Source organism: Bradyrhizobium canariense, from assembly GCF_019402665.1.
In the GTDB taxonomy this organism is placed as follows: domain Bacteria; phylum Pseudomonadota; class Alphaproteobacteria; order Rhizobiales; family Xanthobacteraceae; genus Bradyrhizobium; species Bradyrhizobium canariense.
The window spans coordinates 113,615-168,721 of record NZ_VSST01000020.1 but is presented as its reverse complement, the minus strand read 5'-3'; the positions used below and the strand labels follow the sequence as shown (position 1 = coordinate 168,721).

The window sequence follows — 55,107 nt, the reverse complement described above, 5'->3', positions numbered from 1 at the left end:
CTCCTGATTTTCTGCCTGAACGGCCGGCGCCGATTGCCTGTGCGCCGGGCTCGGCCTAAAATTGGCGCGTGCCCGAAACGCTTCTCCAGATCGCCAGTCGTTATTCCGCGCCTCACGCCGACGACAGGGGCGTCGCCTCCACGCCCTTCGCCGGCGTCTCGATCATCCGCGAGACCGCGCCGAGTGCGCTCCTGTACGCGATCTCCAGGCCTCTGGTCGCACTCGTCTTGCAAGGCGCCAAACGTGTGGCGACCGGCCGGACGTCCTTCGACTTCGGCGCCGGCGCTTCCTTGTTGATTGCGAGTGATGTGCCGACGGTCAGCCAGATCACGCGCGCGACGGCGGCCACGCCCTATCTTTCGCTCGTCGTCGAGCTCGACCCCACCATCATTGAGGGGCTGGTGGTCGAGATGGGGTCGCTCCCGTTCATTCCGTCGCAGCCGCTGCGGGTCGAACCGACAGAGCAGGAACTCGCGGACGCAGCGCTCCGGCTGCTGCGCCTGATCGACCGTCCCTCAGCCTTGCCGATCCTGCGCGGCCATTTGATGCGAGAGCTGCATTATTGGCTGCTGGCCGGCCGCCACGGCGGGGCCATCAGGGCGCTCGGAATTGCCGATAGCCATGCCCAGCGGATCGGCCGCGCGGTTGCGCTCATTCGTGCCGGCTATGCCAAGCCGTTGCGCGTCGATCGGTTGGCCAAAGCCGCCGCGATGAGCCCGTCGGCATTTCACGCGCACTTCCGGAGCGTCACTTCGCTGACCCCGCTACAGTTTCAGAAACAGCTTCGCCTGATCGAAGCCCGCCGCGCGATCCTGGCCGACGGTGCGCAGATCGCGACCGCGGCTCATCAGGTCGGCTACGAAAGCATCACGCAGTTCACGCGAGAATATTCCCGGCTGTTCGGCATGCCGCCTGGGCGCGATATGCGCGAGGCGAAGCGGCGGATTGAATCGGCGGCTTGATGAGTTCCCCAATGGCGCCGGTTGACAGAATCTACATCCTCGACGGCGGCATTGCGCAGGTCGCGGACGGGTCGATCTATTCTCCGGGCATCAATGTCGGCGTCCCCATGACGCTGAGCTGCAATGCCTATCTCGTCAGTCATCGTGGCGAATGGCTGATCTGGGATACGGGAATCGAGGATGAGCTATCGAAGCATCCGGAAGGACGCATTATCGCGCATGGCATACGCGGCGTCGTGCGTCGCCCCATCGCGGACCAATTGGACGAAATCGGGGTGCGGCCCCGCGACATCAGCACGATCCTGCTTTCCCACGCGCATTTTGATCATATCGGAAATGTCGATCTGTTCGAAAATGCAAGATGGATCGCTCAGCGGGCTGAATTCGAGGCCATGTTCGGACCGGAGCCCGAAGAGTTCGGCTATTCGCTGCAGCACTACAGATCCCTGAAAGAGCGGCCTTACCAGATCGTCGATGGTGACCACGACGTATTTGGCGACGGCGCGGTGCGTATGATCTTCACGCCAGGCCACACCCTCGGGCATTGCTCGCTGATGGTGAGGCTACCGAGGCGCGGCGCCGTGCTGCTGAGCGGCGACGTCGCGCACAATCGCGAGAACCTCCGGCACATGCGCGTGCCGTCCTTCAATGCCGACCCGCAGGCAACGGTCGCATCCATGGCCAAGGTGGTCGAGCTGCTTCGCTCCGAGAATGCCGAAATCTGGATCAATCACGATACGGCTGAGAGCGACGAGCTGCCTCACGCGCCAGACTGGATCGTGTAAGCGCGCGCGTCACCGCGGCGCGACGCCCGCCCGGTCGAGCGACTCCAGTGTCGAGGCATTGGCGCAGAAGCCGTGGTAGTTCTCCACGGCGGTACCGTCGGCCAGCTCGCGATCGCACTGGCCCTTGTGGCTGCAAAGCGCGCACACCCGCTCCATGTCGCGCAGCAGCAGCGGATGCGCGCGGCCGAGCCCTTCGGCGCTGATGCCGAGCTGCTCGAGCATCTTCGGCAGCTCGTCGGCGGAGTGCCGGCCATGGCGGACCAGCTCTTCGAGGTCGTCAGGCGCGATCCGCAGATCTTGCGCGATGCGATCGAAATCAGCGCGGTCGAGCTGCCGGATCTCGTTCAGCTCGCGGCGATGCTTCAGCCAGCTTGCAAAGGACTCGATGAGGTCCTGGACAATGGGATAAGGCCTGGTTGCGGTGCTCATGCGAAGCTCCATTCGAACGGCGGAATTGGAGCGACATTAGGCACAATGGTGCAGGTGTGCGTTGCGCTGGATCAAATTGGATGTGCCGGTGAAACTGATCCCGTGCCCCTAAAGCACATCGGCCCAACTCGAATCGAGTTCAGGCAACAGCGATGCTCTTTCCGTTCCCTCCCCCCTTGTGGGGGAGGGGCAGGGAGGGGGGCGCCACACGGGGACTCTTTCGGTCGAGTATCGACACCAGATGCATCGCCAATACCCAGCACCTCTTCCTGGGCCACCCCTCTCCCTAGCCCTCCCCCACAAGGGGGGAGGGAACGCACCGCCGTCGCGGCGCCGGGCGAGTCTCATCCCATCAGGCGTTAGCCGAACCGCTCCGTCGCCCATGCATAAAGACTACCCGGAATCGGCTTCTCACCACCCCTTCCCTTGGGCGAGATGTGCAGGCCGATGATCTCGCGGTCGGTGACGAGGCCGAGATAGCTCGAGGGATCGAAAAACAGTTTTGGTTCGGCATGCACGGCGTAGAACGACTGCTTCGGCAAGGCGCAGTGCAGCTCGCCGGTGCGGCGCGCGAGCGCGGTGAGTGCCGCCGGCCCGAAGATCGCGACGCGGATGTCGGAGAGGCGGTTCGAGCCGCCGCGCAGGCGGCGCATCGCAAACGTGACGCGATGGCGCAGCGACAGCCAGTTCGGCGTCAGCTCCTCCTGCTCCATCAGCTCTTCGAAGGCGGCAACGATGCCGTGCCGGGGCGGAAGGTAAATCACGGAATTGCCGAGCTGGCGCGGACGCTCCCACGCGAAGTAGGGCTTTGCCGGATCGATCTCGACGGGCCTCAGCAGCAGCACGTCGGCGTCGAGCCAGAGGCCGAGTCCCTTCGCCATCAGCTTCATGCGGAAGAAGTCGCTGAACTGAAGCGTGGTCCAGTCGCGCCAGCTGCCGTCCGGCTGCGGCGGTCGCAATCGTTCGGAGAACGCATGCGGCAGGATCGCCTCGGCATCCGCATTCGCGATGCCTGCGGGCAGGCCGGGAATGGTGTCGAAACTGTAGACCGTGACCTTGTGGCCGGCAGCCAGCTGCGAGCGCAGACAGGTCTGGCGCAGGGCGTCCATTGGGCCGTGCCAGAAGGTGACGATGTCAGGCAACATGGGCGCAAGCTATAGAGGACAACGCTGGCAAAGAAAAAGCCCCGGCGCTGTCAGCACCGGGGCTCAAACAAAAACTTGAGATCAGGCCCAGGCGCGTTCGCGCTTGAGCTTCTCCTCATAGGTATCGATCGAGGCCTTCTTCTCCATCGTCAGGCCGATGTCGTCGAGGCCGTTGATCAGGCAGTGCTTGCGGAACGGGTCGATCTCGAACTTGACCATGCCGCCGTCGGGGCCGCGAATCTCCTGGTTCGGCAGATCGATCGTCAACGTCGCGTTGGCGCCGCGCTCGGCGTCGTCGAACAGCTTGTCGAGGTCTTCCTGGGCCACGCGGATCGGCAGAATGCCGTTTTTGAAGCAGTTGTTGTAGAAGATGTCGCCGAACGAGGTCGAGATCACGCAGCGGATGCCGAAGTCGAGCAGCGCCCAGGGCGCATGCTCGCGGCTCGAGCCGCAGCCGAAATTGTCGCCGGCGACCAGCACCTTCGCATTGCGATAGGCGGGCTGGTTGAGGACGAAATCGGGATTCTCGCTGCCGTCGTCCTTGTAGCGCTGCTCGGAGAAGAGCCCCTTGCCAAGGCCGGTGCGCTTGATGGTCTTGAGGTACTGCTTCGGAATGATCATGTCGGTATCGACATTGATGATCTTCAGCGGCGCCGCGACGCCTTCCAGCGTGGTGAACTTGTCCATGGTTGCGCTTTCCCGGGGTGGTCTAGGGAACCGGTATTTATCGCGATCGGGGCGGAAATCCTAGGCCGAATTCGGCAGATCTCGTCTGCCTAACCGGGCTCTTGAGCCTCGATCGCGGCCATATCGTCGTCCGACAGGCCGAAATGATGGCCGATCTCGTGGATCAGGACGTGGCGAACGATATGGCCGAGGCTTTCGTCGTGCTCGGCCCAGTAATCCAGGATCGGCCGGCGGTAGAGCCACACCATGTTGGGCAGCCGCGCCACGTCGCCAAAACTCTGCTGCGGCAGGCCGACGCCCTGGAACAGGCCGAGCAGGTCGAACTCGCTCTCGCATGCCATCTCGTCCAGGACTTCCTCGGTGGGGAAGTCGTCGACGCGGATGATCACGCCCTCGCACAGCCTACGAAACTCCGCCGGCAGGCGTTCGAACACTTCATGCGCCATCGCTTCCATCTCGGCCAGCGAGGGTGCTTTCAATTCCGTCCACATGGGCCTCTCATAGCGTGGGTTTCGCGGCGATGCATCCGGCTTTATAAGCGCGGCGAGGTTGACGGGCGCCGTCAAAACGGGGAGCCTAGGGCCTCGAAGTGGACGTTCAGATGGGCGGAAAAATGCGAGCGAAAACAGCGCTGACGCTACTGTGCATGGGGTTGTTTTCGCAGTTTTGCGTTGGCGCGGAGGCCCAGACCGCGGCGCCCGGGATCAGGCTGGCCCAGGCGGCCTCGCGAGACGATCTGCCGCCGCCGCGCAAGCGGCCCCCGGCGCGCCTGCGCGTCACGCCCTATTACAGTCCTGATGGCGTCTATCCCCGCTACAATCCCGGTCCCGATGCGGTCCGCGAGTGCAACGCCACCTATGTGCAGGAATTTCGCCCCAGCGGCACGGTGATCGTGCCGCATATGAGCTGCTACTGGCGCCGGGGCTGATACGAACGCCGTGCCCGTCGCGCGCTGAGGCGGAGGTCGTCATGACGAGATGGTTCGCATTGGCGGTTGGCGTCGGGCTTGCCGCAGGCCTGTCTCACGCGTCCGCTGCGCACAGGGTGACGAAGCTGCCCGATGCGTCGGCCGGGCGCGCGGTGTTCGACGGGCGCCGACATGTGCGGTCCGACGTCGTGCGATACGCCCCGCGTCGTGATCCGCATTACTACGCGCGGCCGGTCTACTACCGCCCTTATCCCTACGGCGTGCCCGCACCGTTCGTGCTCGGCTTCGGGCCGTGGCGGTGACCTCGCGGCGCGATGCTGCGCCCGTCGTTCATTCATGAGGCATTCACGTCGCTGTCCCTAATTTAATCTTGGGAGCGACCGCCAATGAACAGGGATGACGCGCGCCGGGAGCGAGCGTCGCAACTCCGCTGTCCAGATTCAGGGAGAAGTCCATGCTGAGAATATTGGGTCTCAGGGCAAGCCCGATGCGCTTGCTCGGCATTGCGGCCGCCGCGACGCTGATGCTGTCGGCCGGAACGACGCGTCGTGCTGAGGCGATGACTCCAATCAATCCGACGGCGTTGCCTGTGGCGAAGGCCGCAAGTGACGATGTGATCCCGGTTCGCCACGGCGGCGGTGGCGGCGGTGGGCATGGTGGCGGCGGCTTTCATGGCGGCGGCGGTTTCCACGGTGGAGGCGGCTTCCACGGTGGCGGAGGACATATCGGTGGCTTCCGCGGCGGTGGTTTCCATGCTGGTGGCTTCCGCGCCGCGCCCGCGTTTCATGGCGGCGGCTATCGCTACGGCGGAGTTCGCCACTATGGCGGAGGCGGATTCCACCGCTACGGCATCTATCGCCCGCATTACGGCTATCGCCATTTTCATCGGCGCTATTACGGCGGCTACTATCCCTATTACAGCCATCCGCGCCGCTGCCGGGTCATCTGGACCTATTACGGCCCGCGCCGCGTCTGCCGCTGGCATCGCTGGCACCATCCGTACCGCTATTGGTAAGCACGATCGAAATGAAAAGGGCGCCTCGACGGCGCCCTTTGTTCATCCGGTGGCTTAAAGCCAATCCTTCAGTTTCCACGACGCCGACGTCCATCGCGTCAGGTTCTCGATCTTCCATTGCTTGAACATCGCCGGCGGCCAGCGGCTGAGCTTCGAGGTCTCCTCGACCTCGGGCTTGGCGACCATGCGCAGCGGTGCCGCGCGCCGCCGATGCTGGGGCGTCGCCGCGCTGATCAGATCGACATATTCAGGCTTGCTGGCCATGAGCTCGTGTCCTCGCGAAATGTTCGGGAGGACACAGTGTCGGCGCTACCGATTAACGGCGGTTTGCCGCAATCGCTCAAATTAAAGCGAGCGGCTTACCGCCACTCCCTGATGTCGACGAAGTGACCCGCGATCGCCGCGGCCGCCGCCATCGCCGGCGACACCAGATGGGTGCGGCCCTTGAAGCCCTGGCGGCCCTCGAAGTTGCGGTTCGAGGTCGAGGCGCAGCGCTCTTCCGGAGCCAGCTTGTCGGGGTTCATCGCGAGGCACATCGAGCAACCGGGCTCGCGCCATTCGAAGCCGGCGTTGATGAAGATCTTGTCCAGACCTTCAGCCTCGGCCTGCTCCTTCACGAGGCCGGAGCCCGGCACGACCATGGCGTTGACGCCGCCTGCGACCTGCTTGCCTTCCGCGATCTTGGCGGCGGCGCGCAGATCCTCGATCCGGCCGTTGGTGCAGGAGCCGATGAAGATGCGGTCGAGCTTGATGTCGGTGATCTTCGTCCCCGCGGTCAGGCCCATATATTTCAGCGCGCGGTGCTTCGACAGGCGCTTGGCCTCGTCCGCGATCTTGTCGGGATCGGGCACGCTGCCGGTGACCGAGATGACGTCCTCAGGCGAAGTGCCCCAGGTCACGATCGGCGGCAGCTTCGCTGCATCGAGCCGCAGCTCGTGGTCGAAATGCGCGCCCTCGTCGGAGCGCAACTTCTCCCAGTAACGCATCGCGGCGTCCCAATCCGCGCCCTTCGGCGCCTTCGGACGGCCGCGCAGGAAGTCGAACGCCTTCTGATCCGGCGCGACCAGGCCGGCGCGCGCGCCACCTTCGATCGACATGTTGCAGACCGTCATGCGGCCTTCCATGCTGAGCGCGCGGATCGCGTCGCCGGCGTATTCGAGCACGTAGCCGGTGCCGCCTGCGGTGCCGATCTCGCCGATGATCGCCAGGATGATGTCCTTGCCCGTCACACCATCCGGCAATTTGCCGTCGACGGTGACGCGCATGTTCTTCGCCTTCTTCTGGATCAGCGTCTGCGTCGCCAGCACGTGTTCGACTTCCGACGTGCCGATGCCGTGCGCGAGCGCGCCGAACGCACCGTGCGTCGAGGTGTGGCTGTCTCCGCAGACGATGGTGGTGCCGGGCAGCGTGAAGCCCTGCTCGGGGCCGATGACGTGGACGACGCCCTGACGCTTGTCGAACTCGTCGTAATATTCGATGCCGAACTCCCTGGCGTTGTCGGCCAGTGCCTTGATCTGCTCGATGCTTTCAGGGTCGGGGTTCGGCTTGGTGCGGTCGGTGGTCGGCACGTTGTGATCGACGACGGCCAGCGTCTTCTCGGGCGCGTGGACCTTGCGGCCGGTGGCGCGCAGGCCTTCGAACGCTTGCGGTGAAGTGACCTCGTGCACCAGATGGCGATCGATATAGAGCAGGCAGGTGCCGTCCTCGGCTTCGTGCACCAGATGGTCGTTCCAGATCTTGTCGTACAATGTGGTCGGCTTGGACATGAGCGTCAGCTCCAGGAATGTTGTGTAGAGCGGGTTGCGCGGCTGGCGCGCGGGGCAACGAAATCGTCAGCGCAGCTTTTAGGCTGCGCGCGTAAGCTCTGACGTTGCCGAGGTCGCGAAGCGTCCGAAGAACCGGCCGGGCAGCCGCGAGCGATCGTCGATGACGACGCGCTTGACGGGCGAGAGGCTGGTCAAATCTGGAAACATTCCAAGAATATATAGCAGGCCGAACTGGAATCGCGAGGGCTTTGACGCGCACGGCTGACGCAACAAAAAAGCGCGGGGTTTGGCCCCGCGCTTTCTAAACTCGTCTGTAAGCGGAGCTTACTCGTTGACGGCAGCAGCCGGGCGGTCCTGCTTCTTCTCGACGATGCGGGCCGACTTGCCGCGAAGGTTGCGGAGATAATAGAGCTTGGCGCGACGCACCTTGCCGCGGCGCACCACCTTGATCGAGTCGATCATCGGCGACATCACCGGGAACACGCGCTCCACGCCTTCGCCGTACGAAATCTTGCGCACGGTGAAGCTCTCGTTGAGACCGCCGCCGGAACGGCCGATGCAAACGCCTTCATAGGCCTGCACGCGGGTGCGGTCGCCTTCGACGACCTTCACGTTGACGATCACGGTATCGCCGGGGCCGAACTCCGGGATCTCCTTGTTGGCGGAGAGCTTGTCGAATTGCTCTTTTTCGAGCTGTTGGATCAGGTTCATGGGTAAATCTCCATCGGCGCGCCCAGCCTTGGAAAACGGGGGCTGCGCGAAATTCGTTTATCCAGCCATTGCGGATGTGGCCGCTGCTATAAGGCAAGCCGGAGCGTTTGTCACCCGTCTGTCTTGTTTTTTGGCGTTTTTTGGCGTCCTGCCCGATTCGGGACTTTGCTCGGGATCCGGGCCCACAAATCCGGTCGCCGGGCCGCCGTCAGGGCCTCGGATTCCGCCCGCCGCCAGCTGGCGACCTTGGCATGGTCACCGGAGGTCAGGATATCAGGGATCGGTGCCCCCTCGAACAGCTGCGGCCGGGTGTATTGGGGGTATTCGAGCAGGCCGTCGGAGAAGCTTTCCTCGGTTCCCGAGGCTTCCTTGCCCATCACGCCCGGCAGCAGCCGAACACAGGCGTCGATCAGGGCCAGGGCCGCGATTTCACCGCCGGAGAGGACGTAATCCCCGATCGAGACCTCCTCCAGGCCTCGCCCGTCGATCACGCGCTGGTCCACCCCCTCGAACCGCCCGCAGACGATCAGGGGACCCGGACCCTTGGCCAGCTCCGTGACCCGGGCCTGGGTCAATGGCCGACCCCTCGGACTCATCAGCAGTTTCGGCCGGTCCGGGCCGATCCCGGCGGCATCGATGGCCGCCGCCAAAACATCGGCCCGAAGCACCATGCCCGGTCCGCCGCCGGCCGGGGTATCATCGACGCTGCGGTGGCGGTCGGTGGCCGAGGCCCGGATGTCCCGTGCCTCCAGCTCCCAGAGCCCGCCAGCCAGCGCCCGGCCGGCCAGGCTCACGCCGAGCGGCCCCGGAAACATCTCCGGAAACAGCGTCAGCACCGTCGCGCGCCAGGGTGAGGAGGTGGTCATCGGATCTCAGTTATTGTCGTCCCGGACAAGCGGAGCGCAGATCCGGAACCCATAACCACCGCACTTCGTTTGGCGACGGCTGGAGCGATCAGTTTAGCTAAAAATTCTGGCCTGTGGTTATGGGTCCCGGCCCCCCGTGCGCAAGTTGCGCACTAGGCCGGGACGACCCGGGGAGGAATCCTCGTCCGTGTCCTCTGCCTCGATCTCCTGCGGCAGCGCGATCACGACGCGGCCGCCTGTGAGATCGACCTCCGGCACCACCGCGTCCGTGAACGGCAGCAGCATCGTGGTCCCCGTGGGCGGAGCGATCTCGATGATGTCACCGGCGCCGAAATTGTGGATCGCGAGCACGCGGCCGAGCGCATCGCCGGCCGTGGTGACGGCGGCGAGCCCGATCAGATCTGTGTGGTAATATTCGCCCTCGTCGGTCGCGGGCAGCTTTTCGCGCGCGACGTAGAGCTCGATGCCGTTGAGGCGCTCGGCCTCATCGCGGGTCGTGACGCCCTTGAACGTCGCAACCAGATGATCCTTGGCCGCGCGCGCCGTTGCGACCTCGAACTGGCGCTTGCCATCCTTGGACGAGAGCAGGCCGTAGCTCCGCACGGCAAATGGATCCTCGGTAAAGGTCCACAGTTTGACCGCGCCGCGCACACCATGCGCGGCGCCGATCCGCGCGACGCAGACCAGCGCCGGCATGATCTGGCCTTAACCCTTCGCGGCGGCTTCGGCCTGCGCCTTGCGCTCCTTGCGCGGCACGGCCTTCTCGGGATTGTTGCGCACTTCGCGCTTCTTGACGCCGGCGGCGTCGAGGAAGCGGGACACGCGGTCCGACGGCTGCGCGCCCTTGGCGAGCCAGGCCTTCACCTTGTCCATGTCGAGCTTCAGACGGGTCTCGTTGTCCTTCGGCAGCAGCGGGTTGAAATAGCCGAGACGCTCGATGAAGCGACCGTCGCGGGGAAAGCGCGAATCGGCGACGACGACGTGATAGACGGGGCGCTTCTTGGTGCCTGCACGAGCGAGACGGATAACGACGGACATCTAAGTTCTCCTTCAAAGTACGTTTTGTTAGGTTGATTGGTATTCCGCGTTGCGCGAGACCGTTGCGATCTCCCGCGACGAATTCCTCATTTCTTCTTGCCCGGGAAACCGCCGAGGCCCGGCAGCATCGGCTTGCCGCTCAGCCCGGTGAGACCCGGAACGTTCGGCAGACCCTGGCGCAGCCCGGGCGGCAAATCCTTCGGCAGGCTGGGCAGACCCTGTCCGCCGCCACCCTGCATCTTCTCCTGCAGCGCCTTCATCTCTTCCGGCGAAGGCGGCTTCATGCCGCCGCCAAACCCCATGGCCTGCGCGATGCCGGCGAGCGGACCGCGCTTGCCGGAACCCATGGCCTTCATCATGTCGGCCATGTTCCGGTGCATCTTGAGCAGCTTGTTGACCTGCTCGACGCTCTGGCCGGAACCTGCGGCGATGCGCTTCTTGCGGCTGGCCTTGAGCAGATCGGGATGACGGCGCTCTTCGCGCGTCATGGAATCGATCACCGCGACCTGACGCTTCAAGATCTTGTCGTCGATGCCGGCGGCTGCGATCTGGTTCTTCATCTTGGCGATGCCGGGCATCATGCCCATCAGCCCGCTGATGCCGCCCATGTTCGCCATCTGCGACAGCTGCTCGCGCATGTCGTTGAGGTCGAACTGACCCTTGCGCATCCGCTCGGCGGTGCGCGCAGCCTTTTCCGCGTCGATATTGGCCGCAGCGCGTTCGACCAGCGACACCACGTCGCCCATGCCGAGGATGCGGCCGGCGATACGGTCGGGATGGAAATCCTCCAGCGCGTCGGTCTTTTCACCGGTGCCGAGCAGCTTGATCGGCTTGCCGGTCACCGCGCGCATCGACAACGCGGCGCCGCCGCGGCCGTCGCCATCGACTCGTGTCAGCACGATGCCGGTGAGGCCGACGCGCTCGTCGAAGGCGCGGGCGAGGTTGACGGCGTCCTGGCCGGTGAGGCTGTCCGCCACCAGCAGCACTTCATGCGGATTGGCGGCGGCTTTGATGGCTGCTGCTTCCGCCATCATCTCTTCGTCGAGCGTGGTGCGGCCGGCGGTGTCGAGCAGCACGACGTCGTAGCCGCCGAGCTTGCCGGCCTCGAGCGCGCGCTTCGCAATCTGCGCCGGCTGCTGGCCGGCAACGATCGGCAGTGTCGGAATGTCGAGATCGCGGCCCAGTACGGCCAGCTGCTCCATCGCCGCGGGACGGTAGATGTCGAGCGAGGCCATCAGCACCTTGCGCTTGTCGCGCTGGACCATGCGACGGGCGAGCTTTGCGGTGGTGGTGGTCTTGCCGGAGCCTTGCAGGCCGACCATCATGATCGGCACCGGCGGCACGGAATTGATGTCGATGGTCTGGCTTTCGGCGCCGAGCGTATTGATCAGCTCGTCATGGACGATCTTGACCACCATCTGGCCGGGCGTCACCGACTTGACGACGGTGGCGCCGATCGCCTGCTCGCGGACCCGCTCGGTGAAGCTGCGCACCACCTCTAACGCAACGTCGGCTTCCAGCAGCGCGCGGCGCACCTCGCGCATCGCGGCATCGACGTCCTTTTCGGTCAGCGCACCGCGCCCCGTCAGACGATCGAGAATGCCGCCAAGCCGTTCCGACAGATTGTCGAACAATGCCGTTGTCCCTTTTCCACCTCCCCCGCAAGCGCGGAGAAGGGAGCAGAAAATCCAAACACCTTTACGCCCGAGGGCGCACAGCGCTGTCGGGCGTTGGCCTCTGGCCTCTGGGGCCAGTGGGCGGGTCGAAAAGAAAGCCTTTCCGAGAAAGTGCCGGGGTTAAACGCCGCTCCCGCCCGAAAGTCAAGGAAAGTTAGGACGCCGGGACGCCTTCGGGAGGGCAAGGCCTTGAAAATATGACATTTTCGGCATTGGGTTCCCTTTTCCGCAGACCCCGCCCATATAGCGGTGATGTCCTGCCGCTCCGACCATCCCTGAAGCCAGATCCGTGCCGATCACCCGCCGCCGCCTTTTCGGACTGCTCGCCGGGGCCAGCGCATTGGTCGGTGTGCCCTCCCTTTGGATGTCCCGCATGAAAACCTATGACGGCCCGGTCTCCGACCATTTCGACGGACTGACCTTCTTCGATCCGGACGGCGCGCCGCCACGATCGCTTCGTGAGGTCCTGCGCTGGCAGTTCGGCGGCAAGCGGCAGCGCGCGACCTGGCCGGATTGGGCGCCGAGCCCCCATGCCGATACCCCGCCGGCGCGCGTCGAGGGCGACAAGGTGCGGCTCTCCTTCGTCGGCCACGCCAGCTGGCTGATCCAGACCGGCGGCCTCAACATTCTCGTCGATCCGGTCTGGTCCTCGCGGGTCTCGCCCGTCAGCTTTGCCGGGCCGAAGCGGCACAACGATCCCGGCATTGCCTTCGACAAGCTGCCGAAAATCGATGCCGTGCTGGTCTCGCACGGCCATTACGATCATCTCGACATGGCGACGTTGTCGCGGCTCGCCAAGAATTTCGCCCCGCGTGTGGTGACCCCGCTCGGCAACGACGTCACGATGCGCAGCACCGATGCGACGATCAAGGTGGAAGCGTTCGACTGGCACGATCGCGTCGAGCTCGGCGGCGGCATCGCCGTGACGCTGGTGCCGACCCGGCACTGGTCGGCGCGCGGCATGTTCGATCGCAACAAGGCGCTGTGGGCGAGTTTCGTGCTGGAGACGCCTGCGGGGAAAATCTACGTCGTCTGCGATTCCGGCTATGGCGATGGCGGGCATTTCCGCCGCGTCGCCGACAAGCATGGGCCGTTACGCCTGGCGATCCTCCCGATCGGCGCCTACGAGCCGCGTTGGTTCATGCGCGACCAGCACATGAACCCGGAAGACGCGGTGAAGGCGCTGGCGGATTGCGGCGCGCAGAAAGCACTCGGGCATCACCACGGCACGTTTCAGCTGACCGATGAAGCAATCGATGCGCCGGCGAAGGCCTTGGTCGAGGCGCTCGACGCCGCGAAGGTTCCGCAGGAGCGGTTCGTGGCGATGAAGCCCGGGCAGGTGGTGGAGATCTGACTCCATCAAGCAAACAACCCGTCGTCCTGGACAAGCGAGCGGAGCGAGCGCTGATCCAGGACCCATTACCACAGGGAGTAGTTTGACGAACGGTCGGGGTTAGCTGCTTCGCGCTATAACCACGCCCTGGGGTAATGGGTCCTGGCTTTCGCCAGGACGACGCCTGAAATTGGCGCCGCAGCGTGCCTCTTGCGGCCTCACTGCCCCTGCTTGATCGCCCAGCTCACATTCACCGTCACCGCCAGCGTTTCCTCGCCGGGCGCAACGGCCGCGCCGCCTGCGGCCATCGGCGCTGCGGCCATGCGTCCCTTGAACAGCGGCATCGGAGCGCCGCCTTCGGACACACTCAGCGGCGCGCCGAGCGTGACGCCAGTGGCCTTGGCGTAGATCTCCGCTTTGCGGCGGGCGTCTGCGACAGCCTTCTCGCGGGCATCGTCGAGCAGTCTTGAGGCCTGCGTCACCTCGAAAGAGATGTTGCCGATATCGTTGGCGCCGGCGCCGACCAGTGTGTCGATGATGGCGGCGACCTTGGTCACGTCGCGGATCTTCACGGTGACGCGGTTTGAGGCGCGGAAGCCGACTACGGGCGAGGCGCCGGTGGATTTGTTCTGGCCGTATTGCGGCTGCAGCGACAGCCGCGAGGTCTGGTAATCCTTCTCGTCAATGCCTGCGCCCTTCAGCGCCAGCAGCACCTTGCCCATCGCGGCGTTGTTGGCGTCGGAGGCTTCCTTCGCAGACTTGGCGTCGTTGGCGACGCCGGCGTCGATCTGCGCCAGATCAGGCGCGGCGGAGATCGTGGCTTCGCCGCTCACCGAAATCGCGGACGGAAAATCGTCGGCGAGCGCGGGCATTACCAGCAGCGCGGCGGCAAAGGACGTAACAAGGGACGTCAAAAGGATGGCTGGCTTTTTCATCGGTCTCATTTCAGCGGCACGAAAACATTGATCACGAGCTTGTCCTCGGCCGTCTTCAGGGGATCGGTGAGGTACTCCTCGATGAAAGTGTCCTTGGCTTCCAGCTTCTTGTCGTCGAGGTGATTGGTGATCGCCTCGTAGGTGTTGTCCATGTTGTCGTAGGAGCCGCGATGGACGAATTTCAGCGCCTTGCCCTCCGGCGATTTGCCGATGCTCATGTCCTTCGGCAGGTTCTTCGGGTCCTGCTCGACCGGGATCTCGGCAAGGAAGGTGAATCCGGTATCGTCGGTCGAGGTGTAGACGATCATCGAATTGCCGGCGGGTTTGATACCCTGCTTGTCCAGCAGCGTGTTCAGCGCCTTGAAGGCGTCGATCAGCGTGTCGAAGGCCGAGTCCCAATTGGCGGTGCCTTTGACCATCACGACCTTCCTGGACTCGAGCGTCGCCTCCTGGCCAAAGGGATCAGCCGTCTGCACGGGAGCCGGCGTCGCGGCCGCAGCGGGCGGCGGGGCGGCGGGGCTCGGTGAGGCGCTGGCTGCGGGCGAGGACGACGTTGCAGGCGACATTGAAGGGCTCGGCGAGGCGCTGGCCGCCGGCGTGGCCACGGGTGCAGCGCTCGCGGCCGGGGAGGGCGAAGCTGACGGGGCCGGCGATGGGCTCGCTGATGCGGCCGGCGCCGGGCTCGGCGTCTGGGCCAGCGTGGCCGACAGACCAAACGACAAGGCTGCTGCCGGGATCAGCGCGGCCAAAGCGAGACGACGAAACCTGAACATTTTTATTCTCCCCAATAGCTTATCCGCCAAGGCCTTACATCCCCGAAGCCTTAACCCGGCCGCATGTCCCGGATCGCGCGAATTGCGCCGTTCTAACACGCGAGCGCCGAATTCGTCCCATGACAGATGCGTCATGGCAGCGTCCTGGCTCTCGGCGGCAAATCACTGGCCAAGAGGGCCAAGGATCGCCATATAAGGCAGGCGAAATTCGGGAATTTTCATGAGCGCGCTGGCCAACCACGCATTTGCCAAGATGAACGGCATCGGCAACGAGATCGTCGTTGTCGACATGCGCGATTCCACCTCAAAGGTCACCCCGGACGATGCCCGCGCGGTGGCATCGGCGCGAGGCGGCGTGCCCTTTGATCAGCTCATGGTGCTGCAGAAGCCGCGCTTCGACGGCACCGAAGCTTTCATCAGCATCTACAACAGTGACGGCTCCGAGGCAGGCGCCTGCGGCAACGGCATGCGCTGCGTGGTGCGCCGCATCTTCGAGAAGACCGGCCAGACCAATGCAACGTTCGAGACGGCCGCGGGCCTGCTCAACGCCTGGCAGGGTCCGGCGCCGGATCTTTATACGGTGGACATGGGCGCGCCGAAGTTCGGCTGGCAGGACATTCCGCTCGACCAGGAATTCCGCGACACCCGCTACATCGAGCTGCAGATCGGCCCGATCGACAATCCGATCCTGCATTCGCCCTCGGTGGTCAGCATGGGCAATCCGCATGCGATCTTCTGGGTCGATGACGTCAACGCCTACGATCTCGAGCGTTTCGGTCCGCTGCTGGAGAACCATCCGATCTTCCCGGAGCGCGCCAACATCACGCTAGCCCATATCGTCGATCCCCAGCACATCACGATCCGCACCTGGGAGCGCGGCGCCGGCCTGACCAGGGCCTGCGGCTCGGCGGCATGTGCCACGGCGGTTGCGGCGGCGCGGCTGAAGCGCGCCGAGCGCAATGTCGAGATCACGCTGCCCGGCGGCAAGCTCGGGATCGAATGGCGCGAGCGCGACGATCACGTGCTGATGACGGGCACGGCGACCTTCGAATATGAAGGCAGTTTCGATCCGGCGCTGTTCGCGCCGGTCGGCTAATGACCGTCGACGTCGTCACCTTCGGCTGCCGCCTCAATGCTTTCGAGGCCGAGGTGATCCGCCGCGAGGCCGAGGGCGCGGGGCTCTCCGACACCATCGTCATCAACAGCTGCGCCGTCACCAACGAGGCGGTGGCGCAGGCGAGGCAGTCGATCCGCAAATTGAAGCGCGAGCGGCCGGGAGCACGCATCGTCGTCACCGGTTGCGCGGCGCAGACGCAAAGCGGCATGTTTGCCGGGATGGCCGAAGTCGACCGCGTCGTCGGCAATGACGACAAGATGCGATCGTCCGCATGGCGCGAGGCGCGTGCGGCGTTCGATCTCGGTGCCAGCGAAAAAATCGCCGTCAGCGACATCATGGCGGTGAAAGAGATGGCGCCGCATCTCATCGACGGCTTTGCGAGCGGGCTGCCGCGCGTGTTCGTGCAGGTGCAAAACGGCTGCGACCATCGCTGCACCTTTTGCATCATTCCGTTCGGGCGCGGCAATTCGCGCTCTGTGCCGATGGGCGCGGTGGTCGATCAGGTCCGGGCATTGGTCGCGCGCGGCCATGCCGAGATCGTTCTGACCGGCGTCGATCTCACCAGTTACGGCACTGACCTGCCGGGCACGCCGCAACTCGGCATGCTGACGAAGCAGATCTTGCGGCATGTGCCGGAGCTGAGGCGCCTGCGCATCTCCTCGATCGATTCGATCGAGGCGGACAGCGATCTGTTGGATGCCATCGCCGAGGATTCGCGGCTGATGCCGCATCTGCACCTGTCGCTGCAGTCCGGCGACGACATGATCTTGAAGCGCATGAAGCGGCGACATACGCGCGGCGACGCCATCGCGTTCTGCGATCAGGTCCGTCGCCTGCGCCCGGATATCGCGCTGGGTGCCGACATCATTGCGGGCTTTCCGACCGAGACCGAGGAGATGTTCTCGCGCTCGCTCGATCTGGTCGAGGAATGCGGCCTGACCTTCCTCCACGTCTTCCCCTATTCGCCGCGTCCCGGCACACCGGCCGCGCGGATGCCACAGGTTGCGGGCGGCGCAGTCAAGGAGCGTGCGAAGCGGCTGCGTGCGGCGGGCGAAGTGGCATTGCGCCACCGGCTGCAAGCCGAGATCGGCGCCACGCGTGAGGTGCTGATCGAGAGCGACGGTCAGGGACGCACGGAGCATTATCTGCCGGTGGCGATTGCGGGCGAGCGTATCGGCAGCATCGTGCCGCTGCGGATCGCCGGTCGTGATGGCGCGCGGCTGACGGTGTAGCTCTCGAGACGCTGAACTTGCTCCGCCGTCGTCCTGGCGAAAGCCAGGCCCCATTACCCCAGGGAGAAGTTGTCGCACGCGACGGCCAACTAGCAGTCTTCGCCAAACTGAATTCGGTGGTTATGGGTCCTGGCTTCCGCCAGGACGACGGCGGAATATTTGGCGCGCAGCGTCTCTAACGCGCCTACAACGCCCGCACCTGCCAGAACCGCAGCGTCCGCCGCGCATTCTCCGGGGTCATGCGCGCGTAGTTGCTTTGAGCCCTTGCGATATCGGCGGGCTTCATCGCGCCGCTCGCAAAGCGGCTTTCGAGCACGGCGGCGGTGGTTTCCCAGGTGAGCTGCGCCGCCTTGCATGGCACCAGCAGGCCGTCCTCGCGCAGGCTTTGCATCAGCGGGCGAATCACTTCGACGGTCGATCCCGACAATGCGGCCAATGCGGCCACCGCCTCTTCGTAGCGCCGCTGCGTGGCGAAGCCGAGCAGCGTCGCTTCGCTGAGCTGGCCGGCCGCCTTGAGGCCCGCGACGGCGCGCTTGGCACCTTCGAAATCGCGGACCCCCGACATCTCGCGCTCGACACCGACGGTGACGGCGGCGATCGCGGTCTGGATCTCCTCGAACAGATGCGGCGGCGCGCGCGACAACAGACGGGTCCGCACGGCATCGCTCGCCGAGCGCAGCAATTGACGGCGCAGGTCTGACGGCAGATCGACGCGGACGCCGACGCTGACCGCGAGCTCGGGATCGGCCTCGGCTTGTCCGACGATGACAGCAAATCCGTTTCCGGACACGCGCGCGCCGGGATTGGCGGCGAGCCGCCGGCTGACGCTGGGATAGCGCCGCGCCAGCAATGCATCGGTGACGATCTCCTTCAGCCACCAACGTCCGGCGACCGCGAGCAGATGCGGCTCGCCCTTGGATGATGCGATCTGCACCAGCGCGCCATCGTCGAGGCGCGCGGATTCCTGCAGCACGGGACCGGCGATGCGGATTTCGTCATTGTTGGCGAGGCGGCGAATGACCGATGGCGGCGCCTGCGCGATCGGGGCGAGTTGCGCGCTGATCTCGGCGAGCGCAACGCGTGCGCCCATGTCGGCGATGGCGCGGAGCTCGATGGTGCCGATCAGGCGATCGAGCACGTCGTCGAACAGGGCGATCTGCGCGTCATCGAAACTGCCGGCGGAGGACAGGAACAGGTCGGTGACGCGGCGGGCTGTTGCCAGGCCCTTTTCCGCCGAGCCAGTCCGAAGCGCGGACTCGACCTCGTCGATGATCGATAATTCGGCCGTGGACATGACGCGCAGCTCGTCCTGAGCAGATTGACGGAAGCTTGTTCTAAGCAACCGCTATCATTAGCGACGAGCACTGAACGTTTCGTAAACCAAGGAGCGATGACCCTCATCCTGAGAAGCCCGCAAAGCGGGCGTCTCGAAGGATGGCCACGGGCGAGATGCGGGCCTTTCATGGTTCGATACGGCCGCTACGCGGCCTCCTCACCATGAGGGACTGACGGGATTATTCTCCGTTCCACCCGCAGGCCCGGAGCCGCTCGTGCATGTGGGGTGGGGCCGGCGCCACCACGCGGACCGGCTCCTTGTTCCGAGAGATCGGCACCACGATCTCGCGGGAATGCAGGTGTAGCTTCGGCTCGCCGAAGCGCGGGCCGTTGCCGTAAATGTTATCGCCGAAGATCGGCCAGCCGGTCGCCGACGAATGCACCCGCAATTGATGGGTCCGTCCGGTCACCGGTTCCATGGCGAGCCAGGTCAGGCCGTCGCCCCGGCCCATTACCTTCCAGTTGGTGATGGCCTTCTGGCCCTCGGGATCGGGCTTCTGCCACCAGCCGCGCTCGGCATTGAGCCGGCCGAGGGGCATGTCGATGGTGCCTTCGTCCTCAGTGGGGCCGCCCTCCACGATGGTCCAGTAGGTCTTGCCGATCTTGCCATGCTTGAACAGCAGGCCGAGCGACGCCGTCGCCTTGCGATGGCGGCCGAGCACGAGGCAACCGGAGGTGTCCTTGTCCAGCCGGTGGGCCAGCACCGGCGGCCGCGGCAGGCCGAAACGAAGCGCGTCGAAGGAGGTTTCCAGATTGGCCCCGCCCTTGGGTCCGCGATGCACCGGCAGGCCGGCCGGCTTGTCGATGACCAGCATCAATCCGTCGCGATGGAGCACGCGGCCTAAGATTTCCTCGGCGGTCAATTCGGGAACATCGAGCAATTGCAGGACTTTCGGTCAAGACTTTCGTTTGCGAGCCGGAACGGCTAACACACCGCCACCATGAACGATACCACCCCCGAGACCCCCAAGCTGAGCTGGTGGCGCCGCCTGTCCGACGGGCTGAAGCGCACCTCGTCCTCGCTCGGGACCGCGGTCGCCGACCTCGTCACCAAGCGCAAGCTCGACCGCGCCATGCTCGACGACATCGAGGACGTGCTGCTGCGCGCCGACCTCGGCACCTCGGTCGCGGTGCGGATCGCGGATGCGGTCGGCACCGGGCGCTACGACAAGGCGATCTCGGCGGACGAGGTCAAGGACGTCGTCGCGACCGAGGTCGAAAAGGTGCTGACGGCGGTGGCGAAGCCGCTCGAGATCGACGCCGGCAAGAAGCCCTTCGTCATCCTCGTGGTCGGCGTCAACGGCTCCGGCAAGACCACGACCATCGGGAAACTCTCGCAAAAATTCGCGTCCGAAGGCCGCAAGGTGATGCTGGCGGCCGGCGACACGTTTCGCGCCGCAGCGATCGAGCAGCTCAAGGTCTGGGGCGAACGCACCAGGACCCCCGTCATATCGGGCGCACAAGGCTCGGATTCGGCGAGCCTCGCCTTCAACGCGCTGACGGCGGCGAAGGAGCAGGCCACCGACGTGCTCCTGATCGACACCGCCGGGCGGCTTCAGAACAAGGCCGAGCTGATGAACGAGCTCGAAAAGGTCGTGCGCGTCATCCGCAAGGTGGACGCGACTGCGCCGCATGCGGTGCTGCTTGTGCTGGACGCCACCGTCGGCCAGAACGCGCTGTCGCAGGTCGAGGCCTTCCATCGCACCGCCGGCGTCACCGGCCTCGTGATGACCAAGCTCGACGGCACCGCCCGCGGCGGCATCCTGGTGGCGCTCGCGGAAAAATTCAAACTGCCGGTGCATTTCATCGGCGTCGGCGAAGGTGTCGACGATCTCGCGCCGTTCACCGCGCGCGATTTCGCCCGCGCCATTGCCGGAATCGAAAGCTGAAGAATGGACAAGACCCAGCCGCATCCGCTGTTCAAGCTCGCGACCGAGCTCGGCCCGCTGCTCGTGTTCTTCTTCGTCAACGCGAAGTTCAATCTGTTCGCCGCGACCGGCGCCTTCATGGTCGCGATCGTCGCGGCGATGATCGCCTCCTATGTCGTGACGCGCCACATCCCGATCATGGCGATCGTGACAGGCGTGATCGTGCTGGTGTTCGGCACGCTGACCCTGGTGCTGCACGACGAGACCTTCATCAAGCTCAAGCCAACCATCATCTACGCCCTGTTTGCCGCGATCCTCGGCGGCGGCCTGTTGTTCGGCCGCTCCTTCATCGCCGTGATGTTCGACCAGATGTTCAATCTGACGCCGCAGGGCTGGCGCATCCTGACGCTGCGCTGGGCGCTGTTCTTCGCCGGCATGGCGGTGCTGAACGAGATCGTCTGGCGCACCCAGAGCACCGACTTCTGGGTCAACTTCAAGGTGTTCGGCGTCACGCCGATCACCATGGTCTTCGCCATCGCCCAGATGCCGCTGACCAAGCGTTATCACCTCGAGCCGGCGTCGCTGGAAGCGAGCGAGGCCGAGGCGGGGGATGTGAGGAAGGGCTGAGCTCTCTCAACTCGTCATTGCGAGCGAAGCGAAGCAATCCAGAATCCCTCCGCGGCGACAGCCTGGATTGCTTCGTCGCAAGGGCTCCTCGCAATGACGGCGGCTATCTCAACGCCTTTTCCATCTGCGGCAACAACACCGTCCGCAAATTCTCCGGCGTGATCGGTCCCACCAGCTTGTAGACGATGGTGCCTTCGCGACCGACGACAAACGTCTCCGGCACGCCATAGACGCCCCATTCGATCGAGGCGCGGCCGTTGGCATCGACGCCGACGCGGCCGAACGGGTTGCCATAGCGCCCCAGGAAGCGCCGCGCATTGTCGGCGGCATCCTTGTAGTTGATGCCGACGAGCTGGAAGCGCTTGTCTTTTGCCAGTTCGGTCAGGAGCGGCGCCTCGTCGTGGCACGGCACGCACCAGGACGCCCAGACATTGACGAGGCTGACCTTGCCCTTGAACGCGGCGGGATCGAGGCCGGGGATCTGCGCGTTGTCAGCCTGCAATCCCTCGAGCGGCGGCAGCATGGTTTGCGGCGCGGGGCGTCCGATCAGCGCGGAAGGGATTCGCGAGGGATCGCCACTGCCGAGCCGGAACCAGAACAACAGCGCCAGGCCGATGAAGGCGATCAGCGGCAGCACCATCAGAAAGGTGCGGCGCTGTGGCGGAGCGGACGTCGATTGCTCGCTCATGATTGCTCGCTCATTCTCGATCTCTCATGGCCGATCCGTCGCGCTACGGCCGGAGCGGCGGGTCACGCCGCTGCGCTCGAGCTCGCGCAGGCGCTGTGTCTGGCTGCGATAATCGAGCACGATCCAGCCGATCAGGATCACGACCACGAGGGCGGCCGCGGCATAGGATGTCACGATGAAGGGCGCGTAGGGACCGAGCGACATGATCATGCAGCCCCGACTTCTTTTGACGTGCTGCCCTCGCGCGAGCCGGTGCCGACTTCTGAAAAGGCCACACGGCTCGCCTGCATCATCTGCAGGGACCGCACGCGCCGGCGCAAAATCTCGTTGCGCATCGCAGCCAGATGCAGCGTGACGAACAGCAGGGTGAACGCGATCGCCATCACCAGCAACGGAATCAAAAACGATCTGTCGAGCGACGAGCCGCCCATCCGCATCACTGACGCCGGCTGGTGCAGCGTGTTCCACCAGTCGACCGAGAACTTGATGATCGGCAGGTTGAGCGCGCCGACCAGCGTCAGCACGGCGGCGGCGCGCGCCGCGCGGGAGGGATCGTCGACCGCGCGCCACAGCGCCATCAGGCCGAGATACATCAGGAACAGGATCAGCACCGAGGTCAGCCGCGCGTCCCATTCCCAATAGGTGCCCCACATCGGCCGGCCCCACAGCGAGCCCGTCAGCAGCGCAAGGAAGGTGAAGCTGGCACCGATCGGAGCAGCCGCCTTGGCGGCGACGTCGGCCAGCGGATGCCGCCACACCAGCGTGCCCAGCGAGGCGATGCTCATCACGCCCCACACGAACATCGACAGCCAGGCATTGGGCACGTGGATGAACATGATCTTCACCGTCGCGCCCTGCTGATAATCGTCGGGCGCGGTGGCGGACTGATAGAGCCCGATCGCGAGCAGGATGATTGTCGCAGCCGCAAGCCACGGCAGCAGCCGCGCCGTCAGCGCGAGGAACCGTGTGGGGTTGGCGAGGTCGATCAGCGTCATGGTATCCTGATAATCACAGGTAAGCGCTCACGCAATCAGCACGAAAGTCCGCAGCGAAAGTTGATCGGGGTCAAGGTCAGTCCAGCCCATCTCAATCCAGCCCATGCTTCAGGCTCGCCGCAGCCGCGAACGGGCCGATCACGAGGCTGACCAGCGACAGCGCGCACAGGATCGAGAACGGCGCGCCGAACGTCATGGGTCCGACGATCGCCGCCTGCGAGGCCGCGACGCCGAAAATCAACACCGGTATCGACAGCGGCAGCACCAGAACCGCCATCAGCAAGCCGCCACGATGCAGCGTCACCGCCAGCGCCGCGCCGATCATGCCGGTGAACGTCAGCGCCGGGGTGCCGGCGAGCAGCGTCAGCGCCACCGCGCCGGTCGCCACCATGTCGAGGTTGAGCAGCAGGCCGAGCACGGGGGTTGCGACGATCAGCGGCAGGCCGGCGGCCAGCCAATGCGCCAGCGCCTTTGCCGCGCAGGCGAGTTCCAGCGGGGTCCGGCTCATCGTGATCAGGTCGAGCGAGCCGTCCTCGTGGTCGGCCATGAACAGCCGGTCCAGGGTGAGCAGGCTCGCCAGCAGCGCCCCCAGCCACAGGATCGCCGGCCCGAGCCGCGACAGCAGTGCCAGATCCGGCCCCACCGCAAACGGCATCAGCACCACCACGGTCAGGAAGAACAGCACGCCAATCAACGCCCCGCCGCCGACGCGGAGCGCAATCCGGATGTCCCGGCGGATCAGGGCAGACAGGGCGGTCATGGGGTGGCTCTTTCCACGGCGAGACGGCCATAAGAGCTCGGCTGGTGCCCAGGGCAAACTGCGCTCCCTCCCCCCTTGTGGGGGAGGGCGGGGGAGAGGGGTGGCCCCGGGAGAGATGCGGATCGTTCGCGCGCGGCCAGCAACAGATAGCCCGTTTTTCCAGCGCTTGATCCGAGAAAGTGTCGCCCGCCGCACCCCCCTCCCTGACCCTCCCCCACAAGGGGGGAGGGAACGGAGAGAGCGGCACCCCGCCGCTCGGAAAACTGAGGGTCCATCGGAATCACACCGCACCCCCGATCCGCAGCTCCCGCGAATCGATCCCGAGGGGGGCGTGGGTGGCGGCGACGATCAGGCCGCCGCGCGCCAAGTGCTCGCGCATCAATCCGGAAAACATGTCCTGGCCCGCGACATCCAGCGCCGTGGTCGGCTCGTCCAAGAGCCAGACCGGCCGGCGGACGGTCAGCAGGCGGGCCAGCGAGAGCCGGCGGCGTTGGCCTGCGGACAGGAAGGCGGCGGGCAGATCGGCGGCATGGTCGAGCCCGACGGTGGCGAGGCTCTCGCCGGCGTCGAAACGCTCGCCGCCCAAGAAATCGGCCCAGAACGTCAGATTCTCCGCCACGCTGAGGGCCGGCTTCAGGGCGTCGCGATGACCGAGATAATGGCATTGCTCCGGCAATGTCAGCTCGGCGTCACCTCCGTGCAGCGCGATCGTGCCGCCCGCCGGAATGAGCAGGCCCGCGATCAGCCGCAGCAGCGAGGTCTTGCCCGATCCGTTGCGGCCGACGACCGCCACGGCTTCGCCGGAGCCGGCCCCGAAATCGAGCCCGGCAAACACCTCGCGGCCGCCCCGCACGCATGTGACCCCATGTCCGGAAAGCTGCATCTCGCCTCGTACCAGCCCGCTCAACGTCAGGCCTCAGGAAAACTTGGGGTAGCGTATGGGAATTTTTGGCTCGCGGATTGCCGCGGCACGTTTGTGGCTGTGGCGGCGCGGTTAGAAAGCTTCTATAAGCCCGGAACTACTTGATGCAGCAACTCAACCTGCCCCTGCAAGCGACTCAGCCTGCCTACGCTGACGGTGTTAAAATACCCTGCCGGGTATAACTAACAATTGGGATTTCCTACATGACCTCGCTCGACAGCTTCAAATGCAAAAAGACCCTCAAGGTCGGCGCCAAGACCTATGTCTATTACAGCCTGCCCACGGCCGAGAAGAATGGTCTGAAGGGAATTTCGAAACTCCCCTATTCGATGAAGGTCTTGCTCGAGAACCTGCTCCGCAACGAGGACGGCCGCTCGGTCAAGAAGGAAGACATCGTCGCGGTGTCGAAGTGGCTGCGCAAGAAGTCGCTGGAGCATGAGATCGCCTTCCGCCCGGCGCGCGTGCTGATGCAGGACTTCACCGGCGTCCCCGCCGTGGTCGATCTCGCCGCGATGCGCAACGCGATGCAGAAGCTTGGCGGCGATGCCGAGAAGATCAATCCGCTGGTGCCGGTCGACCTCGTCATCGACCACTCCGTGATCGTGAACTTCTTCGGTGACAACAAGGCGTTCGGCAAGAACGTCACCGAGGAATACAAGCAGAACCAGGAACGCTACGAGTTCCTGAAATGGGGCCAGAAGGCGTTCTCGAACTTCTCCGTCGTGCCGCCCGGCACCGGCATCTGCCACCAGGTCAATCTCGAATATCTCTCCCAGACGGTCTGGACCAAGAAGGAGAAGATGACGGTCGGCAAGAAGACCGGCACCTTCGAGGTCGCCTATCCCGACTCGCTGGTCGGCACCGATTCCCACACCACCATGGTCAACGGTCTCGCCGTGCTCGGCTGGGGCGTCGGCGGCATCGAGGCCGAAGCCTGCATGCTCGGCCAGCCGCTGTCGATGCTGCTGCCCAACGTCGTCGGCTTCAAGCTGAAGGGCGCGATGAAGGAAGGCGTCACCGCGACCGACCTCGTGCTGACGGTGACGCAGATGCTGCGCAAGCTCGGCGTTGTCGGCAAGTTCGTCGAGTTCTTCGGCCCCGGCCTCGACCATCTCTCGGTCGCCGACAAGGCGACCATCGCCAACATGGCGCCCGAATATGGCGCGACCTGCGGCTTCTTCCCGGTCGACGCCGCCGCGCTCGATTATCTCAAGACCTCCGGCCGCGCCTCGGCGCGCGTCGCGCTGGTGCAGGCCTATGCGAAGGCGCAAGGGCTGTTCCGCACCGCCAAGTCGGCCGATCCGGTGTTCACGGAGACGCTGACGCTCGACCTCGGTGACGTCGTGCCGTCGATGGCCGGTCCGAAGCGCCCCGAAGGCCGCATTGCGCTGCCGTCCGTGGCCGAGGGCTTCTCGCTCGCGCTCGCCACCGAATACAAGAAGGCCGAGGAGCCGGCGAAGCGCTTTGCCGTCGAGGGCAAGAAGTTCGACATCGGCCATGGCGACGTCGTCATCGCCGCGATCACCTCCTGCACCAACACCTCGAACCCGAGCGTGCTGATCGGCGCCGGTCTGCTGGCGCGCAACGCCGCCGCGAAGGGCCTCAAGGCAAAGCCGTGGGTGAAGACTTCGCTCGCCCCGGGCAGCCAGGTGGTGGCGGCCTATCTCGCCGATTCCGGTCTCCAGGCCGATCTCGACAAGGTCGGCTTCAACCTGGTCGGTTTCGGCTGCACCACCTGCATCGGCAATTCCGGTCCGCTGCCCGAGGAGATCTCGAAGTCGATCAACGACAACGGCATCGTCGCGGCTGCCGTGCTCTCCGGTAACCGCAACTTCGAAGGCCGCGTCTCGCCGGACGTGCAGGCGAACTATCTGGCCTCGCCGCCGCTCGTGGTCGCCCACGCGCTCGCGGGCACCGTCACCAAGAACCTCGCCATCGAACCGCTCGGTGAAGGCAAGGACGGCAAGCCGGTCTACCTGAAGGACATCTGGCCGACGACGAAGGAGATCAACGCCTTCATGAAGAAGTTCGTGACCGCGGCGATCTTCAAGAAAAAGTATGCCGACGTGTTCAAGGGCGACACCAACTGGCGCAAGATCAAGACGGTCGAGAGCGAGACCTATCGTTGGAACATGAGCTCGACCTATGTGCAGAACCCGCCCTATTTCGAAGGCATGAAGAAGGAGCCGGAGCCGGTCACCGACATTGTCGAGGCCCGCATCCTCGCCATGTTCGGCGACAAGATCACCACCGACCACATCTCGCCGGCCGGTTCGATCAAGCTCACCTCGCCCGCCGGCAAATATCTCAGCGAACACCAGGTACGTCCGGCCGACTTCAACCAGTACGGCACGCGGCGCGGCAACCATGAAGTCATGATGCGCGGCACCTTCGCCAATATCCGCATCAAGAACTTCATGCTCAAGGGCGCGGATGGAAATATCCCTGAGGGCGGTCTGACAAAACACTGGCCAGACGGCGAGCAGATGTCGATCTACGACGCCGCGATGAAGTACCAGCAGGAGCAGGTGCCGCTGGTGGTGTTCGCCGGCGCCGAATACGGCAACGGCTCCTCGCGCGACTGGGCCGCGAAGGGCACGCGTCTGCTCGGCGTGCGCGCCGTGATCTGCCAGAGCTTCGAGCGCATCCACCGCTCCAACCTGGTCGGCATGGGCGTGCTGCCGCTGACGTTCGAGGACGGCACCTCCTGGTCGTCGCTCGGTCTGAAGGGCGACGAGAAGGTCACGCTGCGCGGCCTCGTCGGCGAGCTCAAGCCGCGCCAGAAGCTGACCGCGGAGATCGTCTCCAGCGACGGTTCGCTGCAGCGCGTTTCGCTGCTCTGCCGCATCGATACGCTGGACGAGCTGGAATACTACCGCAACGGCGGCATCTTGCACTACGTGCTGCGCAAGCTCGCGGCGTAAGCGCGGACTTGTGAACGGTGGCTCACTGCGAAGTGAGTAGTAGGTTACACGAAGGCGGCCTATCACAAGGCCGCTTTCACGCGTTTGCGGCAGGCTTCAGATGGGCCCGCCCGGCGGAGAACCCCACGCTTTGGACGGTTACTTTGGCGGACGAAAGTGTGAGGCCCGTAAGACTACGGTGACCATCCGGCGGTAAGATTTCCCTCTCACGAGCAATGGTGTACGGCGTTCGACATGACAACAATGACGGCTTCTCATCTGGTTTCACGCTGGTCCGGCGCCCTCTGGTCGGGAGCTCTTGGTCTCTGTGCAATCGTCGCCGTCATTCGTCCTGCCGAGGCTGATCCCCGCGCCGTTGTCGAATTGTTTACCTCGCAGGGCTGCTCCTCCTGCCCGCCGGCCGACAAGATCATCGGCGACCTCGCCCGCGATCCCTCGATCATCGCGCTGAGCATGCCGATCGACTATTGGGACTATCTCGGCTGGAAGGACACATTGGCCGATTCGCGCTTCTCTGCACGGCAGCGTGCCTATTCGCGCATGCGCGGCGATCGCGAAGTCTACACACCGCAGGTCGTGGTCAACGGCTCCACGCATGTCGTCGGCAGCGACCGCACCGGCATCGAAAGCGCGATCGGCAAAACCGACACGGGCACGGGCGTGATGAGCGTGCCGGTGACGATGTCGCTCGCGGGCAAGCAGATCAACGTCTCGGTGGCCGCGAGCAACGAGCCGACCGTGTCCCACGGCGAGGTCTGGATCTGCTCGATTGCGAAATCGGTGCCGATCGCGATCAGCCGCGGCGAAAATCGCGGACAGCAGGTCATCTATCACAACGTGGTGCGCAACCTGCTCAAGGTCGGCGACTGGACCGGCCGTCCGGAAAGCTGGACGGTGCCGATCGAGAACCTCACGCGCGACGGCGTCGACGGTGCCGTGGTCTATGTTCAGGACGGCAGCCGCGAGAAGCCGGGCCCGATGCTGGGCGCGGCGTATACGTCGCTGCACTGACGCGCACACTTCGAATCTTCCGACTCAAGCACGCTCTCAATCCTCATGGTGAGGAGGCGCGTCAGCGCCGTCTCGAACCATGCAGGCCCTACTGAGGCAGCTCGGCCTCGATCCTTCGAGACGCCGCTTCGCGGCTCCTCAGGATGAGGGGAGAGAGTTTGTGCGGAGATGGTGAGATATGCGTCGAGGCAGAAACATCCCGACACAGACAAAACCGACCCAAACAAAAAAGGACCAACTCGCGTTGGCCCTCCTTGTCGTGCGAACAGACCCGATCCTGACGGCCCCGGGGGGCTGGGGGCTGAGGAATCCGGAACCGAAAGGACCGGGTCAACGCACACAAGTCTTTTCGCAATGCAGGGCGGCAGTCGCTTGGCCGAAAAGCGGCGACACTATGATTCCTGCTAACGATCCCGTGACGGTTTGCCGCGACAGAGTTCCACCGCTGCGTGTGGGCGGTTTGCTCCGGTCCAGTGTCCTTCCAGGGGCCCCTTGCGGTGGGGAACAGTTGGCGCGATCATGCAACTGTCATGATCCGCGGTTCCGGGGACGGTCTTCGCGGACGCGGTCATGCTGATGCGACAGGAGGCGACCTATGAGTCTGTCGGAGGATGCCGATCCGAGCGAACAGCGCGCGGCGGCGCGCCCCGCCGCTTCGAATGCGCAGCTGAGCCGCGTGACGTTCAACCGGCTCGAGCTGCACCGTATTCTCAATCTCTACGGCCGGATGGTCGCCGACGGCGAGTGGCGCGACTATGCCATCGACTTCCTCAGGGATCGCGCCGTGTTCTCGGTCTTTCGCCGCGCCTCGGAAGTGCCGATCTATCGTATCGAGAAGGATCCGCGCCTCGCGCGCAAGCAGGGCATGTACAGCGTGATCTCGGCGACGGGCTTGATCCTGCGCCGCGGCCACGAGCTGGAGCGCGTGCTCCTGGTGATCGATCGCAAATTGGCGGTGGTGTGAGCAGGGATCCAGTAGCCCGGATGAGCGTAGCGACATCCGGGTCTTTGCTTGCAGCCTTCCCGGGTATCGCTTCGCTCACCCGGGCTACGGGCCTTACTTCCCCGGCACGCTCTTCGCGCCCTCACCAAGATCCCGCTGCATCATCACCGTGTCCAGCCAGCGGCCGAACTTCAGCCCGACGCTGGGATGCGTGCCGATCATCTTGAAGCCGCCCTTGCTGTGCACGCCGATCGAACCCGCATTGGCGGAATCGCCGATCACGGCGATCATCTGGCGGAAACCGCGCGCCTCGCACTCGACGATCAGCCGCTCCAGCAGGAGCGCTCCGATGCCGCGGCGGTGGAAGGACGGATCGAGATAGATCGAGTTCTCGACCGTGAAGCGGTAGGCCGGCCGCGGCCGGTAGGCGCCGGCATAGGCGTAGCCGGCGACGCGCCCGTCGAGGATGGCGACGAAATAGGGGTAGCCGCCGTCGATCAGCGTACGGTAGCGGCGCGTCATCTCGGCGAGATCGGGCGGCTCCAGCTCGAACGTCGCGGTGCCCTCGCGGACAGCCTGCTGGTAGATGGCGGTGATGGCGGGAAGGTCGGCCTCAATGGTGGGCCTGATATCGGGTGCGGACATGCCGCAAGATTAGAGCCTTCCTGGGACGGCTGGAAGAGGCGAATGGCCTCCCCACGCGTCATTGCGAGGGAAGCAGCCTCCATCTTCTGCGCTGTCATGCCCCGCGTAGGAGGGGCATCCAGTACTCCGAGACAGCACGGCTAGGATCGAGGCGCTGCGGCGTACTGGATCGCCCGCCCCAGTGCGCAATTGCGCACAAGGCGGGCGATGACGACGTCCGGCCCACCCAAACAAAAACCCCGGCCTTTCGGCCGGGGTTCGTGTCCGTCCTCTCGCCTCAGCGCTTAGTCGCGCTGGCCGAGGAGCTGCAGGAGCAGCGTGAACAGGTTGATGAAGTTCAGGTACAGCGACAGCGCGCCGGTGATGGCCGCACGCTCTGCGATGTCACCGCCGGCCGAGGCGTAGCCGTAGATGTAGTCGTTCTTCAGCCGCTGGGTATCCCAGGCGGTGAGGCCCGCGAACACCAGCACGCCGACCACCGACACCACGAACTGCAGCACCGAGCTCGCCAGGAACAGGTTTACCAGGCTCGCGATCACGATGCCGATCAGGCCCATGAACAGGAACGAACCCATTCCGCTCATGTCACGCTTGGTGGTGTAGCCGTAGAGGCTGAGCGCGCCGAAGGTCGCCGCGGTGATGAAGAACACCCGCACGATCGAGGTGTGCGTGAACACCAGGAAGATCGAGGACAGCGAGACGCCCATCAGCGCCGCGAACACCCAGAACAGGATCTGGGCGGTCGAGGGAGCGAGACGGTTGATGCCCGCCGAGATCACGAACACCATGGCGAGCGGCGCGAGCATGAACAGCCACTTCAGCGGGCTGACGAACATCGCGTAGCCGAACGGCGTCAGGAACAGCTTGCCGACGCGGACGGCTTCCGGGGTCGGAACATCCGTCACGGCGGCCATGTAGACGCCGAGCGCGGCCAAGCCGGTGATGGCGAGGCCAATGCTCATGTAGTTGTAGATGCGCAGCATGTAGGCGCGCAGGCCGGCATCGACCGTCGCGGCGTCAACACGCCCGGCGGCCCTGCCGAAAGGAGAAGCGTAATTGCGGTCTAGGTCCGACATGGTCGAATTCCCGTTGGTTGGTCCGGTCCGGCATGAGGGTCGCCATGCCGCCGGTTCGTCAAACTCTATCTCGGATACCGATGTCTGCCGACTAAATTTTGGCTAACAATCGGGGCTCCGAACCCACTCGATATGTGGGAAACTAACACATCCGCTGCAACCGTCCACGCGCGGCTGAATGTCGCCCTTCCCTGCAATCCAGACGAGCGGACGTGGTTAATCGCCGGAATCGTGCGATTTCGCTCCCGCGCAGCCGCCCGCTACCATTTGTCACAAATTCCGCAACACCGTGGCGGGCTTTTTGTTCAACGCCAGCAGCGTGCCGGCGAGCCCGAGGCCGACCGTGACGACCAAGGCAGCCGCGACCACGCCGGCGGCGCTGCCGCCCTGCCAGACGAAAGTGAGGGTCATCAGCCGGGTCACGATCATCCAGGCCGCGACGCTGCCGGCGAAAACGCCGAACACCGCCGTAGCGAGGCCAATCAGGAGGTATTCGAGGGCATAGGCGCCGAGCAGCCGCAGCCGGGTCGCGCCCAGGGTCTTGAGGATTACAGCATCGTAGACCCGGTGGCGATGGCCGGCGGCGAGCGCGCCGCCCAACACCAGGATCGCCGAGATCAGGGTCACCGCGCTGGCGCCGCGGATCGCCAGCGCCAGGTTGGTCACGACCGAGCCGACCGTCTCCATCACCTCGCGCACGCGCACGCTCGTCACCATCGGATAGGCGTCAGCCACCTCCCTGATGATCTTGCCGTCGCCGGCCGCATCGCCGCCGGCTTCCGTCAGCGTCGCGATGTGGGTGTGCGGCGCGCCCTTGAACGCGTTCGGCGAAAACACGAGGACGAAATTGATGCCGAGGCCCTGCCAGTCGATGCTGCGCAGATTGCTGATCTTCGCGGGGATGTCGCGGCCGAGGATATTGACCACGACCTCGTCGCCGAGCTTGAGGCCGAGTCCGTCCGCGATCTTCTTCTCCATCGAAACCAGCGGCGGGCCGGAATAATCGGCGCTCCACCACTCGCCCTCGACCACCTTGGAGCCCTTCGGCAGCTCGGCGGTATAGGTCAGGCCACGGTCGCTCTGCAGCACCCACTCGGAATCGGTGCTGGGCTTGAGCTCCTCGGCGCGGACGCCGCGGGCTCCGACGATGCGCCCGCGCAGCATCGGCACGTCATCGACCTTCGCGCCAGGGGCGAGCTGGCGCAGATATGAGTCGAACTGCTCGGCCTGCGTGCTCGGAATGTCGATGAAGAAGAACGACGGTGCGTGCTCGGGCAGTGCTGCCAGGAACTGCCGGCGCAGATTGCCGTCGATCTGGGTGATGGTGACGAGCACGGCCAGCCCGAGGCCAAGCGACAGCACGACCGAAGGCGTCAGCGCGCCCGGCCGGTGGATGTTGGCAATCGCAAGCCGCAGCATCGGCCACCGCGTGCGCGGCAGTCGCCGTGCGATCGTCATCAGCAGAGCGGCAATGCCGCGCAGCAGCGCGAACACGACCACGGAGGAGGCCACGAACACCGCAGCGATGCGCTTGTCGAAGGATAGCCCGATCACGACCGCGATGAGCAGCGCGATCACGACGGCCATGAAGACGAGATAGCTCCAGCGCGGCCGGTGCCATTCGGAGCTGATGGTGTCGCGGAACAGCGCGGCCACCGGCACGTCGTGCACCCGCCCGAGTGGCCACAGGCCGAATGCAAGCGCCGTAAGCAGCCCATAGACGAACGACAGCGCGAGTTCGTCGGCATGCACCGCCGGCACCACCGGCAGCGGCAGCAGCTTGCCGAACAGGCCGACGATTGCGAAGGGCATGGCGGCGCCGAGCGCGAGGCCGATCACCGAGCCGATCGCGGCGAGCAGGAGAACCTGGGCGAGATAGATGCCGAACACGTCGCGCCCGGTGGCCCCGACGGCCTTGAAGGCCGCGATCACCTCGAGCTTGTGGTCGATATGGGCCTTGACGGCATTGGCGACGCCGACGCCGCCGACCAGCAGCGCGGCGAGGCCGACCAGCGTCAGGAACTGCGTGAAGCGGTTGATGTTGCGCTCGAGCTGCGGCGACGCATTGGAGCGGCTGCGGACCTCCCAGCCGGCCTGCGGCGCGGCGTTGCGGGCGTCCGCGATGAAGGCGTCGGTGGCGCGCTCGCTATTGGCGATCTCCGGCAGCTTCACCCGGTAGACCCAGCGCACCAGGCTGCCGGGCTGGACCAGCCCCGTGGCGCGCAGGCCCGCCTCGCTGATCAGGAAGCGCGGGCCGAAGCCGATGCCGCCGGCGAGCTTGTCAGGCTCGGCTTCGACGGCGCTGCGGATCTGGAACGTGGCAGTCCCGACGGTGACACGATCGCCGGTCTTCAGCGACAGCCGCGCCAGCAGCGTCGGATCGGCGGCCGCGCCGAACGCGCCGTCGTGCTCTGCGAGCAGGTCGGACATCGGCAGCGGCGGCGCCAGCGTCAGCTGTCCCAGCATCGGATAGGTGTCGTCGACGGCCTTCATCTCGACCAGCGCCAGCTTGCCCTCAGCCGAGCGCGCCATGCCGCGCAGTGTGGCGGCGCTCGAGACGGTGCCGCGCGAACGCAGGAAGGCGACTTCCTCCGGCTTCGCCTCGCGCTGGAACAAGACGAAGGACACGTCGCCGCCGAGCAGCGTACGGCCCTCGCGGGCGAGGCCGTCGCTCAGGCTCGCCGATACGGAGCCGACGCCGGCGATCGCCATCACGCCGAGCGCGATACAGGCAATGAAGACGTAGAAGCCGCGCAGGCCGCCGCGCAATTCGCGCAGCGCGTAGCGCAGCGACAGCGCAACGCCATTGGGCTTCGCAAACGGTTCGGCAGCGATGCTCATGCCGGCGCCGACTGCGTGTCGATGCGCCCGGAGCGCAGGCGGATCACGCGATCGCAGCGATGCGCGAGCGAGGAATCGTGCGTGACCAGCACCAGCGTCATGCCGCGCTCGGCATGCTTGCTGAACAGCAGGTCGACGATCTGTTGTCCCGTGGCTTCGTCGAGATTGCCGGTCGGCTCGTCGGCAACGAGGATCGCGGGATCGGGTGCCAGCGCGCGGGCCAGCGCGACGCGCTGCTGCTCGCCGCCGGAAAGCTGCGTCGGATAATGATGCAGACGGTCGCCGAGCCCGACCGATTGCAGCTCCTGCGCCGCGCGCTTTGTGGCGTCGGGATTGCCCGCAAGCTCGAGCGGCACCGCGACGTTCTCCAGCGCGGTCATGGTCGGGATCAAATGGAAGGACTGGAAGACGATGCCGACCTGGCGGCCGCGGAAGCGGGCCAGCGCGTCCTCGTCGAGGGCATTGAAAGGCGTGCCGCTGACCACCACCTCTCCGCTATCAGGACGCTCCAGCCCCGCCATCACCATCAGCAGCGTGGATTTGCCCGAACCTGACGGGCCGATCAGGCCGATCGTCTCGCTCCGGCCGACGCGCAGGCTGATATCCTTGAGAATGTGAACGCGGGCCGCGCCCGTACCCAATGACAGATTGACGTTGGAGATGGCGATGGTGTCCGCCGAGCTGTCGGCAAGCGACGAGGAAGAGATGCGAGTATCCATGGTCCGGTCATATGGCAACTCCGCACGCGCGGTCGAGAGGCGTTACGGATTGTTCATGCACATAGCCGTGTTGATGCTCGCTTTGATGACGGTGCCAAATCCGGCATGGGCCGAGGCTGCGAAGCCGATCAAGCTGGTGGTTCTCGGCGATTCCTTGAGCGCCGGCCTTGGCCTCCCGGCCCAGGAGGCGTTCCCCACAAAACTTCAAAAAGCCTTGCAAAACAAAAGCATAGAGGTCGACATGACCAATGCCGGGGTATCCGGCGACACCTCATCGGGTGGTCGTGACCGGCTCGACTGGTCGGTCCCCAACGGAACCGACGGTGTGATCATCGAGCTCGGCGCCAACGATGCGCTGCGCGGCATCGATCCCGATTTGACGCGCACCGCGCTGACCGAGATCGTCCAGCGCCTCAAGGCGCGCAAGATCGCGGTGATGCTGTGCGGTATGCTGGCGCCGCCGAATTACGGCGCGGACTATGCCGCGCGCTTCAATTCGATTTATCCGGATCTGGCGAAAAAATTCGGCGTGCCGCTCTATCCGTTTTTTCTCGACGGTGTCGCGGCTGATGCCAAGCTCAACCAGGCCGACGGCATTCATCCGACCGCGGCCGGCGTCGACATCATCGTCAGGAATATCTTGCCCACGGTTGAGGCATTCATTGGCACGATAGCTGAGCAGCGGCGTTGAAAAGCAGGCAACGCTAACCGTAATTCCCAGGGTTTTACCGGGGTGAGGCGCGCGATGCTTCGCAGAGTCACACAACTGCGATAGGAATTGAGGTACCGGTGATTCGTCGCCGGCTCTAAAATTTGGATATGATCTTGCCCTGGGATCATGCCCAAGCATCGGGAGTGCGAAACGATGCCGCGTTTGTTCACTGGTCTGGAAATTCCGGCCGAGATTGGCCAGTCGCTTTCCAATTTACGGGGCGGCCTTCCCGGCGCCCGCTGGATCGATCCCGAAAATTATCACGTCACCCTGCGCTTCATCGGCAATATCGATGGCATGTCCGCCAACGAAATCGCCTCGATGTTGTTTCGCGTCGACCGCAAGCCGTTCGAGGTGAAGGTGCAGGGTTTGCAGAGTTTCGGCGGACGCAAGCCGCGCGCGGTGGTCGCCACCATCGTGCCGAGCAAGCCGCTGATGGAATTGCAGGCCGAGCTCGAGCGCCTGATGCAGCGGATCGGCCTCGACCCTGAAGGCCGCAAGTTCATCCCGCATGTCACGCTGGCCCGGCTGCACGACGCCACCGACCGTGACGTCGCCGATTATCTTTCGCTGCGCGGCTATTTTCCCAGCAAGGCGTTCACGGCCGAACGTTTCGTGCTGTTCTCGTCCCGCGCATCGACGGGCGGCGGCCCGTATGTGGTCGAGGACGCTTATGAGTTGTGTGAGTGAGTCTTGGCTCGCAGAAGACGGAGCGACGCCGACCCATATGGCGCGTAGATGCCTAGCATCGACTGAAGTCAGAATGGCAATCCGTGTTCGTCGTATCCTACTATTTCGTCGGGCATCCGGTCGGCTACCACAGGCAGCTCGCTCCAGCGTCGACGGATTGCGGCCATATCCTCCAAAAGAGCAGTTTTGCAGTACTGATTGTCGATGCGCCTGAGGCGCTCTTCGATAGCTCGCTTCGTAGCAAGAGCAACCGTCTCGCCAGTGAGTTGCGCCAGACGCCTCGCGAGCCGTTCGACCTCGGAGTCCTCGATACTAAGGGCCATGCCAGGAACCTCAAAGTAGCCGCTTTAGCCCTGTGATATCTCAATTATTCGCCTCCGACCACGTGGATGTGGGCGGAGCGCATAAGCCCTTGCGCCAATACGGAGTTGCAATTTCCGCTCATCTCTGGCGGTAAAGAGCATGCTCTCGACCCCCAGTTCCTCATTCCGCGAAGCCTATCAGGCCCAGATCGCGTCCGGCGCGATCGAGCCCGACGCTGCGCAGGCCGAAATCGCCGACGCCTATGCGGCGCTCGACCAGCGGCTCGCCGATTACAAGCCGCAGCGCAAGCAGGGCCTGCTCAGCCGCCTGTTCAGCAGCGACAAGGACGAGGCGCCGCATGGGCTCTACGTCCATGGCGAGGTCGGCCGCGGCAAGACCATGCTGATGGATCTGTTCTTCCAGCACTCGACCGTCGAGCACAAGCGGCGCGCGCATTTCCACGAATTCATGGCCGATGTGCACGAGCGCATCTACGATTTTCGCCAGGGCATCGCCCGCGGCGAGATCGCCGACGGCGACGTCATCGCGCTGACGGCGCATGCGATCTTCGAGGAGAGCTGGCTGCTCTGTTTCGACGAATTCCACGTCACCGACATCGCGGACGCGATGATCCTCGGCCGCCTGTTCGCAAAGCTGCTGGAGCTCGGCACCGTGGTGGTTGCGACCTCCAACGTCGCGCCTGACGACCTCTACAAGGGCGGTCTGAACCGTTCGCTATTCCTGCCCTTTATCAAACAGATCACCGACCACATGGACGTGCTGCGGCTCGACGCGCGCACCGACTTCCGGCTGGAAAAGCTTCAGGGCGTGCCGATGTGGTTGACGCCGGCAGACACCGAGGCCGACGCCGCGCTCGACCGCGCCTGGTCGAAGATGTCAGGCAGCGCCAAATGCAAGTCGCGCGATATTTCGATCAAGGGCCGCATCCTGCACGTGCCGTGCTCGGCCCACGGCGTGGCGCGCTTCGCGTTCGCCGATCTCTGCGAGAAGCCGCTCGGGGCATCCGACTATCTCAGGCTGGCGCACGACTATCACACCATCCTGGTCGACCATATTCCAGTGATGGATTTCTCCCAGCGCAACGCCGCCAAGCGTTTCATTACACTGATCGACACGCTCTATGACAATGCCGTGAAGCTGATGGCCTCGGCCGATGCCAACCCGATCTCGCTCTATCTCGCCAATGAGGGCAACGAGGCCAACGAGTTCAAGCGCACCGCCTCGCGCCTGATCGAAATGAGCTCGGAATCCTATCTGGCACTGCCCCACGGTCGCAAGGATTCCACCGCCAGCGGTTCGACCAAGGGGTTGGTGGAGACTTAAGTCCTATTTCACCATCTTCTCCGGCGTCATTCCGGGGCGCGACGAAGTCGCGAGCCCGGAATCCATCCTGCCGCCGACTCTACCGCCTCATGGATTCCGGGCCTGCGCCTGTTGGCGCATCCCGGAATGACAGCCTGGGTATTCTGGCTGCTATCCCGGCAAGCCCGACAATTGGGCAACCCGTGACTTGAACGGGGGAGGCGAAAGGGATAACCACCCGTCTCAGTTTTCCCCTCCTTACGTGTCTAAAGGACAGGTTCACATGGCGCGCGACAAGATTGCTTTGATTGGCTCCGGTCAGATCGGCGGAACGCTGGCTCATCTCATCGGCCTGAAAGAGCTGGGCGACGTGGTGATGTTCGACATCGCCGAGGGCGTGCCGCAGGGCAAGGCGCTCGACATCGCGCAGTCCTCGCCGGTCGACGGCTTTGACGCGCACTACACCGGCGCCAACTCCTACGAGGCGCTCGACAACGCAAAAGTCTGCATCGTCACCGCCGGCGTGCCGCGCAAGCCCGGCATGAGCCGCGACGACCTCCTCTCGATCAACCTCAAGGTCATGGAACAGGTCGGCGCCGGCATCAAGAAATACGCCCCCGACGCTTTCGTCATCTGCATCACCAACCCGCTCGACGCGATGGTCTGGGCGCTGCAGAAGGCTAGCGGCCTGCCGCACAAGAAGGTCGTCGGCATGGCCGGCGTGCTGGATTCGTCGCGCTTCCGCTACTTCCTGGCCGACGAGTTCAACGTTTCGGTCGAAGACGTCACCGCCTTCGTGCTGGGCGGCCATGGCGACACCATGGTGCCGCTGGTAAAATACTCCACCGTCGCCGGCATCCCGCTGCCCGATCTCGTCAAGATGGGCTGGACCTCGCAGGCGCGCCTCGACGAGATCGTCGACCGTACCCGCAACGGCGGCGCCGAGATCGTCAACCTCCTCAAGACCGGCTCGGCCTTCTACGCGCCGGCGGCTTCCGCGATCGCGATGGCCGAGAGCTATCTGCGTGACAAGAAGCGCGTGCTGGCCTCGGCCGCCTACCTGAACGGCGAATACGGCGTGAAGGACATGTATGTCGGCGTGCCCGTCGTGATCGGCTCCAAGGGCGTTGAGCGCGTCGTCGAGATCGAGCTCGTCGGCAAGGATCGCGAAGCCTTCGACAAGTCGGTCGGCGCGGTGCAGGGTCTGGTTGATGCCTGCAAGAAGATCGCACCCGATCTTCTGGGCCGCTAAGGTCGAAACATTCCGCCGAAGATCGAAAACCGGTCTTCGGCGGTTTCATTTCCGGGGTCCGCCAAACCTTGTTTAAGGTTGGGGCGGGTCCTGGTCCGCAAGTCCAGAGATCGATGTCAGAGAATCCGGGTTGCAGTTCCTGTGGTATATGGTATGCCAGCCACAAGACTGAGGTGGGCCTACGAGGTCACCGCCCGCGGGTTCAGGGAGCGACCATATGAATATCCATGAATATCAGGCCAAAGCGCTGCTGAACGAGTTCGGCGTCGCGATCTCCAAGGGCGTTCCGGTCCTGAAGGCGGCCGATGCGGACGCGGCGGCAAAGGCACTCCCGGGCCCGGTCTGGGTTGTGAAGAGCCAGATCCACGCCGGCGGCCGCGGCAAGGGCAAGTTCAAGGAAGCCTCGGCCGGCGACAAGGGCGGCGTCCGCATCGCCAAGTCGGCCGCGGAAGTTTCCGAATTCGCCAAGCAGATGCTCGGCGCCACGCTCGTCACGATCCAGACCGGCCCCGCCGGCAAGCAGGTCAACCGCCTCTACATCGAGGACGGCTCCGACATCGACAAGGAATTCTACCTCTCGATCCTGGTCGACCGCGAAACCTCGCGCGTCTCGTTCGTGGTGTCGACCGAGGGCGGCGTCAACATCGAGGACGTCGCGCACAACACGCCTGAGAAGATCGTGACCTTCTCGATCGATCCCGCGACCGGCATCATGGGCCATCACGGCCGCACCGTCGCGAACGCGCTGAAACTCTCCGGCGATCTCGCCAAGCAGGCCGAGAAGCTCACCGCGCAGCTCTACGCGGCGTTCGTCGCCAAGGACATGTCGATGCTGGAGATCAACCCGCTGGTCGTGACCAAGCAGGGCCAGCTCCGCGTGCTCGACGCGAAGGTGTCGTTCGACGACAACGCCCTGTTCCGTCACCCCGAGGTGCTCGCGCTGCGCGACGAGACCGAGGAAGACGCCAAGGAAATCGAAGCGTCGAAACACGACCTCAACTACGTCACCCTCGACGGTAATATCGGCTGCATGGTCAACGGCGCCGGCCTCGCGATGGCGACGATGGACATCATCAAGCTCTACGGCATGGCGCCGGCGAACTTCCTCGACGTCGGCGGCAGCGCCAGCAAGGAGAAGGTCGCGGCCGCCTTCAAGATCATCACCGCGGATCCCAACGTGAAGGGCATCCTGGTCAACATCTTCGGTGGCATCATGAAGTGCGACGTGATCGCCGAGGGCGTCACGGCTGCGGTTCGTGAAGTCGGCCTTAGCGTGCCGCTGGTGGTTCGCCTCGAAGGCACCAATGTCGAGCTGGGCAAGAAGATCATCCGTGAGTCCGGCCTGAACGTGGTGCCGGCCGACAATCTCGACGACGCTGCGCAGAAGATCGTGAAGGCCGTCAAGGAAGGCTGAGGCCATGACCCAGGACCATCTCGCTGCATCATCCCCGCTGCCGGAGCACGCGCGTCTTGCCGCGTTCGCCGGCGAATGGAATGGCGAAGAGGTGGTCTTTCCGTCGCGCTGGACGGAGGGCGGGACGGCGACCTCTCACGTCGTGGCCCACATGGATCTCAATGGCTTCTATCTGATCCAGGACTCGGTCCAGACCCGCGACGGCAAGCAGAGCTTCGCCACCCACGGCATCTTCACCTTCGACCGCGAAGACCGGACCTACAAATTGTTCTGGTACGATTCGCTCGGCTACACGCCGCCCTCGCCCGCCTCCGGCGGATGGGGCGGCAAGACCCTGACGCTGGTGCGCGGCTCGCTCCGCGGCAATGCGCGCCACGTATATGAAATCATCGACGACGATTCCTATTCGTTGAAGATCCAGTTCTCGCCGGACGCGGAAGGCTGGGCCGACGTGCTCACCGGCGTCTACCGCCGCATCCACTGACCTCTCACTCGTTAGTTTCGCGAAAGCAGACCTCATGTCCATCCTGATCGACAAGAACACCAAGGTCATCTGCCAGGGCTTTACTGGCAAGAACGGCACCTTCCACTCGGAGGCTGCGATTGCCTATGGCACCAAGATGGTCGGCGGCACCTCGCCGGGCAAAGGCGGCGCGACGCATCTGGGCCTGCCGGTGTTCGACACCGTGCGCAAGGCGCGTGAGAAGACCGGCGCCGATGCGTCCGTGATCTACGTGCCGCCTCCGGGCGCGGCCGATGCGATTTGCGAGGCCATCGATGCCGAGATCCCGCTGATCGTCTGCATCACGGAAGGTATCCCGGTCATCGACATGGTCAGGGTGAAGCGTTCGCTGGCGGGCTCCAAGTCGCGCCTGATCGGGCCGAACTGCCCGGGCGTCATGACCGCCGGCGAGTGCAAGATCGGCATCATGCCGGCCAACATCTTCAAGACCGGCAGCGTCGGCATCGTCTCCCGCTCGGGGACCCTGACCTACGAAGCCGTGTTCCAGACCACCCAGGAAGGCCTCGGCCAGACCACCGCGGTCGGCATCGGCGGCGATCCGGTCAAGGGAACCGAGTTCATCGACGTGCTGGAAATGCTGCTCGGCGACCCCAAGACCGAGTCGATCATCATGATCGGCGAGATCGGCGGTTCCGCCGAGGAAGACGCCGCCCAGTTCCTCAAGGACGAGGCCAAGCGCGGCCGCCAGAAGCCGATGGTCGGTTTCATCGCCGGTGTCACAGCCCCTCCCGGCCGCCGCATGGGCCACGCCGGCGCGATCATTTCCGGCGGCAAGGGGGACGCCGGTTCCAAGACCGACGCGATGAAATCGGCTGGAATTACAGTGTCCCCGTCTCCCGCTCGGCTCGGGCACACGCTTGCCGAAAAATTGAAAGCCTGATTCACACCTTCGTAATTTTCCGGGCGAAGTTTCGCAGCAAATAGGGTAAATGGTGCCTGTCGCGCTGGTCCTCTGCCGGGGAGCCCAGCGCCAGCGCCGTTTGTTATGCGCGAACCGAAATCGCCAGGAACTCAAGTATGTCTCGCCAAGACGCGAACGCAGCCTTTGCCCTCTCCTCCTTTTTGCAGGGCACCAACGCCACCTACATCGACGAAATCTATGCCCGCTACGAGAAGGACCCGTCCTCGGTGGATGCCGAGTGGCAGGACTTCTTCAAGAGCCTCAACGACCAGCCGGGCGACATCAGCAAGAACGCCCAAGGCCCGTCCTGGGAGCGCGCCAACTGGCCGCTGACCCCGCAGGACGATCTGACCTCCGCGCTCGACGGCAATTGGGCGGAAGTCGAGAAGACGGTCGGCGCCAAGATCGCCGCCAAGGCGCAGGCCAAGGGTGGCGACAAGAGCGGCGGCCTCTCCTCCGCCGACCTGCTCCAGGCCACCCGCGACTCGGTCCGGGCCCTGATGCTGATCCGGTCCTATCGCATGCGCGGCCACTTCCACGCCAAGCTCGATCCGCTCGGCATCGAAGCCCAGCGCAATCGCGAAGAGCTCGATCCGCGGACCTACGGCTTCAGCGAAGCCGATTTCGACCGCAAGATCTTCCTCGACCATGTGCTCGGTCTCGAATACGCCAGCTTGCGCGAAATCACAGCGATCTGCGAGCGCACCTATTGCCAGACGCTCGGTGTCGAGTTCATGCACATCACCAACGCGGCGCAGAAGGCGTGGATTCAGGAGCGGATCGAGGGGCCGGACAAGGAAATCTCCTTCACCCGCGAAGGCCGCCGCGCCATCCTGATGAAGCTGGTCGAGGCCGAAGGCTTCGAGAAGTTCTGCGACACCAAGTTCACCGGCACCAAGCGCTTCGGCCTGGACGGTGCCGAATCGCTGATTCCCGCGCTCGAGCAGATCATCAAGCGTGGCGGCAATCTCGGCGTGAAAGAAGTCGTGCTGGGCATGCCGCATCGCGGCCGCCTCAACGTGCTGACCCAGGTGATGGGCAAGCCGCACCGCGCGCTGTTCCACGAGTTCAAGGGCGGTTCGGCCAATCCTGATGCGGTCGAAGGCTCGGGCGACGTCAAATATCACCTCGGCGCGTCCTCGGATCGCGAGTTCGACGGCAACCGCATCCATCTGTCGCTGACCGCCAACCCCTCGCATCTCGAGATCGTCGATCCCGTGGTGCTCGGAAAAGTCCGCGCCAAGCAGGATCAGCACGGCGATCCGCCGGATATGCGCATCTCGGTGATGCCGCTGCTGATGCATGGCGACGCCGCGTTTGCCGGCCAGGGCGTGGTCGCGGAATGCTTCGGCCTGTCGGACCTGAAGGGCTACCGCACCGGCGGCTCAGTGCACTTCATCGTCAACAACCAGATCGGCTTCACCACTTATCCGCGTTATTCCCGTTCGTCGCCGTATCCGTCGGATGTGGCGAAGATGATCGACGCGCCGATCTTCCACGTTAACGGCGACGATCCGGAAGCCGTCGTGTTCGCGGCCAAGGTCGCGACCGAGTTCCGGCAGAAATTCCACAAGCCCGTCGTCATCGACATGTTCTGTTACCGCAGGCATGGCCATAACGAGGGCGACGAGCCGGCTTTCACCCAGCCGGTGATGTACAAGAAGATCGCGGCCCATCCGTCGACGCTCGAGCTCTACGCCCGCCGCCTCATCAGCGAAGGCGTGCTGACCGAGGGCGAGGTCGAGAAGGCCAAGGCCGACTGGCGCGCGCGGCTCGATGCCGAGCTCGAAGCCGGCTCCGGCTACAAGCCCAACAAGGCCGACTGGCTCGACGGCAAATGGGCCGGCTTCAAGATCGCGGATCAGGAAGAAGACGCGCGGCGTGGCGTTACCGGCGTCGACATCGCCGCACTGAAGGACATCGGTCGCAAGATTACCAAGGTGCCGGACGGTTTCCGCGTCCACCGCACCATCCAGCGTTTCCTCGAAAACCGCGCCAAGGCGATCGACGGCGGCACGGGCATCGACTGGGCGACCGGCGAGGCGCTGGCGTTCTGCACGCTGCTCAACGAGAACCACCATGTCCGCCTGTCCGGACAGGATTCGGAGCGCGGCACCTTCTCGCAGCGCCACTCGGTCCTGATCGACCAGGAAGACGAGAGCCGCTACACGCCGTTCAACCATCTCGGTCACGAGCAGGGCCATTACGAGGTCATCAACTCGCTGCTGTCGGAAGAAGCCGTGCTCGGCTTCGAATACGGCTATTCGCTCGCCGAGCCGAACACGTTGACCCTGTGGGAAGCGCAGTTCGGCGACTTCGCCAACGGCGCGCAGGTCGTGTTCGACCAGTTCATCTCCTCGGGTGAGCGCAAATGGCTGCGCATGTCCGGCCTCGTCTGCCTCCTGCCGCACGGCTATGAGGGCCAGGGACCGGAGCATTCCTCGGCGCGTCTGGAGCGTTATCTCCAGATGTGCGCGGAAGACAACATGCAGGTGGTCTATCCGACCACTCCGGCGAACTACTTCCACGTGCTGCGCCGCCAGCTCCATCGCGAAATCCGCAAGCCGCTGATCGTGATGACGCCGAAGTCGCTGCTGCGTCACAAGCGGGCCGTGTCGCGCCTCGAGGAGCTCGCGAAGGGAACGACCTTCCACCGCATCCTGTATGACGACGCCCAGATGCTGCCGGGCGAAGCGGTCAAGCTCGTGCCCGACGAGAAGATCCGCCGCATCGTGCTCTGCTCGGGCAAGGTCTATTACGACCTCTACGAGGAGCGCGAGAAGCGTGGCATGGACGACATCTACCTGATGCGCGTCGAGCAGCTCTATCCGGTGCCGCTGAAGGCGCTGGTGGCCGAGCTGTCGCGCTTCAAGAAGGCCGAAGTCGTGTGGTGCCAAGAAGAGCCCCGCAACATGGGTGCCTGGCACTTCATCGAGCCCTATCTGGAATGGGTGCTGAACCAGGTGAACGGTGCGAGCCGGCGTCCGCGTTATGTCGGTCGCGCCGCCTCCGCTGCGACCGCCACGGGTCTGATGTCGAAGCATCAGGCGCAGCTGAAGGCGTTCCTGGACGAAGCATTGAGCTGAACTTTTTCGAGCTGCGTCATGCCCCGCCTTGTGTGCCATGGCGCACTGGAGCGGGGCATCCGGCAAACCGTGGCGTCCGTGGTGAATGCGAACGTTTCGGCTTGCTGGATGGCCTGCTTTTCGCCGGCCGATGACACCTGAAAATTCCCGACCGCATTGGCGATCTCCTTAAGGAAAAGACCATGACTGAAATTCGTGTGCCGACCCTCGGCGAATCCGTCACCGAGGCCACCATCGGCCGCTGGTTCAAGAAGGCCGGCGATCCCGTCGCCGTCGACGAGCCCTTGGTGGAGCTCGAGACCGACAAGGTCACCATCGAAGTCCCGGCGCCGTCCGCGGGCACGCTGAGCGAGATCATCGCCGCAGATGGCACGACCGTTGCGGTCGGTGCGCTGCTCGGGCAGATCACCGAGGGCACGGCCGGCGTCGCAAAGACGCCCGCCAAGCCGGCTGCCGCGCCCGCGCCTGCTCCCGCCGCGGCGGCTCCAGCCGCCGCCCCGGCCGCGTCGAAAGCACCGCCGGCCGACTCGCCGCTCGCGCCCTCCGTGCGAAAGCTCTCGGCCGAGACCGGCATCGACGCCTCGACCGTTCCCGGCTCCGGCAAGGACGGCCGGGTCACCAAGGGCGACATGCTCGCCGCGATCGAGCGTGCGGCCTCGGCGCCGACCCCGGTCAACCAGCCGGCCGCAGCGGTCCAGGTTCGCGCACCCTCGCCGGCCGACGACGCAGCCCGCGAAGAGCGCGTCAAGATGACCCGGCTGCGCCAGACCATCGCGCGCCGCCTCAAGGACGTGCAGAACACCGCCGCCATGCTCACGACCTTCAACGAGGTCGACATGACCAACGTCATGGCGCTGCGTGCGCACTACAAGGATGCGTTCGAGAAGAAGCACGGCTCGAAGCTCGGCTTCATGGGCTTCTTCACCAAGGCCGTCGTGCAGGGGCTGAAGGACATCCCGGCCGTCAACGCCGAGATCGACGGCACCGACCTGATCTACAAGAACTACTACCACATCGGCGTCGCCGTCGGCACCGACAAGGGCCTCGTCGTGCCCGTGGTGCGCGACTGCGACAACAAGTCGATCGCGGAGATCGAGAAGGGCATCGCCGATTTCGGCCGCCGTGCCCGCGACGGCCAGCTCAAGATCGACGAGATGCAGGGCGGCACCTTCACCATCACGAACGGCGGCATCTACGGCTCGCTGATGTCGACCCCGATCCTGAACGCGCCGCAGTCCGGCATTCTCGGCATGCACAAGATCCAGGAGCGGCCGATGGTCGTCGGCGGCAAGATCGAGGTCCGCCCGATGATGTATCTGGCGCTGTCCTACGATCACCGCGTCATCGACGGCAAGGAAGCCGTGACCTTCCTTGTTCGCGTCAAGGAGAGCCTGGAAGATCCGGCGCGCCTGGTGCTCGATCTCTGATCGCTGATGCTCTGCGAGCGCCGTCGCCTTACGCGACGGCGCGTGTCGAACCATGGAGACGCGCGTGACGGATAAAGTCGTTGTCATCACCGGCGGCAGCCGCGGCATCGGGCGGGCGACCGCGATTGCGGCGGCCGCGCGCGGCTTTCGCGTCGTGGTCGGCTATGCCAGCAACAAGACCGCCGCCGACGAGGTGGTCGCCGAGATCGCGGCCAGCAACGGCAAGGCCATCGCGGTGAAATGCGACGTCGCCGAGGAAAGCGATATCCTGGCGCTGTTCAAGGCCGCGGACGCGTTCGGCACGCTCGGCGCGCTCGTCAACAATGGCGGCATTGTCGGGACCAGCGGCGTGCGCGTCGACGAGATGTCGGCCGAGCGCATCCAGCGCGTGATGGCGGTCAACGTCACCGGCTCCATCCTCTGCGCGCGCGAAGCAGTGAAGCGGATGTCGACCAGGCACGGCGGCCAGGGCGGCGTCATCGTCAATCTGTCGTCGGTTGCTGCCAAGCTCGGCGCGCCGAACACCTATGTCGACTATGCCGCGTCCAAGGGCGCGATCGATTCCTTCACCGTCGGCCTCGGCCATGAGGTTGCCGGCGAGGGCATTCGTGTCGCGGGCATCCGGCCCGGCCTGATCGACACCGAAATCCACGCTGCCGGCGGTGAGCCCGACCGCGCCCATCGTCTGGCCCATATGGTGCCTATGAAGCGCGTCGGTACTGCCGATGAAGTCGCCAATGCCATCGTCTGGCTGATGTCGGACGAGGCCTCCTACGTCACCTCAGCCATTCTCGATGTGTCCGGCGGACGCTGACGCGCCGCGCGGACGCTGACACATCCCTCAACGCTAAACTTACGGGACTTTCTCTCATGGCATACGATCTCGTCGTCATCGGCACCGGACCGGGCGGTTATGTCTGCGCGGTGCGTGCAGCGCAGCTCGGCATGAAAGTCGCCGTGGTGGAAAAGAACGCGACGCTCGGCGGCACCTGCCTCAATGTGGGCTGCATGCCGTCGAAGGCGCTGTTGCACGCCTCCGAAATGTTCGAGGAGGCCGGACACTCCTTCGCCAAGATGGGCGTCAGCGTTTCCGCGCCGAAGCTCGATTTGCCTGCGATGATGAACTTCAAGCAGCAGGGCATCGACGGCAACGTCAAGGGCGTCGAGTTCCTGATGAAGAAGAACAAGATCGACGTGCTCAAGGGCGCCGGCAAGATTCTCGGCACCGGCAAGGTCGAGATCTCCGCCGACGGCAAGTCGCAAGTGATCGAGACCAAGAGCATCGTGATCGCCACCGGCTCGGACATCGCGCGTCTGAAGGGCATCGAGATCGACGAGACGCGCATCGTGTCGTCGACCGGCGCGCTGTCGCTGGACAAGGTCCCCGGCAAGCTCTTGATCGTCGGCGCCGGCGTGATCGGCCTCGAGCTCGGCTCAGTGTGGAAGCGTCTCGGCGCCGAAGTCGTCGTCGTCGAATTCCTCGACCGCATCCTGCCCGGCATGGACGGGGAGATCGCCAAGCAATTCCAGCGCATCCTGGAGAAGCAGGGCTTTGCGTTCAAGCTGGGTGCCAAGGTCACGGGCGTGGACACCTCCGGCAAGGCGCTGAAGGCGACGGTCGAGCCCGCCGCCGGCGGCGCTGCCGAGACGCTGGAAGCCGATGTCGTTCTCGTCTGTATCGGCCGTGTGCCGTACACGGATGGGCTGGGCTTGAAGGAAGCCGGCGTTGCGCTCGACAATCGCGGCCGCGTGCAGATCGATCCGCACTTCGCCACCAGCGTGAAGGGCGTCTATGCCATCGGCGACGTCGTCGCGGGCCCGATGCTCGCGCACAAGGCCGAGGATGAAGGCGTCGCGGTTGCCGAGATCATCGCGGGGCAGGCCGGCCACGTGAACTACGATGTTATCCCAGGCGTCGTGTATACCACGCCGGAAGTATCCTCCGTCGGCAAGACCGAGGAGGAGCTGAAGCAGGCGGGCGTGGCTTATACGGTCGGAAAGTTTCCCTTTACCGCCAACGGCCGCTCCAAGGTCAACCAGACCACCGACGGCTTTGTGAAGATTCTCGCAGATGCGAAGACCGATCGCGTGCTCGGCGTGCACATTATCGGCATTGAGGCCGGCGAAATGATCCATGAGGCGGCCGTTCTCATGGAGTTTGGCGGCAGCGCGGAGGATCTCGCGCGCACCTGCCACGCGCACCCGACCCGCTCCGAGGCCATCAAGGAAGCCGCGCTTGCAGTCGGCAAGCGGGCCATCCATATGTAGGTGGCGCCCAGCGCCGAATCGGGCGGGAAACACATGCTACGCCGCCTGCTTCAACCGGTCTGGGTCCTGCTTGCGATCATCTTCCTGATCGAAGCCTGGCTGTGGGACCATCTCGAACCGATCGTCGCGCGGGTTGTCGCAATCGTCCCGCTCGCCCGCTTCAAGCAATGGCTGTCGGACCGCGTCGATGCGCTGTCGCCGGCGATGACGCTGATCGTGTTCGCCGTGCCCATCATCCCGCTGTTTCCGCTCAAGCTGGTCGGCCTGTGGCTGCTCACGCACGAATACTGGACCAGCGCGGTCTTCACCATCGTGTTCGCAAAGCTGCTCGGGGTCGGCGTCACCGCCTTCGTGTTCGATGTGACGCGCGACAAGCTGATGGAGATGCACTGGTTCGAGCGGCTGTACGATCTGGTGCTGAAGCTGCGTGCCAAGGCCGCCGAGCTGGTCGATCCGGTCAAGCGGCGCATCAAGGAGCTGATCGCCGGCAACGGCGAAGGCTGGTCCTCACGAACCCTCCGCCTGATCCAGCGTTTTCGCAAGAGCGTGCACGAAGCGCGTTGAGCGTCGACGCAATGAGCGTCGCGTAGCCCGGATGAGCAAAGCGATATCCGGGATTCCTTATTGTGGCTCCCCGCATGTCGCTGCGCTCATGCGGGTTACGAGCCTCAATGCAGATGCAGCAGATGCGGCGACCATGCGCCGAGCACGGTCATTCCAAGTCCGGCAAGCGACAGCAGGCCCGCGATCCAGGCGAGCGGTAGCATGCCGGTGATGATCGTCGCCGAGGCCAGGACGATGCCGATCTGGAAGGCGGCGGACGCCAGCTCGAAGTGATGATATTTCGCAGTCGCCTCGTCGCGTTCATGCTCGGCGTGCTTGGCCTTTTCGGCCAGCTGCTCGGTGCCTTCGCCGGTCTCGGGCTCGGAGCGGTAGCGCTGCGCGGTCTTCTGCCAGTCCTCGATCTGCTTCTGCACGGCCACCTTGTTGGCCTCGTCGCTCGCCGCGCCGAGGATGAGCTTGCCCTGGTCGGCCATGGTCTGCACCACGGTGCGGCGGATGCTCTTGGCCTGGAAGAAGGCCCAGAGGTTGGAGGCCTCGACGTTCTTGCTGATCGATTCGGTCTGGGCGCCCTTGCCGAGCGTCTCGGAGATCGCCAGGAACAGCGCCAGGACCGCGATCAGGAGCGCGATCTTCTTGTTCGAGCCGGACGCGTGTTCGGCGTGCTCGGCATGCTCCATGCTTTCATGTGCGCTCATAAATTCCTCCTGGCTCGGTTCCCCACGATTGACCGAACCGCGGGCGCCGCGCAAGAGGCATGCGCGCCGCGAGGCTTGCTATGACAGCTTCATGTCAGCATCAGCGCCGCGGATGCGCGCTGGCATAGACTTCCAGCAGCCGCTCGGCATCGATGCCGGTATAGATCTGCGTGGTCGAGAGCGAGGCATGGCCGAGCAATTCCTGGATCGCGCGCAAATCGCCGCCGCGCGACAACAGATGCGTGGCGAAGGAATGCCGGAGCGCGTGCGGCGTGGCGCTGTCGGGCAGGCCGAGCGCGCCGCGCAGCCGCTCCATCGCGAGCTGGATGATGCGCGGGCTCAACGGCCCGCCGCGTGCGCCGACGAAGATCGGGCCTTCGGCCGGCAGCGGATACGGGCACATCGCGACATACTCCTGCACGAGCGCGAGCACGTTCTGGAGCACCGGCACCATGCGGGTCTTGTTGCCTTTGCCTGTCACGATCAGCACGTCGCCTTCACCGGGACGCGGCACCTCGCGGCGCGTCAGCCCCAGCGCTTCGGAGATGCGCAGGCCCGAGCCGTAGAGGAGTGCCATCACCGCGGCATCGCGCGCCAAAATCCAGGTCTCGCGATCCTCGCCGGCGCGCTCGTCGGCGTCCGCAAGACGTTTGGCCGACGCCATCGGCAGCGGCTTTGGCAGGCTCTTTGCGACTTTCGGCGCGCGGATCGCCGAGAGTGCGCCGACCTTGCCCTTGCCTTCGCGTTCGAGGAAGCGGCCAAACGAGCGCAGGCCCGCGAGTGCGCGCATCAGCGAGCGCCCGGCAATATCATCGGCGCGGCGCATCGCCATGAAGGCCCTGATATCGGTGGCTTCCAGCGCGGCGAAACGCTTCAGCGTCACCCGCTCGCCCCAATGGCCGCAGAGGAAATTCAGGCACTGCCGCAAATCGCGGCCATAGGCCTCGAGCGTCTTCGGCGACAGCCGTCGCTCCGCGCCGAGATGCGACAGCCAGCGCGTCATCTCCTGCGCGATGTCAGGATCGGCGCTGGCGAGCTCGATCTGTGGGGCGGCCGCTTTGCTCATGCGCTCTGGACGTGGTGATTCCACTCAGTATATCGCATCACACTCGTTTATCGTTCGCTAAGGCCGCCTCAGGGCGCTAGCCTTGAAGCCCCCGGGTTCCGATTCCCCTCCATGGACCACACGTCGCGCAGCAACGCCGTCTCCGCCAACGCGACCCGCATGGTCGACGTGCTGGTGCCGGTCGCGCTCGACCAGACCTATTCGTACAAGGTGCCGCGTGGGATGGAGCTGAAGGCGGGCGACATTATTGGCGTGCCGCTCGGCCCGCGCGAGGTGCTCGCCGTGGTTTGGGCCGAAAACGCCAATCCGGATCCGCGCCTGCACAACCGCCTCAAGGAGGTCAGCGAAAAGCTCGACATCCCGCCGCTGAAGCCCGAGCTGCGTGCAGTCGTGGACTGGATCGCCAATTACACGCTGAGCCCGCGCGGCATGGTGCTGCGCATGTGCCTGCGGATGGGCGAGAACCTCGGCCCCGAGCGGGTGCGCGCCGGCGTGCGCCTGACCGGCGATCTCCCGCGGCGACTGACGCCGGCGCGGCAGCGCCTGATCGAGGTGCTGTCGGACCGGCTGCTGCACGGCAAGTCCGAGGCGGCCAAGGAGGCCGGCGTTTCGGCCGGCGTGATCGACGGCCTCGTCGACGAAGGCACGCTCACGGTCGAGCCGATGCCGCCGCCTCCACCGCCGCCGCCGCCCGATCCGGATTTCAGCCGGCCGGATTTTTCGCCGCTCCAGCGCGCCGGAGTTGATGCGATGCGCGCGCTCGCGGCCAACGGCAGCTTTCACGTCGCGCTGCTCGACGGTGTCACCGGCTCGGGCAAGACCGAGGTTTACTTCGAAGCCGTGGCCGAGGCGATCCGCCGCGGAAAACAGTCGCTGATCCTGATGCCGGAGATCGCGCTCACCGGCCAGTTCCTCGATCGCTTCGCGCAGCGTTTTGGCGTGCGTCCCTTGGAATGGCATTCCGAGCTGACGCCGCGCACCCGCGCACGCAATTGGGCGGCGATCTCCGAGGGCAGCGCGCCGGTCGTGGTCGGCGCGCGCTCGGCGCTGTTTCTGCCCTACGCCAATCTCGGCCTCATCGTGGTCGATGAAGAGCACGACCAGGCCTACAAGCAGGACGAAGGCGTGCATTATCACGCCCGCGACATGGCGGTGGTGCGCGCGCATATCGCGAAGGTTCCGATCGTGCTGGCATCGGCGACGCCGTCGGTCGAGTCCGAGGTCAATGCGCGCAAGAACCGCTATCAGCGCATCGCGCTGCCGTCACGCTTCGGCGGCCAGCACATGCCGCATATCGAGGCCATCGACATGCGCCGCGAGCCGCCGGCGCGCGGCCGCTTCATCTCGCCGCGGCTGGCGTCCGAGATCAGGACCGCGATCGAGCGGCGCGAGCAGGCGCTATTGTTTCTCAATCGCCGCGGCTATGCGCCGTTGACGCTGTGCCGCGCCTGCGGCCATCGCTTTGCCTGCACCATCTGCGACGCCTGGCTGGTCGATCACCGCTTCCGCCAGCGCCTCGTCTGTCACCATTGCGGTTTCTCGATGCCGCGCCCGCAAACCTGTCCGCATTGCGCGGCGGAGGAATCGCTGGTCGCGGTCGGGCCCGGCGTCGAGCGCTTGCAGGAAGAGGCGGCCGCGCTGTTCCCGGAGGCGCGCACGATGGTGCTGTCGAGCGATCTCATCACCTCGATCGAGACGATGCGCTCCGAGCTGAATGACATCGCGGAGGGCCGCGTCGACGTCATCATCGGCACCCAGCTCGTCGCCAAGGGCCACAATTTCCCGCGGCTCAATCTTGTCGGCGTGGTCGATGCGGATCTCGGCCTGTCCAATGGCGATCCGCGCGCCTCCGAGCGCACCTGGCAATTGCTCAACCAGGTGATCGGCCGCGCCGGGCGCGAGCAGGGCCGCGGCGTCGGCTATCTCCAGACCCACCAGCCCGACCATCCCGTGATGAAGGCGCTGATCGCCTGCGACCGTGAAGCGTTCTACGACAGCGAGATCGATTTGCGCGAACGCACGCTGTATCCGCCGTTCGGGCGGCTCGCGAGCCTGATCATTTCCGCCGGCGACCGGCCGAGCGCCGAAGGCTTCGGCCGCCACCTCGTTGCGCTCGCGCCGCGCGACGAGCGGGTGGTGGTGCTGGGCCCAGCGGAAGCCCCGCTCGCCGTCATCAAGGGTCGCTACCGCTTCCGCATCCTGGTGAAATCGGCGCGCGGCTTCGACCTGTCGGATTATCTGCGCAACTGGCTTGCCGTATGCCCGAAGCCGAAGGGCAATCAAAAGCTCGAGGTCGACGTCGATCCGCAGAGCTTTTTGTAGCCGCTGTCATTCCGGGGCGCGACGAAGTCGCGAACCCGGAATCCATTCATCCACCGACCCTGCTGTTCGATGGATTCCGGGCTCGCGCTGCGCGCGCCCCGGAATGACGAAGCCCGCCGTCCCCCAAGACGGCGGGCTTGTTTCACGCGTCGCGCGCTTTAGGAGACGACTTCCGCGGTGACGCGGCCGACGCCGGCGCCGGTGAGGCCGATAGCGCGGGCAGCGCCCGTGGAGAGGTCGAGGACACGGCCGCGAACGAACGGGCCACGGTCGTTGATGGTGACGATGACGCTGGAGCCGCCATGGGTGACCCGCAGCTTGGTGCCGAACGGCAGCGAACGGTGCGCCGCGGTCATGGCGTTCTGGTTGAAGCGCTGGCCCGAGGCAGTCCTGCTGCCGGACTCGTTCCCGTAAAAGGAAGCCATGCCGGAGAAGGCACGTCCGGTGCCCTGCGACGGCGTCATCGACGCATTGGCGTTACGCCAATCGGAGGACGTGTTGGCATCGTTCTGGGCCTGGTTGCGGTGATGATGGTGGGAATACCGATGGTGATGCCGGGATTTGGCGGAAGCTTCGGTGGCAGTTCCCCCGATGAGAAGAGTTGCGGCAACAAAAGCGATCGCCGTACGCGGCCGGGTCACTGAGCCCAGCGTCTTCAAACAAAGCATATATTGGTCCCTAAGCTAGTATTGCCACATATGTGGCAAGTGGAGCCCCCGTAAGTTTGCGAGCGGGACCGCGTTTCGATTCCTAATGAGGCGTGAATTGGGCAGTAAATCCGTTCTGTGTCGCCGTGTAATATCTTGTTACCGGCGGAGATATTCAGCCGACATTCCGTAATATTGGAATTTAACGATTCGTTAACCTCTAAATTACTCGCGAATACTGTAAAACGAAGTCATCGCTTTCCGCATTTAGAATTCGGAAAGTATTCGGCGAGTGAAGCTGGGTGCGCCGGAATCACGCCTCAACGATCCGTGTTCATGGCCGCTATGCGCTGAGGGCAGGAACCAATGGCCGGCATCGGCTCGGGGGTGGGCTTAGGGGCTGTGGCAATTCCGCGGCATGGCAGGTCGTCGTCGCGTCGTCGTGGAGTGCGACGAACTGGCGACAGAACGTCATGCCTTTAATTTGGCGTCATGTTGCACGTGCGCGCCTGCTATGTTAGCAAAGCCGCGATTTTAACGAGCCCGGCACTTCCGTGCGGGGTCGAAAATCGAAGTCCCGCTTGAATTCCAAGGGCTTGGATCGCTAGGCGCCGCTTTGTGGCGACGGTTTTTCCCTTGCGAGTTTGACAGCAAAAAGAGCACGTCTGTGGCTGCAGAAGATACGTCCGTTTCCGGTGTGTCGGGCCGTTATGCAACGGCCTTGTTTGAACTGGCCCGCGACCAGAAAGTGGTCGACGAGGTCAAAGCCGATCTCGAAAAATTCGAGGGCATGCTGAACGAAAGCGCCGATCTGAAGCGCCTCGTCCGCAGCCCTGTGTTCGCGGCCGATGCCCAGTCCAGGGCCCTCTCGGCCGTTTTGGACAAGGCGGGCATCGCCGGCATCTCCGCCAATTTCCTGAAAGTGCTGACCGCCAACCGCCGCCTGTTCGCGGTGGCTGACGTCATCCGCGCCTATCGCGCCCTGGTCGCCAGGTTCAAGGGCGAGGCGACGGCCGACGTCACCGTGGCGGAGGCGCTCTCGGACAAGAATCTCGACGCCCTCAAGGTTGCCCTGAAGTCGGTGACCGGCAAGGACGTCGCGCTCAACGTGAAGATCGATCCCTCGATCATCGGTGGCCTCGTGGTCAAGCTTGGCAGCCGG

At 64.8% G+C, this 55,107-nt stretch carries 55 protein-coding genes (1 of these 55 running past the window's edge); 27 read left to right on the top strand and 28 right to left on the bottom strand.

Translation table 11 applies throughout. The features are described from left to right. Positions 1 to 68: 68 nt before the first annotated feature. Complete coding sequence (locus FXB41_RS11530; RefSeq protein WP_219681833.1) at positions 69 to 962, top strand: AraC family transcriptional regulator; 894 nt, start codon at positions 69 to 71, stop codon at positions 960 to 962. 11 nt (positions 963 to 973) lie between these two features. Then, on the top strand, positions 974 to 1,747 hold the full coding sequence (locus FXB41_RS11525) for an N-acyl homoserine lactonase family protein (protein WP_219681832.1): 774 nt from the start codon (positions 974 to 976) through the stop codon (positions 1,745 to 1,747). A 9-nt stretch (positions 1,748 to 1,756) separates the two neighbouring features. On the opposite strand, the gene FXB41_RS11520 is transcribed toward FXB41_RS11525, so the two are convergent. The 4 genes from FXB41_RS11520 to FXB41_RS11505 form a co-directional block, all read right to left on the bottom strand. Further along, positions 1,757 to 2,176: a hypothetical protein gene (locus FXB41_RS11520; RefSeq protein ID WP_219681831.1), complete on the bottom strand. Its 420-nt coding sequence runs from the start codon at positions 2,174 to 2,176 to the stop codon at positions 1,757 to 1,759. A gap of 359 nt (positions 2,177 to 2,535) precedes the next feature. Beyond that, the gene (locus FXB41_RS11515) at positions 2,536 to 3,321 is read right to left on the bottom strand and encodes a glycosyltransferase family 32 protein (protein ID WP_219681830.1); all 786 of its coding nucleotides are present in this window, start codon (positions 3,319 to 3,321) and stop codon (positions 2,536 to 2,538) included. An 81-nt stretch (positions 3,322 to 3,402) separates the two neighbouring features. Further along, positions 3,403 to 4,008 carry a 3-isopropylmalate dehydratase small subunit gene (gene leuD / locus FXB41_RS11510; protein ID WP_007598811.1) on the bottom strand — a complete coding sequence of 202 codons (606 nt, stop codon included), beginning with the start codon at positions 4,006 to 4,008 and terminating at the stop codon, positions 3,403 to 3,405. A gap of 89 nt (positions 4,009 to 4,097) precedes the next feature. After that, a complete protein-coding gene (locus FXB41_RS11505) occupies positions 4,098 to 4,499 on the bottom strand; it encodes a metallopeptidase family protein (RefSeq protein WP_007598813.1) in 402 nt (133 codons plus the stop codon). Positions 4,500 to 4,654: 155 nt separating this feature from the next. Between FXB41_RS11505 and FXB41_RS11500 the strand changes: the two genes are divergently transcribed. The 3 genes from FXB41_RS11500 to FXB41_RS11490 all read left to right on the top strand — a co-directional run bounded on the left by FXB41_RS11500 (position 4,655) and on the right by FXB41_RS11490 (position 5,951). Then, complete coding sequence (locus FXB41_RS11500) at positions 4,655 to 4,936, top strand: hypothetical protein (protein ID WP_035993898.1); 282 nt, start codon at positions 4,655 to 4,657, stop codon at positions 4,934 to 4,936. A gap of 41 nt (positions 4,937 to 4,977) precedes the next feature. After that, complete coding sequence (locus FXB41_RS11495; RefSeq protein WP_007598817.1) at positions 4,978 to 5,238, top strand: hypothetical protein; 261 nt, start codon at positions 4,978 to 4,980, stop codon at positions 5,236 to 5,238. 152 nt (positions 5,239 to 5,390) lie between these two features. Next, positions 5,391 to 5,951, top strand: a complete 561-nt coding sequence (locus tag FXB41_RS11490) for a hypothetical protein (protein ID WP_219681829.1) — start codon at positions 5,391 to 5,393, stop codon at positions 5,949 to 5,951. 54 nt (positions 5,952 to 6,005) lie between these two features. On the opposite strand, the gene FXB41_RS11485 is transcribed toward FXB41_RS11490, so the two are convergent. The 7 genes from FXB41_RS11485 to ffh form a co-directional block, all read right to left on the bottom strand. Then, positions 6,006 to 6,215, bottom strand: coding sequence for a hypothetical protein (locus tag FXB41_RS11485; RefSeq protein WP_007598821.1), 210 nt, complete (start codon positions 6,213 to 6,215; stop codon positions 6,006 to 6,008). A gap of 95 nt (positions 6,216 to 6,310) precedes the next feature. Beyond that, positions 6,311 to 7,717, bottom strand: a complete 1,407-nt coding sequence (leuC, locus tag FXB41_RS11480) for a 3-isopropylmalate dehydratase large subunit (protein WP_219681828.1) — start codon at positions 7,715 to 7,717, stop codon at positions 6,311 to 6,313. 324 nt (positions 7,718 to 8,041) lie between these two features. Next, positions 8,042 to 8,428, bottom strand: coding sequence for a 50S ribosomal protein L19 (gene rplS / locus FXB41_RS11475; protein ID WP_007598824.1), 387 nt, complete (start codon positions 8,426 to 8,428; stop codon positions 8,042 to 8,044). A gap of 110 nt (positions 8,429 to 8,538) precedes the next feature. Continuing rightward, positions 8,539 to 9,294 carry a tRNA (guanosine(37)-N1)-methyltransferase TrmD gene (gene trmD, locus FXB41_RS11470; protein ID WP_219681827.1) on the bottom strand — a complete coding sequence of 252 codons (756 nt, stop codon included), beginning with the start codon at positions 9,292 to 9,294 and terminating at the stop codon, positions 8,539 to 8,541. Positions 9,295 to 9,411: 117 nt separating this feature from the next. After that, positions 9,412 to 9,990: a ribosome maturation factor RimM gene (gene rimM / locus FXB41_RS11465; protein WP_219681826.1), complete on the bottom strand. Its 579-nt coding sequence runs from the start codon at positions 9,988 to 9,990 to the stop codon at positions 9,412 to 9,414. Positions 9,991 to 9,999: 9 nt separating this feature from the next. Further along, positions 10,000 to 10,332 (bottom strand): 30S ribosomal protein S16, encoded by a 333-nt coding sequence (rpsP, locus tag FXB41_RS11460; protein WP_007598827.1) that lies wholly within the window; start codon positions 10,330 to 10,332, stop codon positions 10,000 to 10,002. An 86-nt stretch (positions 10,333 to 10,418) separates the two neighbouring features. Next, positions 10,419 to 11,966, bottom strand: a complete 1,548-nt coding sequence (gene ffh / locus FXB41_RS11455; protein ID WP_219681825.1) for a signal recognition particle protein — start codon at positions 11,964 to 11,966, stop codon at positions 10,419 to 10,421. 331 nt (positions 11,967 to 12,297) lie between these two features. Between ffh and FXB41_RS11450 the strand changes: the two genes are divergently transcribed. After that, a complete protein-coding gene (locus tag FXB41_RS11450; protein WP_083869893.1) occupies positions 12,298 to 13,362 on the top strand; it encodes an MBL fold metallo-hydrolase in 1,065 nt (354 codons plus the stop codon). Between the two features lie 197 nt (positions 13,363 to 13,559). Here FXB41_RS11450 and FXB41_RS11445 read toward each other — a convergent pair whose 3' ends face one another. Together FXB41_RS11445 and FXB41_RS11440 are read right to left on the bottom strand one after the other, a co-directional pair. Further along, positions 13,560 to 14,276: an SIMPL domain-containing protein gene (locus FXB41_RS11445; RefSeq protein WP_219681824.1), complete on the bottom strand. Its 717-nt coding sequence runs from the start codon at positions 14,274 to 14,276 to the stop codon at positions 13,560 to 13,562. A 5-nt stretch (positions 14,277 to 14,281) separates the two neighbouring features. Then, positions 14,282 to 15,049 carry a GyrI-like domain-containing protein gene (locus FXB41_RS11440; RefSeq protein WP_219681823.1) on the bottom strand — a complete coding sequence of 256 codons (768 nt, stop codon included), beginning with the start codon at positions 15,047 to 15,049 and terminating at the stop codon, positions 14,282 to 14,284. A gap of 220 nt (positions 15,050 to 15,269) precedes the next feature. Between FXB41_RS11440 and dapF the strand changes: the two genes are divergently transcribed. Together dapF and mtaB are read left to right on the top strand one after the other, a co-directional pair. After that, on the top strand, positions 15,270 to 16,145 hold the full coding sequence (dapF, locus tag FXB41_RS11435) for a diaminopimelate epimerase (RefSeq protein ID WP_219681822.1): 876 nt from the start codon (positions 15,270 to 15,272) through the stop codon (positions 16,143 to 16,145). After that, positions 16,145 to 17,398, top strand: a complete 1,254-nt coding sequence (mtaB, locus tag FXB41_RS11430; protein ID WP_219681821.1) for a tRNA (N(6)-L-threonylcarbamoyladenosine(37)-C(2))-methylthiotransferase MtaB — start codon at positions 16,145 to 16,147, stop codon at positions 17,396 to 17,398. Before dapF ends, mtaB begins: the two co-directional genes overlap by 1 nt. Before the next feature lie 184 nt (positions 17,399 to 17,582). Here mtaB and FXB41_RS11425 read toward each other — a convergent pair whose 3' ends face one another. After that, positions 17,583 to 18,692, bottom strand: a complete 1,110-nt coding sequence (locus FXB41_RS11425; RefSeq protein WP_219681820.1) for a DUF2336 domain-containing protein — start codon at positions 18,690 to 18,692, stop codon at positions 17,583 to 17,585. A gap of 220 nt (positions 18,693 to 18,912) precedes the next feature. Continuing rightward, positions 18,913 to 19,614 (bottom strand): RluA family pseudouridine synthase, encoded by a 702-nt coding sequence (locus FXB41_RS11420; protein ID WP_007598835.1) that lies wholly within the window; start codon positions 19,612 to 19,614, stop codon positions 18,913 to 18,915. Between the two features lie 60 nt (positions 19,615 to 19,674). Between FXB41_RS11420 and ftsY the strand changes: the two genes are divergently transcribed. Together ftsY and FXB41_RS11410 are read left to right on the top strand one after the other, a co-directional pair. Beyond that, entirely contained in the window at positions 19,675 to 20,622 is a 948-nt protein-coding gene (gene ftsY, locus FXB41_RS11415) for a signal recognition particle-docking protein FtsY (RefSeq protein WP_219681819.1), read from the top strand. 3 nt (positions 20,623 to 20,625) lie between these two features. Beyond that, positions 20,626 to 21,228, top strand: a complete 603-nt coding sequence (locus FXB41_RS11410; protein WP_219681818.1) for a septation protein A — start codon at positions 20,626 to 20,628, stop codon at positions 21,226 to 21,228. 103 nt (positions 21,229 to 21,331) lie between these two features. Here the strand turns inward: FXB41_RS11410 and FXB41_RS11405 are convergent, their stop codons facing one another. The 5 genes from FXB41_RS11405 to ccmA all read right to left on the bottom strand — a co-directional run bounded on the left by FXB41_RS11405 (position 21,332) and on the right by ccmA (position 24,554). Beyond that, a complete protein-coding gene (locus FXB41_RS11405; protein WP_219681817.1) occupies positions 21,332 to 21,916 on the bottom strand; it encodes a DsbE family thiol:disulfide interchange protein in 585 nt (194 codons plus the stop codon). A 24-nt stretch (positions 21,917 to 21,940) separates the two neighbouring features. Next, positions 21,941 to 22,126 carry a heme exporter protein CcmD gene (gene ccmD, locus FXB41_RS11400; protein ID WP_007598841.1) on the bottom strand — a complete coding sequence of 62 codons (186 nt, stop codon included), beginning with the start codon at positions 22,124 to 22,126 and terminating at the stop codon, positions 21,941 to 21,943. Further along, positions 22,123 to 22,911 carry a heme ABC transporter permease gene (locus tag FXB41_RS11395; protein WP_219681816.1) on the bottom strand — a complete coding sequence of 263 codons (789 nt, stop codon included), beginning with the start codon at positions 22,909 to 22,911 and terminating at the stop codon, positions 22,123 to 22,125. Before FXB41_RS11395 ends, ccmD begins: the two co-directional genes overlap by 4 nt. 91 nt (positions 22,912 to 23,002) lie before the next feature. Then, complete coding sequence (gene ccmB / locus FXB41_RS11390) at positions 23,003 to 23,671, bottom strand: heme exporter protein CcmB (protein WP_106945554.1); 669 nt, start codon at positions 23,669 to 23,671, stop codon at positions 23,003 to 23,005. A gap of 280 nt (positions 23,672 to 23,951) precedes the next feature. After that, positions 23,952 to 24,554 carry a heme ABC exporter ATP-binding protein CcmA gene (ccmA, locus tag FXB41_RS11385; protein ID WP_007598847.1) on the bottom strand — a complete coding sequence of 201 codons (603 nt, stop codon included), beginning with the start codon at positions 24,552 to 24,554 and terminating at the stop codon, positions 23,952 to 23,954. Positions 24,555 to 24,796: 242 nt separating this feature from the next. Here ccmA and acnA point away from each other — a divergent pair, with 242 nt between their 5' ends. From acnA to FXB41_RS11370, 3 genes are all read left to right on the top strand, one after another. Next, positions 24,797 to 27,517: an aconitate hydratase AcnA gene (acnA, locus tag FXB41_RS11380; RefSeq protein ID WP_219681815.1), complete on the top strand. Its 2,721-nt coding sequence runs from the start codon at positions 24,797 to 24,799 to the stop codon at positions 27,515 to 27,517. Between the two features lie 234 nt (positions 27,518 to 27,751). Continuing rightward, on the top strand, positions 27,752 to 28,528 hold the full coding sequence (locus tag FXB41_RS11375) for a DUF1223 domain-containing protein (RefSeq protein ID WP_007598850.1): 777 nt from the start codon (positions 27,752 to 27,754) through the stop codon (positions 28,526 to 28,528). A 595-nt stretch (positions 28,529 to 29,123) separates the two neighbouring features. Further along, positions 29,124 to 29,492 (top strand): DUF2794 domain-containing protein, encoded by a 369-nt coding sequence (locus FXB41_RS11370; protein ID WP_007598853.1) that lies wholly within the window; start codon positions 29,124 to 29,126, stop codon positions 29,490 to 29,492. Between the two features lie 93 nt (positions 29,493 to 29,585). Here the strand turns inward: FXB41_RS11370 and FXB41_RS11365 are convergent, their stop codons facing one another. From FXB41_RS11365 to FXB41_RS11350, 4 genes are all read right to left on the bottom strand, one after another. Then, positions 29,586 to 30,116, bottom strand: a complete 531-nt coding sequence (locus FXB41_RS11365) for a GNAT family N-acetyltransferase (RefSeq protein ID WP_007598854.1) — start codon at positions 30,114 to 30,116, stop codon at positions 29,586 to 29,588. Positions 30,117 to 30,400: 284 nt separating this feature from the next. Next, entirely contained in the window at positions 30,401 to 31,192 is a 792-nt protein-coding gene (locus FXB41_RS11360) for a Bax inhibitor-1/YccA family protein (protein ID WP_007598855.1), read from the bottom strand. Between the two features lie 270 nt (positions 31,193 to 31,462). Beyond that, positions 31,463 to 34,033 carry an ABC transporter permease gene (locus FXB41_RS11355; protein WP_219681814.1) on the bottom strand — a complete coding sequence of 857 codons (2,571 nt, stop codon included), beginning with the start codon at positions 34,031 to 34,033 and terminating at the stop codon, positions 31,463 to 31,465. Continuing rightward, positions 34,030 to 34,752, bottom strand: coding sequence for an ABC transporter ATP-binding protein (locus FXB41_RS11350; RefSeq protein WP_007598857.1), 723 nt, complete (start codon positions 34,750 to 34,752; stop codon positions 34,030 to 34,032). Before FXB41_RS11350 ends, FXB41_RS11355 begins: the two co-directional genes overlap by 4 nt. Before the next feature lie 55 nt (positions 34,753 to 34,807). Between FXB41_RS11350 and FXB41_RS11345 the strand changes: the two genes are divergently transcribed. Further along, a complete protein-coding gene (locus FXB41_RS11345) occupies positions 34,808 to 35,443 on the top strand; it encodes an arylesterase (RefSeq protein WP_219681960.1) in 636 nt (211 codons plus the stop codon). Positions 35,444 to 35,617: 174 nt separating this feature from the next. After that, the gene (thpR, locus tag FXB41_RS11340) at positions 35,618 to 36,154 is read left to right on the top strand and encodes an RNA 2',3'-cyclic phosphodiesterase (protein ID WP_007598862.1); all 537 of its coding nucleotides are present in this window, start codon (positions 35,618 to 35,620) and stop codon (positions 36,152 to 36,154) included. Between the two features lie 68 nt (positions 36,155 to 36,222). Here thpR and FXB41_RS11335 read toward each other — a convergent pair whose 3' ends face one another. Continuing rightward, complete coding sequence (locus tag FXB41_RS11335; protein ID WP_007598864.1) at positions 36,223 to 36,477, bottom strand: type II toxin-antitoxin system VapB family antitoxin; 255 nt, start codon at positions 36,475 to 36,477, stop codon at positions 36,223 to 36,225. Positions 36,478 to 36,616: 139 nt separating this feature from the next. Here FXB41_RS11335 and zapE point away from each other — a divergent pair, with 139 nt between their 5' ends. From zapE to FXB41_RS11285, 10 genes are all read left to right on the top strand, one after another. Continuing rightward, complete coding sequence (gene zapE / locus FXB41_RS11330; protein WP_007598866.1) at positions 36,617 to 37,801, top strand: cell division protein ZapE; 1,185 nt, start codon at positions 36,617 to 36,619, stop codon at positions 37,799 to 37,801. A gap of 262 nt (positions 37,802 to 38,063) precedes the next feature. Then, positions 38,064 to 39,032, top strand: coding sequence for a malate dehydrogenase (gene mdh / locus FXB41_RS11325; protein ID WP_007598869.1), 969 nt, complete (start codon positions 38,064 to 38,066; stop codon positions 39,030 to 39,032). Positions 39,033 to 39,249: 217 nt separating this feature from the next. Then, positions 39,250 to 40,446 carry an ADP-forming succinate--CoA ligase subunit beta gene (gene sucC / locus FXB41_RS11320; RefSeq protein WP_007598871.1) on the top strand — a complete coding sequence of 399 codons (1,197 nt, stop codon included), beginning with the start codon at positions 39,250 to 39,252 and terminating at the stop codon, positions 40,444 to 40,446. Between the two features lie 4 nt (positions 40,447 to 40,450). Beyond that, the gene (locus FXB41_RS11315; RefSeq protein WP_219681813.1) at positions 40,451 to 40,930 is read left to right on the top strand and encodes a DUF1579 family protein; all 480 of its coding nucleotides are present in this window, start codon (positions 40,451 to 40,453) and stop codon (positions 40,928 to 40,930) included. Between the two features lie 34 nt (positions 40,931 to 40,964). Next, positions 40,965 to 41,849, top strand: a complete 885-nt coding sequence (gene sucD, locus FXB41_RS11310) for a succinate--CoA ligase subunit alpha (RefSeq protein WP_219681812.1) — start codon at positions 40,965 to 40,967, stop codon at positions 41,847 to 41,849. A gap of 137 nt (positions 41,850 to 41,986) precedes the next feature. After that, positions 41,987 to 44,956, top strand: coding sequence for a 2-oxoglutarate dehydrogenase E1 component (locus FXB41_RS11305; RefSeq protein ID WP_219681811.1), 2,970 nt, complete (start codon positions 41,987 to 41,989; stop codon positions 44,954 to 44,956). Between the two features lie 182 nt (positions 44,957 to 45,138). Further along, entirely contained in the window at positions 45,139 to 46,383 is a 1,245-nt protein-coding gene (gene odhB, locus FXB41_RS11300) for a 2-oxoglutarate dehydrogenase complex dihydrolipoyllysine-residue succinyltransferase (RefSeq protein ID WP_219681810.1), read from the top strand. A 52-nt stretch (positions 46,384 to 46,435) separates the two neighbouring features. After that, positions 46,436 to 47,197, top strand: a complete 762-nt coding sequence (locus tag FXB41_RS11295; RefSeq protein ID WP_088941101.1) for an SDR family oxidoreductase — start codon at positions 46,436 to 46,438, stop codon at positions 47,195 to 47,197. 56 nt (positions 47,198 to 47,253) lie between these two features. Next, complete coding sequence (gene lpdA, locus FXB41_RS11290; protein WP_219681809.1) at positions 47,254 to 48,651, top strand: dihydrolipoyl dehydrogenase; 1,398 nt, start codon at positions 47,254 to 47,256, stop codon at positions 48,649 to 48,651. Positions 48,652 to 48,684: 33 nt separating this feature from the next. Beyond that, positions 48,685 to 49,215 (top strand): hypothetical protein, encoded by a 531-nt coding sequence (locus FXB41_RS11285; protein WP_219681808.1) that lies wholly within the window; start codon positions 48,685 to 48,687, stop codon positions 49,213 to 49,215. Positions 49,216 to 49,319: 104 nt separating this feature from the next. On the opposite strand, the gene FXB41_RS11280 is transcribed toward FXB41_RS11285, so the two are convergent. After that, on the bottom strand, positions 49,320 to 49,910 hold the full coding sequence (locus tag FXB41_RS11280; protein WP_007598882.1) for a DUF4337 domain-containing protein: 591 nt from the start codon (positions 49,908 to 49,910) through the stop codon (positions 49,320 to 49,322). Between the two features lie 100 nt (positions 49,911 to 50,010). Further along, on the bottom strand, positions 50,011 to 50,976 hold the full coding sequence (locus tag FXB41_RS11275) for a tyrosine recombinase XerC (RefSeq protein WP_219681807.1): 966 nt from the start codon (positions 50,974 to 50,976) through the stop codon (positions 50,011 to 50,013). A 111-nt stretch (positions 50,977 to 51,087) separates the two neighbouring features. Between FXB41_RS11275 and FXB41_RS11270 the strand changes: the two genes are divergently transcribed. Then, positions 51,088 to 53,298 carry a primosomal protein N' gene (locus FXB41_RS11270; protein WP_007598886.1) on the top strand — a complete coding sequence of 737 codons (2,211 nt, stop codon included), beginning with the start codon at positions 51,088 to 51,090 and terminating at the stop codon, positions 53,296 to 53,298. 158 nt (positions 53,299 to 53,456) lie between these two features. Here the strand turns inward: FXB41_RS11270 and FXB41_RS11265 are convergent, their stop codons facing one another. Continuing rightward, positions 53,457 to 53,966 carry a septal ring lytic transglycosylase RlpA family protein gene (locus FXB41_RS11265; RefSeq protein WP_219681806.1) on the bottom strand — a complete coding sequence of 170 codons (510 nt, stop codon included), beginning with the start codon at positions 53,964 to 53,966 and terminating at the stop codon, positions 53,457 to 53,459. Positions 53,967 to 54,612: 646 nt separating this feature from the next. Here FXB41_RS11265 and FXB41_RS11260 point away from each other — a divergent pair. Next, positions 54,613 to 55,107: the 5' portion of a F0F1 ATP synthase subunit delta gene (locus FXB41_RS11260; RefSeq protein ID WP_007598889.1), read on the top strand. Its footprint extends 66 nt past the window's final position; 495 of the gene's 561 nt are visible here — the first part of the coding sequence; its start codon is at positions 54,613 to 54,615; its stop codon lies beyond the right edge, outside the window.

Coding starts and splice junctions, on each gene's coding strand:
- rimM (WP_219681826.1), bottom strand. CDS start 9,990: ATGCCGGCGCTGGTCTGCGTCGCGCGGATCGGCGCCGCGCATGGTGTG.
- FXB41_RS11280 (WP_007598882.1), bottom strand. CDS start 49,910: ATGAGCGCACATGAAAGCATGGAGCATGCCGAGCACGCCGAACACGCG.
- FXB41_RS11490 (WP_219681829.1), top strand. CDS start 5,391: ATGCTGAGAATATTGGGTCTCAGGGCAAGCCCGATGCGCTTGCTCGGC.
- FXB41_RS11425 (WP_219681820.1), bottom strand. CDS start 18,692: ATGTCCACGGCCGAATTATCGATCATCGACGAGGTCGAGTCCGCGCTT.
- thpR (WP_007598862.1), top strand. CDS start 35,618: ATGCCGCGTTTGTTCACTGGTCTGGAAATTCCGGCCGAGATTGGCCAG.
- FXB41_RS11520 (WP_219681831.1), bottom strand. CDS start 2,176: ATGAGCACCGCAACCAGGCCTTATCCCATTGTCCAGGACCTCATCGAG.
- rplS (WP_007598824.1), bottom strand. CDS start 8,428: ATGAACCTGATCCAACAGCTCGAAAAAGAGCAATTCGACAAGCTCTCC.
- FXB41_RS11495 (WP_007598817.1), top strand. CDS start 4,978: ATGACGAGATGGTTCGCATTGGCGGTTGGCGTCGGGCTTGCCGCAGGC.
- mdh (WP_007598869.1), top strand. CDS start 38,064: ATGGCGCGCGACAAGATTGCTTTGATTGGCTCCGGTCAGATCGGCGGA.
- FXB41_RS11410 (WP_219681818.1), top strand. CDS start 20,626: ATGGACAAGACCCAGCCGCATCCGCTGTTCAAGCTCGCGACCGAGCTC.
- zapE (WP_007598866.1), top strand. CDS start 36,617: ATGCTCTCGACCCCCAGTTCCTCATTCCGCGAAGCCTATCAGGCCCAG.
- FXB41_RS11405 (WP_219681817.1), bottom strand. CDS start 21,916: ATGAGCGAGCAATCGACGTCCGCTCCGCCACAGCGCCGCACCTTTCTG.
- FXB41_RS11445 (WP_219681824.1), bottom strand. CDS start 14,276: ATGAAAAAGCCAGCCATCCTTTTGACGTCCCTTGTTACGTCCTTTGCC.
- leuD (WP_007598811.1), bottom strand. CDS start 4,008: ATGGACAAGTTCACCACGCTGGAAGGCGTCGCGGCGCCGCTGAAGATC.
- FXB41_RS11360 (WP_007598855.1), bottom strand. CDS start 31,192: ATGTCGGACCTAGACCGCAATTACGCTTCTCCTTTCGGCAGGGCCGCC.
- ccmA (WP_007598847.1), bottom strand. CDS start 24,554: ATGCAGCTTTCCGGACATGGGGTCACATGCGTGCGGGGCGGCCGCGAG.
- FXB41_RS11370 (WP_007598853.1), top strand. CDS start 29,124: ATGAGTCTGTCGGAGGATGCCGATCCGAGCGAACAGCGCGCGGCGGCG.
- FXB41_RS11270 (WP_007598886.1), top strand. CDS start 51,088: ATGGACCACACGTCGCGCAGCAACGCCGTCTCCGCCAACGCGACCCGC.
- sucD (WP_219681812.1), top strand. CDS start 40,965: ATGTCCATCCTGATCGACAAGAACACCAAGGTCATCTGCCAGGGCTTT.
- FXB41_RS11335 (WP_007598864.1), bottom strand. CDS start 36,477: ATGGCCCTTAGTATCGAGGACTCCGAGGTCGAACGGCTCGCGAGGCGT.
- dapF (WP_219681822.1), top strand. CDS start 15,270: ATGAGCGCGCTGGCCAACCACGCATTTGCCAAGATGAACGGCATCGGC.
- FXB41_RS11395 (WP_219681816.1), bottom strand. CDS start 22,911: ATGACGCTGATCGACCTCGCCAACCCCACACGGTTCCTCGCGCTGACG.
- FXB41_RS11500 (WP_035993898.1), top strand. CDS start 4,655: ATGGGGTTGTTTTCGCAGTTTTGCGTTGGCGCGGAGGCCCAGACCGCG.
- leuC (WP_219681828.1), bottom strand. CDS start 7,717: ATGTCCAAGCCGACCACATTGTACGACAAGATCTGGAACGACCATCTG.
- FXB41_RS11345 (WP_219681960.1), top strand. CDS start 34,808: ATGCACATAGCCGTGTTGATGCTCGCTTTGATGACGGTGCCAAATCCG.
- FXB41_RS11295 (WP_088941101.1), top strand. CDS start 46,436: ATGGAGACGCGCGTGACGGATAAAGTCGTTGTCATCACCGGCGGCAGC.
- FXB41_RS11350 (WP_007598857.1), bottom strand. CDS start 34,752: ATGGATACTCGCATCTCTTCCTCGTCGCTTGCCGACAGCTCGGCGGAC.
- FXB41_RS11305 (WP_219681811.1), top strand. CDS start 41,987: ATGTCTCGCCAAGACGCGAACGCAGCCTTTGCCCTCTCCTCCTTTTTG.
- FXB41_RS11375 (WP_007598850.1), top strand. CDS start 27,752: ATGACAACAATGACGGCTTCTCATCTGGTTTCACGCTGGTCCGGCGCC.
- FXB41_RS11265 (WP_219681806.1), bottom strand. CDS start 53,966: ATGCTTTGTTTGAAGACGCTGGGCTCAGTGACCCGGCCGCGTACGGCG.
- rpsP (WP_007598827.1), bottom strand. CDS start 10,332: ATGTCCGTCGTTATCCGTCTCGCTCGTGCAGGCACCAAGAAGCGCCCC.
- FXB41_RS11525 (WP_219681832.1), top strand. CDS start 974: ATGGCGCCGGTTGACAGAATCTACATCCTCGACGGCGGCATTGCGCAG.
- trmD (WP_219681827.1), bottom strand. CDS start 9,294: ATGACCACCTCCTCACCCTGGCGCGCGACGGTGCTGACGCTGTTTCCG.
- sucC (WP_007598871.1), top strand. CDS start 39,250: ATGAATATCCATGAATATCAGGCCAAAGCGCTGCTGAACGAGTTCGGC.
- acnA (WP_219681815.1), top strand. CDS start 24,797: ATGACCTCGCTCGACAGCTTCAAATGCAAAAAGACCCTCAAGGTCGGC.
- FXB41_RS11515 (WP_219681830.1), bottom strand. CDS start 3,321: ATGTTGCCTGACATCGTCACCTTCTGGCACGGCCCAATGGACGCCCTG.
- FXB41_RS11315 (WP_219681813.1), top strand. CDS start 40,451: ATGACCCAGGACCATCTCGCTGCATCATCCCCGCTGCCGGAGCACGCG.
- mtaB (WP_219681821.1), top strand. CDS start 16,145: ATGACCGTCGACGTCGTCACCTTCGGCTGCCGCCTCAATGCTTTCGAG.
- odhB (WP_219681810.1), top strand. CDS start 45,139: ATGACTGAAATTCGTGTGCCGACCCTCGGCGAATCCGTCACCGAGGCC.
- FXB41_RS11440 (WP_219681823.1), bottom strand. CDS start 15,049: ATGTTCAGGTTTCGTCGTCTCGCTTTGGCCGCGCTGATCCCGGCAGCA.
- FXB41_RS11285 (WP_219681808.1), top strand. CDS start 48,685: ATGCTACGCCGCCTGCTTCAACCGGTCTGGGTCCTGCTTGCGATCATC.
- FXB41_RS11505 (WP_007598813.1), bottom strand. CDS start 4,499: ATGTGGACGGAATTGAAAGCACCCTCGCTGGCCGAGATGGAAGCGATG.
- ftsY (WP_219681819.1), top strand. CDS start 19,675: ATGAACGATACCACCCCCGAGACCCCCAAGCTGAGCTGGTGGCGCCGC.
- FXB41_RS11485 (WP_007598821.1), bottom strand. CDS start 6,215: ATGGCCAGCAAGCCTGAATATGTCGATCTGATCAGCGCGGCGACGCCC.
- ccmB (WP_106945554.1), bottom strand. CDS start 23,671: ATGACCGCCCTGTCTGCCCTGATCCGCCGGGACATCCGGATTGCGCTC.
- ccmD (WP_007598841.1), bottom strand. CDS start 22,126: ATGATCATGTCGCTCGGTCCCTACGCGCCCTTCATCGTGACATCCTAT.
- FXB41_RS11355 (WP_219681814.1), bottom strand. CDS start 34,033: ATGAGCATCGCTGCCGAACCGTTTGCGAAGCCCAATGGCGTTGCGCTG.
- lpdA (WP_219681809.1), top strand. CDS start 47,254: ATGGCATACGATCTCGTCGTCATCGGCACCGGACCGGGCGGTTATGTC.
- FXB41_RS11365 (WP_007598854.1), bottom strand. CDS start 30,116: ATGTCCGCACCCGATATCAGGCCCACCATTGAGGCCGACCTTCCCGCC.
- FXB41_RS11275 (WP_219681807.1), bottom strand. CDS start 50,976: ATGAGCAAAGCGGCCGCCCCACAGATCGAGCTCGCCAGCGCCGATCCT.